Annotated in this window: 48 protein-coding genes (1 of these 48 running past the window's edge); 15 read left to right on the top strand and 33 right to left on the bottom strand. The window is 70.4% G+C overall.

Annotated features, from left to right (window positions below; translation table 11 throughout):
• Window positions 1-141: 141 nt before the first annotated feature.
• The 8 genes from ABZT04_RS39810 to ABZT04_RS39845 form a co-directional block, all read right to left on the bottom strand.
• Entirely contained in the window at window positions 142-999 is an 858-nt protein-coding gene (locus ABZT04_RS39810; protein WP_356063885.1) for a serine protease, read from the bottom strand.
• Between the two features lie 132 nt (window positions 1,000-1,131).
• A complete protein-coding gene (locus tag ABZT04_RS39815) occupies window positions 1,132-2,673 on the bottom strand; it encodes an RNA polymerase sigma factor (protein WP_356063888.1) in 1,542 nt (513 codons plus the stop codon).
• Between the two features lie 436 nt (window positions 2,674-3,109).
• Window positions 3,110-3,997: a FadR/GntR family transcriptional regulator gene (locus tag ABZT04_RS39820; RefSeq protein ID WP_356063890.1), complete on the bottom strand. Its 888-nt coding sequence runs from the start codon at window positions 3,995-3,997 to the stop codon at window positions 3,110-3,112.
• 162 nt (window positions 3,998-4,159) lie between these two features.
• Entirely contained in the window at window positions 4,160-6,169 is a 2,010-nt protein-coding gene (locus ABZT04_RS39825; RefSeq protein ID WP_356063893.1) for an ATP-binding cassette domain-containing protein, read from the bottom strand.
• A gap of 90 nt (window positions 6,170-6,259) precedes the next feature.
• A complete protein-coding gene (locus tag ABZT04_RS39830) occupies window positions 6,260-7,018 on the bottom strand; it encodes an NUDIX hydrolase (protein ID WP_355902241.1) in 759 nt (252 codons plus the stop codon).
• A gap of 131 nt (window positions 7,019-7,149) precedes the next feature.
• Window positions 7,150-9,066: a glycogen debranching N-terminal domain-containing protein gene (locus ABZT04_RS39835; protein ID WP_356063978.1), complete on the bottom strand. Its 1,917-nt coding sequence runs from the start codon at window positions 9,064-9,066 to the stop codon at window positions 7,150-7,152.
• A 671-nt stretch (window positions 9,067-9,737) separates the two neighbouring features.
• Window positions 9,738-11,234 carry a DUF4192 domain-containing protein gene (locus ABZT04_RS39840; protein ID WP_356063895.1) on the bottom strand — a complete coding sequence of 499 codons (1,497 nt, stop codon included), beginning with the start codon at window positions 11,232-11,234 and terminating at the stop codon, window positions 9,738-9,740.
• Between the two features lie 105 nt (window positions 11,235-11,339).
• Complete coding sequence (locus ABZT04_RS39845) at window positions 11,340-13,499, bottom strand: RecQ family ATP-dependent DNA helicase (protein ID WP_356063897.1); 2,160 nt, start codon at window positions 13,497-13,499, stop codon at window positions 11,340-11,342.
• 367 nt (window positions 13,500-13,866) lie between these two features.
• Here ABZT04_RS39845 and ABZT04_RS39850 point away from each other — a divergent pair, with 367 nt between their 5' ends.
• Window positions 13,867-14,502, top strand: coding sequence for a hypothetical protein (locus ABZT04_RS39850; protein ID WP_356063899.1), 636 nt, complete (start codon window positions 13,867-13,869; stop codon window positions 14,500-14,502).
• A 276-nt stretch (window positions 14,503-14,778) separates the two neighbouring features.
• Here ABZT04_RS39850 and ABZT04_RS39855 read toward each other — a convergent pair whose 3' ends face one another.
• From ABZT04_RS39855 to ABZT04_RS39865, 3 genes are all read right to left on the bottom strand, one after another.
• Window positions 14,779-15,420, bottom strand: coding sequence for a hypothetical protein (locus ABZT04_RS39855; RefSeq protein WP_356063901.1), 642 nt, complete (start codon window positions 15,418-15,420; stop codon window positions 14,779-14,781).
• A 68-nt stretch (window positions 15,421-15,488) separates the two neighbouring features.
• Complete coding sequence (locus tag ABZT04_RS39860) at window positions 15,489-16,190, bottom strand: ribonuclease HII (protein ID WP_356063903.1); 702 nt, start codon at window positions 16,188-16,190, stop codon at window positions 15,489-15,491.
• A gap of 81 nt (window positions 16,191-16,271) precedes the next feature.
• Window positions 16,272-16,895, bottom strand: coding sequence for a TetR/AcrR family transcriptional regulator (locus ABZT04_RS39865; protein ID WP_356063905.1), 624 nt, complete (start codon window positions 16,893-16,895; stop codon window positions 16,272-16,274).
• Window positions 16,896-17,082: 187 nt separating this feature from the next.
• Between ABZT04_RS39865 and ABZT04_RS39870 the strand changes: the two genes are divergently transcribed.
• Entirely contained in the window at window positions 17,083-18,630 is a 1,548-nt protein-coding gene (locus tag ABZT04_RS39870) for an MFS transporter (RefSeq protein WP_356063907.1), read from the top strand.
• Between the two features lie 206 nt (window positions 18,631-18,836).
• Here the strand turns inward: ABZT04_RS39870 and ABZT04_RS39875 are convergent, their stop codons facing one another.
• The 3 genes from ABZT04_RS39875 to ABZT04_RS39885 form a co-directional block, all read right to left on the bottom strand.
• Complete coding sequence (locus ABZT04_RS39875; RefSeq protein WP_356063909.1) at window positions 18,837-19,760, bottom strand: ADP-ribosylglycohydrolase family protein; 924 nt, start codon at window positions 19,758-19,760, stop codon at window positions 18,837-18,839.
• Window positions 19,761-19,772: 12 nt separating this feature from the next.
• Window positions 19,773-20,432 carry a histidine phosphatase family protein gene (locus tag ABZT04_RS39880; protein WP_355902255.1) on the bottom strand — a complete coding sequence of 220 codons (660 nt, stop codon included), beginning with the start codon at window positions 20,430-20,432 and terminating at the stop codon, window positions 19,773-19,775.
• 140 nt (window positions 20,433-20,572) lie between these two features.
• Window positions 20,573-21,178 carry a YdbC family protein gene (locus ABZT04_RS39885; protein ID WP_356063911.1) on the bottom strand — a complete coding sequence of 202 codons (606 nt, stop codon included), beginning with the start codon at window positions 21,176-21,178 and terminating at the stop codon, window positions 20,573-20,575.
• Between the two features lie 152 nt (window positions 21,179-21,330).
• Between ABZT04_RS39885 and ABZT04_RS39890 the strand changes: the two genes are divergently transcribed.
• A complete protein-coding gene (locus ABZT04_RS39890; RefSeq protein WP_356063913.1) occupies window positions 21,331-21,867 on the top strand; it encodes a TerD family protein in 537 nt (178 codons plus the stop codon).
• Between the two features lie 20 nt (window positions 21,868-21,887).
• On the opposite strand, the gene ABZT04_RS39895 is transcribed toward ABZT04_RS39890, so the two are convergent.
• The 3 genes from ABZT04_RS39895 to nrdR all read right to left on the bottom strand — a co-directional run bounded on the left by ABZT04_RS39895 (window position 21,888) and on the right by nrdR (window position 26,367).
• A complete protein-coding gene (locus ABZT04_RS39895) occupies window positions 21,888-22,583 on the bottom strand; it encodes a DUF6215 domain-containing protein (RefSeq protein WP_356063915.1) in 696 nt (231 codons plus the stop codon).
• A 172-nt stretch (window positions 22,584-22,755) separates the two neighbouring features.
• The gene (locus ABZT04_RS39900) at window positions 22,756-25,650 is read right to left on the bottom strand and encodes a vitamin B12-dependent ribonucleotide reductase (protein WP_356063917.1); all 2,895 of its coding nucleotides are present in this window, start codon (window positions 25,648-25,650) and stop codon (window positions 22,756-22,758) included.
• 165 nt (window positions 25,651-25,815) lie between these two features.
• Complete coding sequence (gene nrdR, locus ABZT04_RS39905) at window positions 25,816-26,367, bottom strand: transcriptional regulator NrdR (RefSeq protein ID WP_356063919.1); 552 nt, start codon at window positions 26,365-26,367, stop codon at window positions 25,816-25,818.
• Between the two features lie 565 nt (window positions 26,368-26,932).
• On the opposite strand from nrdR, the gene lexA reads away from it, so the two are divergent.
• Window positions 26,933-27,712, top strand: coding sequence for a transcriptional repressor LexA (gene lexA / locus ABZT04_RS39910; protein ID WP_318019237.1), 780 nt, complete (start codon window positions 26,933-26,935; stop codon window positions 27,710-27,712).
• A 119-nt stretch (window positions 27,713-27,831) separates the two neighbouring features.
• On the opposite strand, the gene ABZT04_RS39915 is transcribed toward lexA, so the two are convergent.
• The 4 genes from ABZT04_RS39915 to ABZT04_RS39930 all read right to left on the bottom strand — a co-directional run bounded on the left by ABZT04_RS39915 (window position 27,832) and on the right by ABZT04_RS39930 (window position 33,990).
• A complete protein-coding gene (locus ABZT04_RS39915; RefSeq protein WP_356063921.1) occupies window positions 27,832-29,814 on the bottom strand; it encodes an ATP-dependent DNA helicase in 1,983 nt (660 codons plus the stop codon).
• Between the two features lie 113 nt (window positions 29,815-29,927).
• Complete coding sequence (locus ABZT04_RS39920; RefSeq protein WP_356063924.1) at window positions 29,928-30,635, bottom strand: GNAT family N-acetyltransferase; 708 nt, start codon at window positions 30,633-30,635, stop codon at window positions 29,928-29,930.
• A 39-nt stretch (window positions 30,636-30,674) separates the two neighbouring features.
• Window positions 30,675-32,594 carry an IucA/IucC family protein gene (locus ABZT04_RS39925; protein ID WP_356063925.1) on the bottom strand — a complete coding sequence of 640 codons (1,920 nt, stop codon included), beginning with the start codon at window positions 32,592-32,594 and terminating at the stop codon, window positions 30,675-30,677.
• A gap of 43 nt (window positions 32,595-32,637) precedes the next feature.
• Window positions 32,638-33,990: an aminotransferase class III-fold pyridoxal phosphate-dependent enzyme gene (locus ABZT04_RS39930; RefSeq protein ID WP_356063980.1), complete on the bottom strand. Its 1,353-nt coding sequence runs from the start codon at window positions 33,988-33,990 to the stop codon at window positions 32,638-32,640.
• Between the two features lie 364 nt (window positions 33,991-34,354).
• Between ABZT04_RS39930 and ABZT04_RS39935 the strand changes: the two genes are divergently transcribed.
• Window positions 34,355-35,584, top strand: a complete 1,230-nt coding sequence (locus tag ABZT04_RS39935; RefSeq protein ID WP_356063927.1) for a hypothetical protein — start codon at window positions 34,355-34,357, stop codon at window positions 35,582-35,584.
• Between the two features lie 80 nt (window positions 35,585-35,664).
• Here the strand turns inward: ABZT04_RS39935 and hflX are convergent, their stop codons facing one another.
• The 6 genes from hflX to miaA all read right to left on the bottom strand — a co-directional run bounded on the left by hflX (window position 35,665) and on the right by miaA (window position 43,872).
• Window positions 35,665-37,158, bottom strand: a complete 1,494-nt coding sequence (hflX, locus tag ABZT04_RS39940; protein ID WP_356063929.1) for a GTPase HflX — start codon at window positions 37,156-37,158, stop codon at window positions 35,665-35,667.
• Between the two features lie 133 nt (window positions 37,159-37,291).
• A complete protein-coding gene (locus ABZT04_RS39945; protein WP_356063931.1) occupies window positions 37,292-38,797 on the bottom strand; it encodes a M1 family metallopeptidase in 1,506 nt (501 codons plus the stop codon).
• 157 nt (window positions 38,798-38,954) lie between these two features.
• Complete coding sequence (locus ABZT04_RS39950; protein WP_356063933.1) at window positions 38,955-41,099, bottom strand: HD domain-containing protein; 2,145 nt, start codon at window positions 41,097-41,099, stop codon at window positions 38,955-38,957.
• Window positions 41,100-41,384: 285 nt separating this feature from the next.
• On the bottom strand, window positions 41,385-42,278 hold the full coding sequence (gene dapF / locus ABZT04_RS39955; protein WP_356063936.1) for a diaminopimelate epimerase: 894 nt from the start codon (window positions 42,276-42,278) through the stop codon (window positions 41,385-41,387).
• Window positions 42,279-42,324: 46 nt separating this feature from the next.
• On the bottom strand, window positions 42,325-42,825 hold the full coding sequence (locus tag ABZT04_RS39960; RefSeq protein WP_356063982.1) for a hypothetical protein: 501 nt from the start codon (window positions 42,823-42,825) through the stop codon (window positions 42,325-42,327).
• 108 nt (window positions 42,826-42,933) lie between these two features.
• A complete protein-coding gene (miaA, locus tag ABZT04_RS39965; RefSeq protein ID WP_356063938.1) occupies window positions 42,934-43,872 on the bottom strand; it encodes a tRNA (adenosine(37)-N6)-dimethylallyltransferase MiaA in 939 nt (312 codons plus the stop codon).
• Window positions 43,873-44,055: 183 nt separating this feature from the next.
• Between miaA and ABZT04_RS39970 the strand changes: the two genes are divergently transcribed.
• Window positions 44,056-44,325: a hypothetical protein gene (locus ABZT04_RS39970; protein WP_356063940.1), complete on the top strand. Its 270-nt coding sequence runs from the start codon at window positions 44,056-44,058 to the stop codon at window positions 44,323-44,325.
• A 23-nt stretch (window positions 44,326-44,348) separates the two neighbouring features.
• Window positions 44,349-44,633, top strand: a complete 285-nt coding sequence (locus ABZT04_RS39975; protein WP_356063942.1) for an antitoxin — start codon at window positions 44,349-44,351, stop codon at window positions 44,631-44,633.
• A 123-nt stretch (window positions 44,634-44,756) separates the two neighbouring features.
• Here ABZT04_RS39975 and ABZT04_RS39980 read toward each other — a convergent pair whose 3' ends face one another.
• The 3 genes from ABZT04_RS39980 to ABZT04_RS39990 all read right to left on the bottom strand — a co-directional run bounded on the left by ABZT04_RS39980 (window position 44,757) and on the right by ABZT04_RS39990 (window position 47,578).
• Window positions 44,757-45,479, bottom strand: a complete 723-nt coding sequence (locus tag ABZT04_RS39980; RefSeq protein ID WP_356063945.1) for a class III extradiol dioxygenase subunit B-like domain-containing protein — start codon at window positions 45,477-45,479, stop codon at window positions 44,757-44,759.
• An 82-nt stretch (window positions 45,480-45,561) separates the two neighbouring features.
• On the bottom strand, window positions 45,562-47,079 hold the full coding sequence (miaB, locus tag ABZT04_RS39985) for a tRNA (N6-isopentenyl adenosine(37)-C2)-methylthiotransferase MiaB (RefSeq protein WP_356063948.1): 1,518 nt from the start codon (window positions 47,077-47,079) through the stop codon (window positions 45,562-45,564).
• A 58-nt stretch (window positions 47,080-47,137) separates the two neighbouring features.
• On the bottom strand, window positions 47,138-47,578 hold the full coding sequence (locus tag ABZT04_RS39990; RefSeq protein ID WP_356063951.1) for a MazG nucleotide pyrophosphohydrolase domain-containing protein: 441 nt from the start codon (window positions 47,576-47,578) through the stop codon (window positions 47,138-47,140).
• 88 nt (window positions 47,579-47,666) lie between these two features.
• Here ABZT04_RS39990 and ABZT04_RS39995 point away from each other — a divergent pair, with 88 nt between their 5' ends.
• Window positions 47,667-48,665 carry a TAXI family TRAP transporter solute-binding subunit gene (locus tag ABZT04_RS39995; RefSeq protein WP_356063953.1) on the top strand — a complete coding sequence of 333 codons (999 nt, stop codon included), beginning with the start codon at window positions 47,667-47,669 and terminating at the stop codon, window positions 48,663-48,665.
• A gap of 25 nt (window positions 48,666-48,690) precedes the next feature.
• On the opposite strand, the gene ABZT04_RS40000 is transcribed toward ABZT04_RS39995, so the two are convergent.
• Both ABZT04_RS40000 and ABZT04_RS40005 read right to left on the bottom strand, forming a co-directional pair.
• Window positions 48,691-50,103: a HAMP domain-containing sensor histidine kinase gene (locus ABZT04_RS40000; RefSeq protein ID WP_356063956.1), complete on the bottom strand. Its 1,413-nt coding sequence runs from the start codon at window positions 50,101-50,103 to the stop codon at window positions 48,691-48,693.
• A gap of 9 nt (window positions 50,104-50,112) precedes the next feature.
• Window positions 50,113-50,799: a response regulator transcription factor gene (locus tag ABZT04_RS40005; RefSeq protein WP_355902298.1), complete on the bottom strand. Its 687-nt coding sequence runs from the start codon at window positions 50,797-50,799 to the stop codon at window positions 50,113-50,115.
• A 289-nt stretch (window positions 50,800-51,088) separates the two neighbouring features.
• Here ABZT04_RS40005 and ABZT04_RS40010 point away from each other — a divergent pair, with 289 nt between their 5' ends.
• From ABZT04_RS40010 to ABZT04_RS40040, 7 genes are all read left to right on the top strand, one after another.
• Window positions 51,089-51,865, top strand: a complete 777-nt coding sequence (locus ABZT04_RS40010) for an amino acid ABC transporter ATP-binding protein (protein ID WP_356063959.1) — start codon at window positions 51,089-51,091, stop codon at window positions 51,863-51,865.
• A gap of 152 nt (window positions 51,866-52,017) precedes the next feature.
• On the top strand, window positions 52,018-52,860 hold the full coding sequence (locus ABZT04_RS40015) for a glutamate ABC transporter substrate-binding protein (protein WP_356063962.1): 843 nt from the start codon (window positions 52,018-52,020) through the stop codon (window positions 52,858-52,860).
• Between the two features lie 51 nt (window positions 52,861-52,911).
• Window positions 52,912-53,580 (top strand): amino acid ABC transporter permease, encoded by a 669-nt coding sequence (locus ABZT04_RS40020; RefSeq protein WP_356063965.1) that lies wholly within the window; start codon window positions 52,912-52,914, stop codon window positions 53,578-53,580.
• Window positions 53,577-54,482, top strand: coding sequence for an amino acid ABC transporter permease (locus ABZT04_RS40025; RefSeq protein WP_356063968.1), 906 nt, complete (start codon window positions 53,577-53,579; stop codon window positions 54,480-54,482). Before ABZT04_RS40020 ends, ABZT04_RS40025 begins: the two co-directional genes overlap by 4 nt.
• 175 nt (window positions 54,483-54,657) lie before the next feature.
• Window positions 54,658-56,253 carry an FAD-dependent monooxygenase gene (locus ABZT04_RS40030; RefSeq protein ID WP_356063971.1) on the top strand — a complete coding sequence of 532 codons (1,596 nt, stop codon included), beginning with the start codon at window positions 54,658-54,660 and terminating at the stop codon, window positions 56,251-56,253.
• Window positions 56,254-56,492: 239 nt separating this feature from the next.
• Window positions 56,493-57,032 (top strand): cysteine dioxygenase, encoded by a 540-nt coding sequence (locus tag ABZT04_RS40035; protein WP_356063974.1) that lies wholly within the window; start codon window positions 56,493-56,495, stop codon window positions 57,030-57,032.
• Entirely contained in the window at window positions 57,029-57,430 is a 402-nt protein-coding gene (locus ABZT04_RS40040) for a rhodanese-like domain-containing protein (protein ID WP_356063976.1), read from the top strand. Before ABZT04_RS40035 ends, ABZT04_RS40040 begins: the two co-directional genes overlap by 4 nt.
• Before the next feature lie 35 nt (window positions 57,431-57,465).
• Here the strand turns inward: ABZT04_RS40040 and ABZT04_RS40045 are convergent, their stop codons facing one another.
• Window positions 57,466-57,671, bottom strand: partial view of a substrate-binding domain-containing protein gene (locus tag ABZT04_RS40045; RefSeq protein ID WP_356063985.1) — the final stretch only. It continues 757 nt past the right edge of the window; the window shows 206 of its 963 coding nt (coding positions 758-963); the start codon falls outside the window, past its right edge; the stop codon is at window positions 57,466-57,468.

Raw genomic sequence — 57,671 nt, forward strand, 5'->3', positions numbered from 1 at the left:
GCGCCGGGTTCTTGTGGGCCTGCCGTCGCGTGCGCGGGGGGTGTGCCAGCACCGGCTGAGGCCGGCCAGGGGCGGCCCCGCTCCTTAACCACAGGAGCGGGGCCGCCCGTCCTCGTACCCGCCGATGCCTCCCGGACGCCGTCAGGCGCCCCTGCGCGGCCCCGGCGATCCGCGATGGCGGCTCAGCGTCCGCATGACGTCGGACACCCTGGTGTAGACGCCGGGACTCCCGGCCCGCCCGCACCCACTGCCCCACGACACGAGCCCGATCAGCTTCCCCTGGGCGACCAGCGGCCCCCCGCTGTCCCCCTGGCAGGCGTCACGGCCGCCCTCGGCCTCTCCGGCGCACAGCATGGGCTGGGGGAGGTAGGTGCCGTCGCCACCGGCCGGGTACGCCTCCTCGCAGCGTGCGTCGGACAGCACGTGCACGCGTGCGGCGTGCAGTGAGGCCGTGTAGTCGCCGCTGCCGGTGAGGTCGCCCCAGCCGTAGACCGTGGCGGCCGTGCCCGGTTCATAAGCCGCGTCACCCGCGCCCGCCATCCTGACGACCGAGCCCTGGGGCAGCGGATCGGCGAGGGTGAGCACGGCGAAGTCACCGGCGTTGGTGAAGGGGTCGTAGTCCGGATTCACCCACACCCTGCGAACGGCGATCTCCTTGCCCCGGTCCGAGAGCAGGTCCGTGCGGCCCGTGAGGGCCCTGAGATCGGCCGCCCGGTGCGGCGGCGCCCCCAGGACGTCGTCGCCCATGCAGTGGGCCGCGGTGAGCACGGCGGTCCGGCTCACGGCCACCGCGCCGCAGAACTGTCCTGCCCGGGTACCTCCGAACCGGTCACGGCTGGACAGCGCCACCGTCCATGGACTCTGGGAGACATCGACCGGGAACCCGCCGACGACGATGCTGTCGGCGGCCACGGGGGACGCGGAGACCAGCGGTATGACGGACGCGGCAGCCGCCAGGACCAGCGGCCGGGTCAGCGCCCGGGCAAGGGGACGACGCATGCACATTCCTCACTCTGGGATGGTGATGAGAAACCCAGAGTGATCCAGCGCACCGCGCCCCGCACCCGCAGTCAGCACGAAGGCCCGGCCCCCGAGGGGGAAACCGGGCCTTCCGTGTCGTACGACTACGACCTAGTCGAGGTAGTCACGCAGCACCTGCGAACGCGACGGGTGACGCAGCTTCGACATGGTCTTGGACTCGATCTGGCGGATGCGCTCACGGGTGACCCCGTACACCTTGCCGATCTCGTCGAGGGTCTTCGGCTGACCGTCGGTGAGACCGAAGCGCATCGAGACCACACCGGCCTCGCGCTCGGACAGGGTGTCCAGGACGGAGTGCAACTGCTCCTGGAGGAGCGTGAAGCTGACCGCGTCGGCCGGGACGACGGCCTCGGAGTCCTCGATGAGGTCACCGAACTCGCTGTCGCCGTCCTCACCCAGGGGGGTGTGCAGGGAGATGGGCTCGCGGCCGTACTTCTGGACCTCGATGACCTTCTCCGGGGTCATGTCGAGTTCCTTGGCCAGCTCCTCCGGGGTGGGCTCGCGGCCCAGGTCCTGGAGCATCTGGCGCTGCACGCGCGCGAGCTTGTTGATGACCTCGACCATGTGCACCGGGATACGGATGGTGCGGGCCTGGTCGGCCATCGCGCGGGTGATCGCCTGACGGATCCACCAGGTGGCGTACGTGGAGAACTTGTAGCCCTTGGTGTAGTCGAACTTCTCGACCGCGCGGATCAGACCGAGGTTGCCCTCCTGGATGAGGTCCAGGAAGAGCATGCCGCGGCCGGTGTAGCGCTTGGCCAGGGAGACCACCAGACGGAGGTTGGCCTCCAGGAGGTGGTTCTTGGCGCGGCGGCCGTCCTCGGCGATGATCTCCAGCTCGCGCTTGAGCTTGGGGGCGAGCTTGTCGGCGTTGGCCAGCTTGTCCTCGGCGAACAGACCGGCCTCGATGCGCTTGGCGAGCTCGACCTCCTGCTCGGCGTTGAGGAGGGGGACCTTGCCGATCTGCTTGAGGTAGTCCTTGACCGGGTCGGCGGTGGCACCGGCGGCGGCGACCTGCTGGGCCGGCGCGTCGTCCTCGTCCTCGTCGGAGAGTACGAAGCCGGCGCTCTCGGCGCCCTCGGGCTCGTCCCCGGTCTTCCCGGGGGTCTCCTCGGTCGCCTCTTCGTCGACGAGCTCGGCTTCGTCCTTCTTGGCGCTGGTCTTCTTGGCCGCCGGGGCCGTCTTCTTGGCGGCGGCCTTCTTGGCGACCGTCTTCTTGGCGGGCGCCGTCGTCTTCTTGGCAGCGACCTTCTGGGCGTCGTCCTCGGCGGGAGCGTCGACGACGGGCGCGGCCGGAGTGGCGGTGGCGGTGGCCTTCTTGGCGGTCACCGTCTTCGCGGCGACCGTCTTGGTGGCGGTGCGCTTGGCCGGACTCTTCGCTGCGACGCTCTTTCGGGTGCGCTTGGGCTCCGCGGCACTGACCATCAGCGTCACACCCTCTTCCTCGAGGATCTGGTTGAGGCTGCGCAGTACGTTCTTCCACTGAGTGGCCGGAATCTGGTCAGCTTCGAAGGCCCGACGCACGTCATCGCCGGCGATCTGCCCCTCAGCCTTTCCCCGCTCGATGAGCGCCATGACAGAGACGGACTCGGCGATCTCCGGCGGGAGCGTACGGGATGTGCTGGCCGACACGAACAACCTCTCGGAACGATGGAAAACGGCTTCCGGACCCGTCCTGTACGGACAGGAACCGACGACCGCCGACTTGGGGATGGGCCGACGGCGCGGGTGGGGGCCGGGAAGAAGCACAGCGCCTTGAACGGCGTCCGTATTCCCTTCCGCGGCTGTCACCTCTTAGGTCATCGCGCAGTTCCCGCGAGCGTTACGCCCAATCTGCGTGGCCCGAGTCACACCCCGTAAGCGTTCAAAAACGGTCAGACACGGGCAGAGGAGGTCACCCACTGCCGTGACGGGCACCTCCAAGGGAGATCCGGCGCCCCGTCGGACCGCCGGGACCCCGCCGGATTCCCTGAAGGATCCTGCGGGGTCCGGCGGGAAACCGGCGCCCCGGCCGGGCGGCGCCACGGGAACGCGGCACTCCTCGACCGCGCCGACCGCCCCCCGCGCGTCAGTGTTCGCGCGGCGCGGGCACCACGCGCTCCACCTCGGGGTGCACGATGAGGAGCTGCCGCATGGCCGCCTCGGCCGCCGCACCGTCGCCGGACGCCAGGGCGTCGACGATACGGGCGTGGTGCGCCAGGGACGCGTCGTTCGGGCGGTCGCAGCCCGTGACCGGACCGCCGGAGACCTGGAGGGCCGACGACACGATGCCGGAAAGGTGCTCCAGCATGCGGTTGCCCGCGACCTGGATGAGCAGCGAGTGGAACTCGGCGTCCGCGCGGGAGAACGTCAGCGCGTCGCCCTGCCCCATGGCGTGGCTCATGATCTCGACCATGTCGCAGAGGCGCTGCTGGACGTCCTCGCGCCCGTGCCCGGCGGCGAGGCGCGCGGCGAGGGGCTCGATCGTCCAGCGCAGCTCGCTCAGCTCGCGGCGCTGGTTGTCGCGCTGCGGGCCGAAGGCGCGCCATTCGATGATGTCCGGATCGAGGAGGTTCCAGTCGCTGACGGGACGCACGCGCGTGCCGACGTTCGGGCGGGCACTGACCAGGCCCTTGGCCTCCAGGACGCGGAGCGACTCGCGGACGACGGTGCGGGAGACCTCGAAGCGCTGGCCGATCTCCTCGGGCACCAGCGGGCGGTCGGCGCCCAGGTCCCCGGAGACGATCATCTGACCGAGCTGCTGGACGAGTTGGCCGTGCAAGCCGCGTCCGCGGCTGCCCGCGGCACGCCGGCCCACGCGGCCCAGCTCGGGGTCGGAACCGTCCCAGGAAGGGGCTCCGAGGCGCTCGGTGACGGGCGCCTCGGCATAGGGGTAGCGGTCGAGTTCGCCCGGGCCGGCGAGACCGGAGTCTGCGGAGCGGGCGGCGGTCATCATGGTGTGCGCAAGGGTACTCACGGATCCTTTGTCGGCGCTGGCTCCAACTCCCTTGAGGTCTTTGGTGAAAAGCACACGAAAGGGTGATCGCTCACCCCGTCGCAATTGACGCCTTATCGGAAAGAATTGGGCTTTCTGCGGGGAGTTGTGCGCAAAGCGGGGCCCCAAGGGTGCGGACGATCGTCATCGCACCCTGCTACGCAGGGTCGTGAGCAGGTAGGCGCACAGCAGGGCGGCCAGCGACAACGTCAGTGCCCCGCCCACGGGTTGGGCGATCACGCGTGCCGCAGCGGACAGATATCGCTCTCCCCCGAAGGGCCACTGCAGCAGGAACACCTTCCGCAACCGCATCGGAAAGCCTTCCGCGGTGCGTACGACAGGCCCCTCCAAGGCCTTGTGCACGAGGGGTACAACGAGAATCGGTACGGCGACGACCGCGGCGAGTCCGGCCGTGGTGGACCGGAAGACGCCCGCGGCCAGGACACCGGCCCAGGCACAGCCGATGACCAGCCCCATCCAACTCGCGCCCATCGAAAGCCAGTCCGCGGGAACCTGGGAGAGCTCCCGTCCGTAGACGAGGTAGAGCACTTCGGCGTCGCAGCCCACCGTGAGGAAGGCCAGCATCAGCGCGGTGGCGGCGGAGACGAGGAGTTTCGCGACGAGGAGCCCCATCCTGCGGGGCACGGTGCCGCGATCCGCCGCCAGGGCAGGGTGACGGAACTCGTCACCGAACGCGAACGCCCCGAGCAGTCCCGCGCCGAGCGCCGCGGGCGGCAGGGGCAGCTCGCGCGGCCACGCGGCCAGCAGACGCGGCTGCGGGGTGTGGCCGATCCGGGCCAGCAGCAGCGCGGTGACGGCGGACACGACGAGCACGGCGGCGCCGGTCAGAAATCCGGTACCGACGCCGGTGGCACGACGCAGCTCGTAGCGGAGCGGGCGCAGCGGACTGGGGGCCGAGCGGACGGAGATGGGGGGCGGGAGGGGCGACAGGGCGACGGGGGTGAGGGCGTGGGTGGGGCGCGGGACACGCGCAGGAAGGCAGGTACCGGCGGTCTCCTCGGGATCGATGAGGGGAACGAGTCGGGAGACGGCGGGGCTCGTCGTGCGAGGACCGGCGGTGGCCGCGTGGGGTTCGGCCGCGGGTTCCGGGTCCTCCGCGGCGGACGGTTCGGCGGTCGTCAGCGCGGTGGTGAGCGGCTGTGGACTGCGGGCGGGCGGTACGTCCGTGAGCGGCGGCGTCTCGGCTGTCGGCGGCGGGTACGACTCTCGCGGCTCGTCGACGGTCTCCGGCTCACCGTAGGGGTGCGCCCCGGCTCCGGGCCCCATGTCGCCGACCTCGTCCGCGAGTTGGTGTACGAGGATGTCGTGCCGGAACGCCGTATCGCCGACATCGGCGCACGTACTGCCGTACACGGAAAGGCGGTTGCCGTCCTCCCGTACGACTTCGACGGAGCGATGTGCGGTGCGGGCCTCCTTGGTGAGCAGGGCGGCGAGGCGGGCGGCGTGCGGGCTGCGGACGGCTACGCGGGGGCGCAGCCGGGTGCGGGCGAAGTCTCCGGCCTCCTGGTCGGCGACGAGTCTGCCCTGCTCCAGGGTGACGACCCGGTCGGCGCGGCGGGCGGCCTCCTTGGGGTCGGCCGTGGTGAAGAGAACCGTGCCGCCCTGGGCGGCGTGCGCGCGCAGCATGCCGTGCAGCCAACGGCCTTCGCGGGCGGAGAGGGCGTCCGCGGGATCGTCCAGCACGAGCGTGTGCGGGTCGGACAGCAGGGCGCAGGCGAGGCCGAGGCGGCGGTCCATGCCGCGGGCGAGGCTGCCGAGTCTTTCGTCGCGCAGACTGACGAGGCCGACCACTTCGAGGACTTCGTCGGCGCGCCGGGCCGGAACTCCCGCCGCTGCGCACAGCATGCGGAGATGACCGCGGACGGATCGGGCGGGATGTCCCGGCACATCGCCCAGGAGGACGCCGACCTCGCGCGAGGGGTGGGCGATGCGGTGCAGGGGGCGGCCCCTGAAGTAGGTGATGCCACGTCCCTGTTGGAGTTCGAGCATGAGCCTGAGCGCGGTCGTCTTGCCCGCGCCCGGTGCTCCGAGGAGCGCGGTGACACGGCCCGCGCGAGCCTCGAAGGAGACGTCGTCGACGGCGGGCGGATGCTCCTTGCGTGCGTTGCTGGTCAGTCCGAAGGCCTGGATCACCCACAGAAAGATAGCGCGCTATGTCCGTTTTTCCGGGCATCGAACGGCCCGCTCCGCAAGGGTTGATCGCCTCCGTCGGGTGCTACGGCGTCACACCTCGGGGCGCAGCATCGGCGGGTTGAGCAGGGTGGCCCCGCCGGCCCTGAACAACTGTGCCGGGCGGCCGCCCTGACGGGTCGTCGTACCGCCGGTCGGGACCAGGAAGCCGGGCGTGCCGGTCACCTTGCGGTGGAAGTTGCGCGGGTCGAGCGCCACCCCCCACACCGCCTCGTAGACGCGGCGCAGCTCACCGACGGTGAATTCGGTGGGGCAGAACGCCGTGGCCAGGGACGAGTACTCGATCTTCGAACGGGCGCGCTCCACCCCGTCGGACAGGATCTGCGCGTGGTCGAAGGCGAGGGGCGCCACCGGATCGCCGTCGCGGCCGAACGCGCCCTGGTGCAGCAGCTCCTCGACGGGCGCCCAGCGCGCGTTGCTGGCGTCGCCGCCGGCGCGGGGTGCGGGCAGGTCGGGAGCGAGCGCGAGATGGGCGACGCTGACCACACGCATCCGCGGGTCCCGCTTGGGGTCGCCGTAAGTCGCGAGCTGTTCCAGATGCGCTCCGTTGTCCTGGACCGGGACGGCCGGGTCGTGGGCGCGCAGTCCCGTCTCCTCGGCCAGCTCGCGCGCGGCCGCCTGCGCCAGATCCTCGTCGGCCCGCACGAAGCCGCCGGGCAGCGCCCAGCGTCCCTGAAAGGGCGGCTCACCCCTGCGTACCGCAAGCCCGCACAGAGCATGGCGGCGCACGGTCAGCACGACCAGATCCACGGTGACGGCGAAGGGCGGATACGCTGACGGGTCGTAGGACATGCGGCGATCATAGTCGTCTGCCTGACGATAAACACTCCCTTCGTCGGTACCGCCATGACTGATCCACTTTGGTGCGACAGGCGGCCCGTCCTCCGCTTCAGGCCCGTCGGCCGACGGGACCCCGTACGAGGTCACGCTCCCAATTGCAGGCCGTCGGCGGCCTCCTCGACCATGGCGACACCGAGGCGGCCGACCCGTACGGAGAAGGGGGCGCCCGCGACCCGCAGCCCTGTCAGGCCGATCTCGCCCAGAGGTGCGCCGCGCACCGGGCGGAGGGTGACCGTCCGGGCAGGGACGTCGGGACGGATGCCCGCGAGGGTGGTCAGCAACAGCACTCCGGCGGCCGCTGCCGTGGCCGCCGGTCGGCAGGCCGCCGGATGAGGAAGGGGCACGCTCCCGTCCGTGCGCTGCTCCCCCGCGTACATCTCGGGGAGCCGGTGTCCGAACGCCTCCGACGCGGCGAGCACGCCCCGCAACAGCGAGGTCGCCTCCTTCTCGAATCCGGCGACGGCCAGGCCCGCGACGGCGATCGCCGTCTCCGACACCCGCACGGCTCCGCTCCGGTGACCGAACGGGCTGTATCCCGGCTCCTTCGCGCCCAGGCCGCGCAGCCCCCAGCCCGAGTCCATGGCCGGGCCGCCGAGGAGCCGGGCGAGTTGTTCGGCCCGTACCTTGTCGAGCAGGCCGGGGGCGTACTCGCCGCCGCCCGACAGCCCGGTGTCGAGGAGGTGGGCCGCGGCCGCGCCGAGGTGCGGAACGTGACGTCCGTCGGGCGCCCGGGCCGCCGCGGGACGGCCGCCGCCCAGGTCCCCGAGCCAGAAGTCCGTGCGGAACGCAGTGCGCAACTCCTGGGCCCACTGCCGCAGTTCGGTACCGCCGGGCCTGCCGAACGTGTCGAGCAGATCGGCACCGAGCAGTGCGGCCCTGTGGGCGTGGGCCTGCGTTTCACACCGGACGGGTCCGCCGGGGTGCGGGTCACGAAGATAGGTGCCGTCGCCCACGGTGGTCCGCAGCCAGGTCAGACAGCGCTCGGCGGCCGGCAGCAACTCCCGCGTCCGCTGCTCCGGCAACCCCCAGCGGCGGGCCTCCGCGAGCAGCACCGGGAAGAGCAGGGTCGCCTCCGTCCCCGTGCAGACCGGTGGCAGATGCGCCCCCGCGTCGCGGCGCGGTCCGGGAATCATGCCCGACCGCGCTCCGGAGCCCTGGAGTTGAGTACGGGCGAGGATCCGCAGTGTGCCGACGGCGAGCCCCGTGCCGAGAGGCAATGTCATCCGTGCCGCCGCGAGCGACTCCGCCGGGGCCAGACCGCAGCGCCACGGTGCCCCTGCCGCGAGATGCGTGTCGGAGGGGTGCGCGGGGTCGCGCAGAAGCAGGGCCTGGAGATCCTCGATGCTGGTCCGCAGCTGCACCTGGACCCGGGGGTCGTCGCCCGCCGCCCGCGCGGAGGCCAGGGGGCTGGTCGCCCCGTGACCCACGGCTCGGACCGGTCCCGCGCCGTCCGGCCGTACCCGAAGTTCCACGCTCGCCGTGCCGCCCGGTGGTAGTTCGAACTCCCAGCGCAGCAGTCCCGCGGAGGCCAGCGCGTCGGTGGGAGGGGGATCGGCCGCGACCGCCGATGTCCCGGTGGCGCCGGACCAGCGCAGCCCGGAGTCGTGCACGCTGGCGGGCAGTTCGGGGCCCGTGCTGCCCGCGGCGATCGCGCCCAGGTCCGCCAGGTCCGTGCCGAGCGCCACCTCGACCGGCAGGCGCAGCGGGCGCCAGGACACGCTGCGCAGGGTGATGCGTTCCGTGCCGTCGGCGTGCCGGGTCCGCTCGACCACGAGGTCCGGGTCCGGGCCGCAGTCGGGAGACACCCGCACGGTGCCCACGAAACGGGCGCGGTCGGCCGCCGTCATCCTGGCCTGCACAGCCAGCGGTTCCCGTCCGGCCACCCGCACCTGGCAGCGGGAGAGCACACGCCGACCCGCGCGGTAGAAGCCCTCCAGTCCACGGCCGTTCAACTGCCCTTGCTCGGTGGAGACCGCGAGGCCCGGGAGGGCCACACAGATCAAGGCGGTGTGGGTGGGGGGCAGTTCGAGGGAGCGCCGGGGCGTCGGGCGAGGTGTGCGTGGCGAGGGGGTTTGAGGTGGGGAGAGGGAAGAGGCCCGGGGTGGGGGCGGTGGTGGGCGGCGGATCTGGCCGGGGGTCCGGCCTTCTGTCGGCGGGCGAGGTGACTGGTGGGGCTCAGTGGCACCGGGGTCAAGGCGCTCGTCGTCGGCGGAGGGCGGAGGCGGCGGGTGCATGGGCGGCTTCTTCTGCGCTCTGTGCGCCCGACACGTGTTCGGCGCCGGACGGAGGGTTCCGGGAGGACAGGGGCTGTGCGGCGACACGGCCCGTTCAGGCGTTCCGCCACTCAGGTGAACGGACACGGGCTCCTACTGGTCACGCCCTCGACCTGGGAAGCCGACCGAATGGCGGCGCGGCGCCGGGGGACAGCCCACGTCCGTTCCCCGGTCCCTGCCTCGGTCGGCAGCAACCCGGCGGCCGAGCCATCGGCCGCACGCACGTGCTCCGCGCGCCGCGTGCCCTGCTGCCACCACGGCGCCGCCGGACACCCCGGACTGGTTCACCCCTCGCTGAGCCGCCGCCGGTGACCCGACGATCCTGCGGCACCAGTCTCCGAACGCACCGAAGCGCCCACCGGACCGGCCGCACCGCCCTTCACTCCCCCAACCCTTGATCACCCGTCCCCCTCAATGCCGTTGCTCCCCGACTGCGGCACCTCCGAGCAGGTGTCGTAACGACGTGCACCGCCCTTCCCAGGGGTGCGCGGACGTGTACCGCCGGGACGTGCGGAGCCCTGTGCTGGTGTGCGCGGACGGGATCCGTCCGTTCCCGAAGGGCGAGGGCGGCCTTCGGCACCGTCGGCGTCGGTACGCGTGCGTCGCCGACGACGGGAGGTCGTGGCTGAGACCACCGGTGCCGGATCGTCGCCGGGGCCGCTCGCGTCCTGCGGGAGGGAGACATCGGCGGTCTCGGTCTCAGCTTCCGCAGCCTCTGCCCGGCCTTCTCGTTCCGCGCGCAGGCAGCGGCGGATCGACTCCGGGTCGAGGCCCTCGTTGCAGGCCTGGTGCAGCAGGCGGGCGAACAAGTAGTCGGAGTCCGCGCCCAGGGCCATGGCCAGGGCCTCCCGGGCCTCCAGATCGTCGCCGGTCGACCAGGCGACCCAGCCGGCGAGCGTGAGGGGAGCCGCCGCGTGTTCGCCGTACGAACCGACGCAGCGGCGGGCCAGTGCGCGCCAGAGGCGGAGGGCCGGGCCCGCGTCCTCGCCTTCCATCCACTCGGCGGCGCGGTCACGGGTGGTGCGGTCCTGGAGGCCGAGGATCAGCGTGGCTGCCTCGTCGTGGGCGAGCAGCAGATCGTCGCGCAGGTCCGACTGGAGTGCGCCGGTCACGAGCGGTGCGGCGGCGAACCGGCTCAGGATGCGCCGAGCGAGCTCCAGGGTCTCCCGCGCCACGTCGGCTCGGCTGGTGTCGTCGAGGATCCTGGGGACGAGAGCCAGACCGGCGGAGTCCAGTGCGGCTTCCTGCTCCAGCGCGGCGGCCGTCTCCCAGGGTTGCAGCCTGGCGCGCAACTCGCGCAGTGTGCCGCGCACTTGGAGTCCCGCGTAGGTCGCCGCCGCGGCCAGCACGGAGGTGCCGGGCAGGCCCATCGGGGAGCCGTCGACCGGGCAGCATCCCTCGATCGGGCAGCAGTACGACCAGAAGCGGCCGTCCGAGATGCAGATCGCCTCGATCACCGTCACGTCGAGGCGGCCGCACTCCGTGCGCAGGCTCTGCACGAGCGGGCGCAGTCGTTCCATGACCTGACGCCCCGACTCTCCCGGCGCCGGATCCTGGCAGACGTAGGCGATCATCTGCTCGGGCCGGGTTCCTCGGCGCTCGCTGCCGGTCACCAGGCCATGGGCCAACTGCTGTGCCACAGAAGCCCAGTCGTCCGCGCCGGCGGGAATGCCGAGCCTGGCCCGGCCACCGAACCGGCCCTGGCCGCCCCGATCGTGCAGGGCGACGAGGACGATGCTGTCCTCGGGGCGGTACCCGAGCAAGTAGGGCAGCGCGTCGGCGAGTTCGCCCGGGGAACGCAGGGTGACCTGGTGTTCGGTGCCGTGTCGGTCGTACGCGGTGGGGTCGATGTCGCCGTTTTCGGAGGATCCGGTCGTTTCGCTGTGATTCGTCATGCGTCGACGATCTCGCGGATCACGACTTCCCGCTTGAGCCTGTGGATAAGTCCGGTCAGGGACACGCCACATGGGCCCCAACCGAAACCTCCGACAAAAGCAATCTCAGCCCGCCGCGGCCAGGACCAACGGAAGAACCTGTTCGCTGCCGGCCCGGCGGAGCAGACGCGCGGCGACCGCGAGGGTCCAGCCCGAGTCGGTGTAGTCGTCCACGAGCAGGACGGGGCCTGGAGAGTCGGCCAGGGCGCCGGCCAGTTCCTCGGAGACGGTGAAGGCGTCGGACAGGGCCCTGAGGCGTTGGGCGGAGTTGCTGCGGCGTGCCGCGTGTGTGCCGTCCGGTGCGGTGTACGTCAGGGTGCCCAGGAGGGGGAGTCGGCCGATGGTCGCGATGCCCTGGGCGAGGGTGCCGACCAGTTGCGGGCGGGCCAGGGACGGTACGGCCACGACTCCCACCGGACGGGCGGAGGCGTCCGCGACGTTCGGTGCCCAACCGCCCGGAGAGCGCGCCCAGTCGGCGAGGACCGCCACCGCGGCCTTCAGGACGTCGTCGGGGACCGGACCGTCGGGCGCGTTCTCGGCCAGCAGCGGACGCAGTCGGTTGCCCCAGCCGATGTCCGAGAGCCGCCCGAGGGCGCGCCCCGTCGAGCACTGGTCCTTGGCCGGGATACGTCCCTTGAGGTCGACGCCCAGCGCGGCCATCCCGGTCGGCCACATCCGGCGCGGCTCGACCTCCATCCCCGGGCGGTCAAGTTCCTTCGTCGCTCCCGTCAGCGTCTCCGCGGAGACGGAGGAATCGATCCAGGCGCCTGCGCAGTTGTCGCATCGGCCGCACGGCACCGCCCCCTCGTCGTCCAACTGCCGCCGCAGGAACTCCATCCGGCACCGGGACGTGCTCACGTAGTCGCGCATGGCCTGCTGCTCGGCCGCCCGCTGCTTGGCCACCCACGTGTACCGCTCGGCGTCGTAGACCCACTCGGCTCCGGTGGCCGCCCATCCGCCCTTGACACGCTTGACGGCTCCGTCGACGTCCAGGACCTTCAGCATCGTCTCCAGGCGACTGCGCCGAAGCTCCACCGCCGTCTCCAGAGCCGGCACGGACAACGGCCGCCCCGCGTCGGCGAGGGCCGCGAGGGTCTGCCGGACCTGCGTCTCGGGCGGGAAGGCCGTATCGGCGAAGTAGCGCCAGATGGCCTCGTCCTCCTTGCCCGGCAGGAGCAGCACATCGGCGTGGGCCACACCGCGACCCGCGCGACCCACCTGCTGGTAGTAGGCGATCGGCGAGGAGGGTGAACCGAGGTGGACCACGAAGCCCAGGTCCGGCTTGTCGTAGCCCATGCCCAACGCCGACGTGGCGACCAGCGCCTTGACGCGGTTCTCCTGGAGGTCGATCTCGGCCTGCAGCCGGTCGGCGTTCTCCGTCTTCCCGGTGTAGGAGGCCACCTTGAAGCCTCGATGGCGCAGGAACGCGGTGGCCTCCTCGGCGGCGGCCACGGTGAGCGTGTAGATGATCCCCGAGCCCGCCAGCTCGTCCAGATGCTCGGCGAGCCAGGCCAAACGGTGCGCGGCGTCCGGCAGTTGGACCACCCCGAGCCGCAGGCTCTCCCGCTCCAGCGGACCGCGCAGCACCAGGGCCTCGCCCGCGCCGGTGCCCAACTGCTCGGCCACATCAGCGGTCACGCGCGCGTTGGCGGTCGCGGTGGTGGCCAGCACCGGTACGCCGGTGGGCAGTTCGGCCAGCATCGCCCGCAACCGGCGGTAGTCGGGGCGGAAGTCGTGTCCCCAGTCGGAGATGCAGTGCGCCTCGTCGACCACCAGCAGGCCGGTCGTGGCCGCGAGCTTGGGCAGCACCTGGTCGCGGAAGTCGACGGAATTGAGCCGTTCCGGACTGACGAGGAGAACATCGGTCTCGCCGCGCTCGACCTCCCCGTAGATCGCGTCCCACTCCTCCGGGTTCGCCGAGTTGATGGTGTGCGCCCGGATTCCGGCCCGGGCCGCCGACTCGACCTGGTTGCGCATCAGTGCCAGGAGCGGCGAGATGATCACCGTGGGCCCGGAGCCACGTCGGCGCAGCAGGGCGGTGGCGACGAAGTACACCGCCGACTTGCCCCAGCCGGTGCGCTGCACCACCAGCGCGCGCCGACGGTCCTCCACGAGGGCCGCCACCGCCTGCCACTGGTCCTCCCGCAGCCGCGCCGTGCCGCTCGGGTCACCGACCAGCTCGGCGAGGATGGTGTCGGCCTCGGTGCGCAGCTCCTGGTTGCTCATGCCTCCATGCAACCTCACGCCACTGACAACGGCCCAATCCCCCGCCGCGACGAAGAGCGCCGGACCCTGTCCCACAGCCGGTCCGACCAGCTCCCTCTGGACCTACCGCACCTCGATGGCGTACGAAAGTGTCGTGCTCCAACGCCTCAGGCGTCGCCGGGCGAGCATTGGGTAGGGATATAAGCCACAGACCGTCAGATAAGGGTCTGTGGCCCCATTTGCTCGTTGCCGCATCCCAGTTCGACAGCAAGAATTGGAGTCCGCTCCCCGCACGGCTCGTCCGTGATCCGGTAGGGCTCTGCTGCGGTGTGCGCTCCCCCGAATCCGACCCCGCCCGAAGTGTGGGCGCGTAGCCGAAGGGAGGACCGTGACCTTCGGATTCGCTCCGTCCTCCGCGGCATCCACGTCGACGTCTGCCGACCTGTCCGCCGCTTCCGCCAACCCCGTGGCCCGTATGCTCGAACCCTCCGAATGGGCCGCAGCCGGAATCCCGTTGCTGCGCAATCCACGCGAGGTCGTCAGCGGGCTGCACTCCCGGCATCGCCCCCGACCGGCGACGGCGGTCGTGGCCGTCCTCGACCCGGACGAGCGACTGCTCGCGAGCGCCTCGTTCGTCCGACGGCCCGCCCCGGCCGACGGCTGGATGTTCCGCAACGCGCTGCTCGCGCAGCTTCGCCGCGTCATCCCGCACGATCTGCGCCGCCGCACCCCGGTGCGCACGGCCGTGCTGCTCTACTGCCGTGAGGGGGACGCGCGTTGGACGCAGGAGGACGGCGCGTGGATGTGGGGGCTGCGTGACGCCTGCACGCTGCACGGGCTGCGCTGCGGGGCGTACATCACGCTGACCCATGACGGCTGGCAGGTGCTCGGCGAGGGGCGCGGCGGCCGACGGCCCAGCGCGGACTCCGCGCCGGAACCTTTCGCCATGTCCGAGATACCGCCCCTGCTGCCCCGCACCGGCGGCGCCGCCTCAGAGGTTCTGCGCCGCGCGGCCGCCCGCTGAATCCCGGTCCGGGCTCCAGGCCCGGACCGTGCGACGGTACGACGCCCTCACCGCGGAGTCCGTACGGCGCCGGGCCGCCCGAGGCGGAGACCCCTCCTGCACGTCACGGTGACGGTGCACCACGTACGGGAGCGGCGCCTCCACGGAGGGCGCGCTCCACCGGCCGCACCAGCCCTCGGACCGGCAATCCACGCACGCCGAAATACCCGCCGTGCACAGACCGTCGCGACGGCGACGGCACGCCCGCCATCGCTCTCCGAAAGTTCCGGAGACGGCTCAGACGCCCGCGCCCAGCACCGAGTTGATCTGCTGCGGGTCGCCGCAGACGATCAGCAGGGCACCGGCCCGGCCGAGGGCCAGGGGCAGCGCGGTGGCGGCAACGGCGGCGGGGCCTCCGTTGACGGCGACCACGACGACGGGACGGGACGCCGCCCGGCCCGCCACGGCGGCGTCCGCGTAGAAGACATCGTCGCGCGCGTCGTGCTGCGCCCAGTAGGACGCTTCACCGAAGGACAGTTCGTGGGCGGCCCACGGGTGCGGTTCGCCGGTGGTGATCACCAGCACGTCACCAGGGGCACGGCCCGACTCCAGGAGCAGGTCGACGGCTTCCTCGGCAGCGTCCAGCGCACCCTCGGCCGAGGCCGGGACGAGCTGGATCTGCGGAGTCACCACAGCGGTGTCGGAGGCGGTGGAGGCAGCCGGACCCGAGGGTCCGGGCTTGACGACGGCCACGTCGCGCGGTGTGCGTTGCGCCGGCGCCGTGGGCCGCAGGGGGCCGGGGCGACCGGGACGCGGCGGCGCCGCGGGGCGGGGGCCGGGTACAGGGCGGGGGGTCGGCGCGACACGGCCGCTGGCCGGGGTGGCGCGGGGACCCTGGGCACTCTCGTGAATCTGAGGCTCCTCGGGAATGAGAGGCATGAGCTGATTTTTATCAAACATTGGTGCGGCTCGCGTCGGCGGGTGGCACATGAGTGCGAGCGGGACGGTCAGAAGTCGAAGCCGAGTTGGCCCTCGATCGTCGGAACGGTTCCCTCCGCCCAGCTACGGGCCTTCTTGAGGTGCCGCCACTGGGGCAGCGCATCAAGATACGCCCACGACAACCGGTGGTACGGGGTGGGGCCCCGCTCCTCCAGCGCGGCTTTGTGCACGGGCGAGGGATACCCGGCGTTGGCCGCGAAAGCGAAGTCTGCATGGTCGATGCCCAGTTCGGCCATCATTTTGTCGCGCTGAACCTTGGCGATCACCGAAGCGGCCGCGACCGCCACACAGGACTGGTCGCCCTTGATCACCGTACGAACCCGCCAGGGGTCCCCGAGGTAATCGTGCTTCCCGTCGAGAATGACCGCGTCGGGGCGAACCGGCAAGGTCTCCAGCGCGCGCACCGCGGCAAGTCGCAGCGCCGCCGTCATCCCCAGGTCGTCGATCTCCTCCGGGGAGGCGTGCCCCAAGGCGTACGACGTGACCCACTTGCGGAGTTCCTCGGCGAGTTCGGTGCGTCGCTTGACGGCGATGAGCTTGGAGTCGGTGAGGCCTTCGGGAGGCCGGCGAAGTCCGGTGACCGCCGCGCAGACGGTGACGGGACCGGCCCACGCGCCGCGTCCCACCTCGTCGACGCCTGCGATGACCCTGGCTCCGGTCGTGGCGCGGAGTGAGCGCTCGACGGTGTGAGTAGGTGGTTCGTACGGCATGGCGCCCTTAGACTACGCCGCCCGGAACCCCCTGCGACACCCAGGTTTCCCCAAGCCCTCCAAGGTCGTTCCGCGCCGACTTCACGCACCGCCGGGTCGGAGCAGCGGAAGCATCAACTGGTCGATCATCTCCTCGATGTCACGGTCTTCCCATTCACTGCCGCACATCTTCGACCGGTACATCATCATCGCCGGGATGGCATCGAAGACATAGCCGTTGGACGCGTCAGGGCGAACCTCACCCCGCCCTATTCCGCGGTTGATGGCGTCGCGGAGCAGCCGGATCGTGGGTTCCACGACCCCTTCGAAGATCACGCCATGGAAGCGCTCAGCCTGCACGGTGTCGCATTCGTGAATCACCGCGCGGAGGGCGAATCCGGGGCGCGAGAACATCGCGTCGCGCGCCTGCGTGCACAGCGCCAGCAGATCCGCGCGCACGTTCCCGAGGTCGGGCGCCTCGTCCAGCCGCGGCAGTCCGGCCTGCAGCGCGTCCGCGACGAGGTCCTCCTTGGAGGACCAGCGCCGGTACACAGCGGCCTTGCCCGTCTGGGCGCCGGCGGCGACGCCTTCCATCGTGAGGGCGTTCCATCCGACCGTACTGAGTTGCTCCAGTGCGGCGTCCAGGATCGCGCGTTCGAGCACGGCGCCGCGGCGGCGGAGGGAGGCCGTCGGAGCGGGGGCGGCCGTCCAGCCCGAAGTAACCATCTGAGTGTCTCCAGCGAGCAGTGGAATGGGGAGTTCCGGGGATCGGGGATGCGTCACGCGGCAGCGACGGGGGAAGCGTCGCTCGACGCCAAGTTAAGTGAACGCTTGCGTTCACTGTCGGGGACTCACTACCGTTGGCGCGACAGTGAACGCGAGCGTTCACTAACACACTTGTGGGGGACCCATAGTGACTACCTCTCAGTTGATTAAGGACCCAACGCCAGGAGCGGCCCGCCGGGAGGGGCATCCCGGCATCGCGCTCGCGGTCATCGCAGCCTGCCAACTCATGGTGGTACTCGACGCGACGATTGTGAACATCGCGCTCCCGCACATTCAAGCCGCGCTCAGTTTCAGCACCACCGACCTCACCTGGGTCGTCAGCGCCTACACGCTCACCTTCGGTGGCCTGCTCCTTCTCGGCGGCCGGGCCGGCGACATCCTCGGCCGGCGCCGGGTGTTCACGACCGGCATCCTGCTCTTCACCTTCGCCTCGCTGCTCGGCGGACTCGCCCAGGAACCCTGGCAGTTGCTGGCCGCGCGCGTCCTCCAGGGCGTGGGTGGCGCGATCGCGTCGCCCACCTCGCTCGCGCTCATCACCACCACGTTCCCCGAAGGCCCGGAGCGGAACAGGGCGTTCGGAGTCTTCGCCGCCGTCTCGGCGGGCGGCGGCGCGATCGGTCTGCTCGCGGGCGGCATGCTCACCGAGTGGCTCGACTGGCGCTGGGTGCTCTTCGTCAACGTGCCGATCGGCCTGCTCATCGCCGCACTCACTCCGCTGTACATAAGCGAGTCCGAACGGCACACCGGCCGGTTCGACATCGCGGGCGCGCTGACCTCTACGGCGGGTATGGCGTCCCTCGTCTACGGCTTCATCCGCGCGGCGGACCAGGGCTGGCGCGACCCCCTGACCATCGGGTCCTTCGGTGCGGCGGCCGTCCTGCTGCTGGCCTTCGTGATCATAGAGTCCCGGGCCAAGGAGCCGATCACCCCGCTCAGGATGTTCGCCGACCGCAATCGCTCGGGCACATACGTGATCATGCTGAGCCTGGCCGCCGCGATGTTCGGCATGTTCTTCTACATCGTGCTCTTCGTGCAGAACGTGCTGGGGTACAGCCCGATCCAGGCGGGTCTGGCCTTCCTGCCGGTGACGGTCGTGATCGCGGCCGGCGCGGGACTGTCCCAGCGGTTCCTGCCGAGGTTCGGCCCCCGGCCGTTCATGCTCCTCGGCTCGGCCCTCGCGGCGATCGGGCTCACCTGGCAGACCCTCATCAGCTCGGACAGTTCCTACGTCGGCGGAGTGCTGGGCCCCATGCTGGTGTTCGGGTTCGGCATGGGCCTGAACTTCGTGACGCTGACGGTCACCGCCGTCTCCGGTGTCGCCCAACATGAGGCGGGCGCGGCGTCCGCGCTGCTCAACGCCATGCAGCAGGTGGGCGGTTCGCTCGGTCTGTCCATCCTGACCACGGTGTTCGGCTCGGCCGGCAAGGACGAGGCGAAGAAGCAGTTGCCGAAGTTCCTGGCCGATGGATCGGCCGAGCAGAAGGCCGAGTTCGGCAAGACACATCAACTGCCGGCGCCATGGGGGCACGACGTGCTCGCGCACGGCATCTCTACGGCCTTCATCCCGGCCGCCGCGATGGCCGTACTCGCCCTGGTCACCGCCTGGTTGGTGATCCGGGTCCGCAGGAGCGACCTCGACGCCCTCGCGGGCACGGCGGGTCCAGGAATCGGCTGACCGGTCGGGCCCGGCGAGGGCCCGGCCGACCGGCACCGGCGAAGACCTCATGACCACCCCCTACATCGTGTCCTGTCCGCCCGTGTGGACTCATGTGTCGCAGCGCGACTGCCAGGACAACGGCCAGGCGGTCACGGAGAGTTCCCTACAGGCACAGAGAGTTTCAGGTGCGTGGGACGGTGCTGCCCGTTGAGGAGTCCGCAGCGTCAGACGGACGTCGGAACCCAGCTCGGCAGTGCCTCCGTCCGCTCCACCCACTCTGCGGGTGGCGTCCCCGCCTTCCCACCGGCGATCACACCGCCCACGATGGCGCAGGTGGTGTCCACGTCCCCGCCGACCTGAGCGGTGGCCCAGAACGCCCGCTCGTAGTCGCCGAGCCCTCGGGCGGCCGACCAGAGCGCGAAGGGGACCGTGTCGTGCGCCGTCGTACGACGTCCACAGCCCAGCACCGCCGCGACGGTGCCGGCGTCCGCGAAGTCGAGCATGTCCCGGGCGCGCCGCAGTCCCGCGCCGACGGCGCTCTTCGGTACCAGTGCGATGACGCCGTCGAGGAGCGCCTCGGCGCTGGGCGGGCCGTCGGGGGACGCGGCCAGCGCGGCGGCGGCCGCGATGGCCATGGCACCGACCACGGCCTCACGGTGCTGGTGCGTGGGGTACGCCGAGATCTCCGCCTGGTGGGTCGCCTGCTCGGGATCGTCCGCGTACCAGGCGCCCAGGGGTGCGATCCGCATCGCGGCGCCGTTGCCCCAGGATCCCTGACCGCTGAAGAGCGCGGCGGACAGCTCGCGCCAGTCGCCGCCCTCGCGGACGAGGCGCAGCAGCCGGTTGACCGCGGGGCCGTAGCCGCGGTCGAAGTCGTGACGCTCGGCGAAGGAACGGGCCAGGGCGTCCTGGTCGACGCGGTGGTGGGTGGCCAGGACCGCGACCACGGAGCAGGCCATCTCCGTGTCGTCCGTCCATTGCCAGGGGGCCGGGGGCAGCTCGCGGCGCTTGAGCAGCGGGTAGTTCACGGGCACGAAGAACTGCGAGCCCAGCGCGTCCCCCACGGATAGTCCCCGCAGGCTGGCGAGGGCGCGGCTCAGGCGCACGTCAGAAGAATCGGAGGAGTCGAGGGAGGAGTCAGCGATCATCGATCCGCCACCCTATCCACTGATTCCGTACGGTTCCGGATCCCGCCAACTGTCGAACGGCCGGTCCAGCGCGTACCTGCCGTCGTCTCCCAGAACGAGCATCCGCATCTCGGCGTTCCCCGGATTGGACAGCGACTCGAACTCCGCGACCGTCCAGTGGAACCAACGCATGCAGAACAGCCGCATCGCCAGGCCGTGCGTCACCAGGAGCACGTTCGGCGGGTGGTCGGGGGCCTCGAAGCTGCGGTACAGGCTCTCCAGGAAGCCGCCGACCCGGTCGTAGACGTCGGCGCCGGACTCGCCCTGGGCGAACCGGTAGAAGAAGTGCCCGTAGGCGTCCCGGTACGCCTTCTGGAGGCGGACGTCGTCCCGGTCCTGCCAGTTCCCCCAGTCCTGTTCGCGCAACCGGGGTTCCTCGCGTACGCGTACGAGCTCGGGGTCGAGGTGGAAGGCGCGGAAGGTCTCGTGCGTACGGCGGTACGGGGAGACGTACACACTGATGCGCTCCCGGCCGAACACCTCCCGCAGCCGTTTGCCGGTCTCCTCCGCCTGTCGCCAGCCCTGGTCGGTCAGCGCCAGGGAATGGTCGGGTTCACGCTCGTACACGGTGTCATCAACATTGCCCGTTGACTCGCCGTGCCGGACAAGGACGATGCGCCGTGGTCGTGCCATGCCAAAACCCTAGATCGAGTGAGGGCATATCGAGCAGTCGTACGGGCTCCATACGGCGTAGGTCACACGAATTCTGCCCGATGGGACACATAGGGGCGCACGATTCACACACCGGGACGTCGATGACGTCAGTCCGGATTTCAAACTATCCAGCTCGGTTCCAGTTGCACGATGTCCCCCGTGAGGGAGGCGACGTCCGCCTCGATCTGGGCCCTCAGCGCGAGCCGTTCCACCCGTTCGGCGCGGTACTTGCCGTGTTCGGCGGCCGAGTGCCACATCGAGAGCACCATGAACTCGTGTCCCGGAGCCTCGCCGAACAGTCCGCGCAGCATGCCCGGGGAACCGGCCATCGCGGGGTTCCAGACCTTCTCCTGCATCAGCGTGAAGTGCTCGGCGCGCTCCTCGTGGACACGGCACAGGGCCACCCGCACCAGGTCGGCGTCGGTGAAGCGCGGTTCGAACCCCGTCTTCACGTCGAAGCGATGGTCGAACAGCTTGACCTGCGTGTCCTTGAAGGTGCCCACCTGCGCCGACGCCAGCCGGTCGTGGGATCGGGCCATGAAGGAGTCGTAGAAGGCACGGCTTTCCCAGAACGCGAAGATGTGCGCCACTCCGGGCCGCCCCCGGCTCCAGCCTCCCCCCTGTCCCCGAAATCCCGGCTCCCCCAGAAGCCCCGCCCACTTTCGCTGCCCGCGCTCGAAGCCGCGGCGGTCAACCACGGTGCAGCGAATCCACTTGACCAGCACCGCGCCATCGTAAGGCCACGGAGCGTGGCGCCGGTCACGCTCCGGCGGAGATCGTCGGCGCATACGCCCCCGCGCGCGTGGCACGATGGACAACGAACGCTGATGGCCCAGCAGTTGGGGCGCGCGATCGAGGCGAACGGGGAAGGGGAACTGTGGTCAACGGCCTCAACAAGGGGATCCGCAAAGCCGAAGTCGGGCTTCAGTGGGATCCGAGTCCCACGGGGCAGCCGCCTGTCGATCTGGACATCGTGGCCGCGACCTATGTGGCGAACGACCCGTACGGCGCTCCCGCTTACGCGGTGTACTTCGACAGCCGCTCCCCCGACGGAACCATCTATCTCAACCGGGACAGCAAGGACGGCAAGGGCTTCGGCTGGGACGAGGTCATGACGCTGGAACTCGACCGGCTCGCCGAGCGGTACGCGCGCGTGGTGGTCGGCGTCGTCATCCAACAGCGCGTCGCCCACCGGACGTTCGTGAACGTCCTCAACCCCAAGCTGCGCATCCGTGAGGGCTACACCGTCCTCGCCGAGGACGACTTCGGTGACGTCCTCGGTGCGACGGCTGCGACGGTCGGGGAGTTCGTCCGGGACGAGTCCGGAAGCTGGGACTTCCACCCCGGCATCCAGGGCTTCGAGGACGATCCCGCGACCTTCACCAGGACGATGGGCAGGGCACAGCAGTCCTGAGCCCCGCCCCGGAGGAGTCGTCAGCCGGCGGTCCAGCCCGGGACCGTCGGCAGCACCTCTTCCGCGATGCGGAACAGCGCCTCGTCGTCGGGCGGCACGTCGTCCTGACGCCAGATGGATATCTCGAAGGAGTCGCCGCCGTCCTTCTCACTGGTGGAGACCAGCAGACTGCGGGCGATGCCCCCAGGGCCCGTACTGGCCTTGCCGCCCCCGAGGCTGAAGCTGATCGCGACGGTCCGGTCCGAGTAGACGACGGCCGGGTGCCCCAGGACCATTTTCACCTGCGAGGTCGAGTCCAGATATCGGGCCGCCCGCGTGACGGGAATGTCGTCGTAGGACGCCGACAGCCGCACGGAATAGGTCCTCAGGTCGACGTCGGCCTCAGGACTGGCGATCTTGGTGCCACCGGCCAGAGTCATCCAGCCCGCACTGCCCGAGGCGGTCTCCGCATGCTCGTCCGGCGTCCCCAGGAGGACCGGTAGGTCCGCGCGGTTCAGCGCCGTGCAGAGCGCCGTAGGCGACACGTACTTGGCCGGCAGCGTGCTGTCCGTGCTCGCCGTACAGGTCGCCGGTTTGCCGTCCTGTGCCGACGTTTTCGGCAGGACTCCCCCGAGTCCCCACATACCGCCCACGACGCCGCCGACCGCTACCACCGCCGCGACTGCCTGGGCCCCCGCCCGCATACCTCTTTCGGGCTCGACGGAATCGTCGACCATTGCCCCCCACTCTCCCCTGTGCGCGACCTATGCGCGCTGAGGGAGATTAACCGCTGATCGTTCCGGTGGGAAACCGGATTCGTCCCGGGCCGGGAAACGCCGAGGGCGGCGGAGCCGGGATCCCGGTTCCGCCGCCCTGAGCAGCTAGTTCACTTCAAGTGGATGCTCCGACTCAGCTGCATCCGCTGGTCGAGCCACACCCCTCGCAGATGTAGCAGGAACCGGCCCGCTGCATCTTCGTGCCGCAGGAGAAGCACAGCGGGGCGTCCGCCTGGATGCCCAGTTGCATCTCCACCAGTTCGGCGCTGGTGTGCGCCTGCTGCGGGGCGGGCTTGGCCGCCTCGGCCACGGCCTTCGGTGTGGCGACGGCCTTCAACTCCTGGGCGCGCGGCGCCGACTGGGCCAGGCCCTCCACGTCGACCTCGTCCTCGGTCGGCTCGTACGAACCGGTCTCCAGGTGACGCTGGCGCTCCTCGGCGGAGTGGATGCCGAGCGCGGATCGCGTCTCGAAGGGCAGGAAGTCGAGCGCCAGGCGGCGGAAGATGTAGTCGACGATCGACTGCGCCATCCGCACGTCCGGGTCGTCCGTCATGCCGGCCGGCTCGAAGCGCATGTTGGTGAACTTCGAGACGTACGTCTCCAGGGGCACGCCGTACTGCAGGCCTACGGAGACGGCGATCGAGAAGGCGTCCATCATGCCCGCGAGGGTCGAGCCCTGCTTGGACATCTTCAGGAAGACCTCACCGAGACCGTCGTCCGGGTAGGAGTTGGCGGTCATGTAGCCCTCGGCGCCGCCGACCGTGAAGGAGGTCGTGATGCCCGGGCGGCCCTTGGGGAGGCGCTTGCGGACGGGGCGGTACTCGACGACCTTCTCGACCGCGGTCCGGATGGTGTCCTCGGCCTTGGCGGTGACCTCCGCCTTCTCCTTCTCCTTGGTCTTCGCGGAGAGGGGCTGGCCGACCTTGCAGTTGTCGCGGTAGATCGCGAGCGCCTTGACGCCCATCTTCCAGGCCTCGAAGTAGACCTCCTCGACGTCCTCGACGGTCGCCGTCTCCGGCAGGTTGACCGTCTTGGAGAGCGCGCCGGAGATCCAGGGCTGGATGGCGGCCATCATGCGGACGTGGCCCATCGCGGAGATGGAGCGCTCGCCCATGGCGCAGTCGAACACCTCGTAGTGCTCGGTCTTGAGGCCCGGGGCGTCGATCACATTGCCGTTGTCGGCGATGTGGGCGACGATCGCCTCGATCTGCTCCTCCTGGTAGCCCAGGCGGCGCAGGGCCTGCGGGACGGTGCCGTTGACGATCTGCATCGAGCCGCCGCCGACCAGCTTCTTGAACTTGACCAGCGCGAGGTCGGGCTCAAGTCCCGTGGTGTCGCAGGACATCGCGAGACCGATGGTGCCGGTCGGGGCGATGACGGACGCCTGAGAGTTACGGAAACCGTTCTTCTCGCCGAGGCGCACCACGTCCTGCCAGGACTCCGTGGCCGCGGCCCAGATCGGGGTGTCCAGGTCGTCCACGCGGGTGGCCACGGTGTTGGCGTCGGCGTGCTGCTTCATGACACGCAGGTGCGGCTGCTCGTTGCGGGCGTAACCGTCGTACGGGCCGACGACCGCGGCGAGTTCGGCGGAGCGCTTGTACGACGTGCCGGTCATCAGGGAGGTGATGGCACCCGCGAGGGCACGGCCGCCGTCGGAGTCGTACGCGTGGCCGGTCGCCATCAGCAGGGCGCCGAGGTTGGCGTAGCCGATGCCGAGCTGGCGGAACGCGCGCGTGTTCTCGCCGATCTTCTGGGTCGGGAAGTCCGCGAAGCAGATGGAGATGTCCATCGCCGTGATGACGAGCTCGACGACCTTGGCGAAGCGCTCGACCTCGAAGGACTGGTGGCCCTTGCCGTCGTCCTTGAGGAACTTCATCAGGTTCAGCGAGGCGAGGTTGCAGGACGTGTTGTCCAGGTGCATGTACTCGCTGCACGGGTTCGAGCCGTTGATACGGCCGGACTCCGGGCAGGTGTGCCACTGGTTGATGGTGTCGTCGTACTGGATGCCCGGGTCGGCGCAGGCCCAGGCGGCCTCGGCCATCTTGCGGAAGAGCCGCTTGGCGTCGACCTCCTCGATGACCTCGCCGGTCATGCGGGACGTCAGGCCGAACTTGTCGCCGTTCTCGACGGCCTTCATGAACGTGTCGTTCACGCGGACCGAGTTGTTGGCGTTCTGGTACTGCACCGACGTGATGTCGTCGCCGCCCAGGTCCATGTCGAAGCCCGCGTCACGCAGCGCGCGGATCTTCTCCTCTTCCTTGACCTTGGTCTGGATGAAGTCCTCGATGTCGGGGTGGTCGACGTCCAGGATGACCATCTTGGCCGCGCGGCGGGTGGCGCCACCGGACTTGATGGTGCCCGCGGAGGCGTCGGCACCGCGCATGAAGGAGACCGGACCGGAGGCATTGCCGCCGGAGGAGAGCAGCTCCTTGGAGGAGCGGATGCGGGACAGGTTCAGGCCCGCGCCGGAACCGCCCTTGAAGATCATGCCCTCTTCCTTGTACCAGTCGAGGATCGACTCCATGGAGTCGTCGACGGCCAGGATGAAGCAGGCCGAGACCTGCTGGGGCTGCGCGGTCCCGACGTTGAACCAGACGGGGCTGTTGAAGCTGAAGACCTGGTGCAGGAGGGCGTACGCCAGCTCGTGCTCGAAGATCTCGGCGTCGGCGGGCGAGGCGAAGTACTTGTGGTCCTCGCCGGCCTTTCGATACGTCTTCACGATGCGGTCGATGAGCTGCTTGAGGCTCACCTCGCGCTGCGGGGTGCCCACGGCACCGCGGAAGTACTTGCTGGTGACGATGTTGACCGCGTTCACCGCCCATTCGGCGGGGAACTCGACGCCACGCTGCTCGAAATTGACCGAGCCGTCGCGCCAGTTGGTCATGACGACGTCACGGCGCTCCCATTCCACCTCGTCGTACGGATGCACGCCGGGGGTGGTGTGAATACGCTCGATGCGCAGTCCCCTGGTGGCCTTGGTGCCCTTCGCGCGGGAACCTCGTGCCGGACCGCTCGCCGTCTCTGTCATGCCGCCTCCCTGTACAGGCAAAAACGCCCTGAAATGCCACGATGTTCCCGTGGCAGAGTGTTTGTCTGGTGTCGCGGCCGCCCACACACTCCTGGCCCCGCGACAAGTCCTGGTCCGCCGCCCACCGGCCGGAACCGGGGTCTCCGCCCCGTTCCGACTCGCCGGTCAGTCGGCGGAGTGGGCGGGCACGGGGACTTGAACTGTCCCTCCGCGCCCGCCGTCGTCCTCCTGGCTCCCCGATTCCGCGTCTTCGTCGTCCGCGGCGGGGTCTGGCGTCGCTTCCCGCAGTTCCACGATCGCGGCCTCGAAGTCCTCGAGCGAGTCGAACGCCCGGTAGACGGAGGCGAATCGCAGATAGGCGACGAGGTCGAGCTCCTGCAACGGGCCGAGTATGGCCAGCCCGACGTCATGGGTGGTCAGTTCGGCGCTTCCGGTGGCCCGCACCGCCTCTTCGACCCGCTGGCCGAGCTGGGCGAGTGCGTCCTCGGTGACAGGCCGTCCCTGGCATGCCTTGCGCACACCGTTGATGACCTTGGTACGGCTGAAAGGCTCGGTGACTCCGGACCGCTTGACCACCATGAGCGAGCACGTCTCCACGGTCGTGAAACGACGGGAGCAGTCAGGGCACTGGCGGCGCCGGCGGATCGACGTGCCGTCGTCGGTCGTACGGCTGTCGACGACACGGCTGTCGGGGTGCCTGCAGAAGGGGCAGTGCATGATCTCCAACCCTCCCTCACAGCAGACTCAATAGCCTCGGGAGACCCCTTGGGCCTCTCGAAGCAGCCCCAAGCATAGGCGATGGCCGAGACTGTGGAGACCCGGGGGACCACAACTTCTGGGCTGCTGCTGCAATCCAACCACTAGATGTGGTGATTGGCCCACACAAACACGCCGCACACGCGTGTCGCACCCGTATTGGCATGTGCCATACGGCCATACCGTCACCCCGAACACGCGGGCGCACAGCCGTACCGCCAGGGCACTTACGGAGATACCGTGAGCACGGCACGGAGGAGGCGTGGGGCTCCCGCGCAGAACGGAACCGGCTCCCTCCGGCCGGTACACCGGGTGGCAGACTGAGGCGACAACACCGCGAGGTCACCGCCCGGACGGCGAAGAGTGCGAGAACGGCTCTCTTGTCCGACAGGTACCGCGTTGGCCATACACCCAGACACATGATCGCGGCAGGCTATCCGCGATTTTTCACTCGAACGTGTGTTTGGCGCAACCTTTCGAAAGCAACTACCGTTGTCCAGCAGGGAGACCATCGAGAGGGGCCGACGTGACCACCACCGCAGACAGTGCCACCATCACTGCCCAGGATCGCTCCCAGGGCCGACTCGAGCCGGTGCATGCAATGAACGAAACCGCGAATCCCGAGGGCCACAAGCGCTCTCTACCAGGCCGACCTCCCGGCATCCGGGCGGACAGCTCGGGGCTCACGGACCGGCAGCGCCGGGTGATCGAGGTCATCAGGGACTCGGTGCAGCGGCGGGGCTACCCGCCGTCGATGCGAGAGATCGGCCAGGCCGTGGGCCTGTCCAGCACCTCCTCGGTCGCACACCAGCTCATGGCACTGGAGCGCAAGGGCTTCCTGCGCCGCGACCCGCACCGCCCGCGCGCGTACGAGGTCCGCGGCTCCGACCAGTCCTCGTCGGTGCAGCCCACGGACACCGCGGGCAAGCCGGCCGCGTCGTACGTCCCCCTGGTGGGCCGGATCGCCGCCGGTGGCCCGATCCTCGCCGAGGAGTCGGTCGAGGACGTCTTCCCCCTCCCGCGCCAACTGGTCGGTGACGGTGAGCTGTTCGTCCTCAAGGTCGTCGGCGACTCGATGATCGAGGCCGCGATCTGTGACGGCGACTGGGTCACCGTGCGCCGCCAGCCGGTCGCCGAGAACGGCGACATCGTGGCCGCCATGCTGGAGGGCGAGGCCACGGTCAAGCGCTTCAAGCGCGAGGACGGCCACGTCTGGCTCCTCCCGCACAACTCGGCGTACGAGCCGATCCCCGGCGACGACGCCACGATCCTCGGCAAGGTGGTGGCCGTGCTGCGGCGTGTGTGACGGCCGCGGCGGGCGGGCCGCACCGGCCTCGCCCCCTGACCGGACCCCGGGACCCCTGCGCCGGTTCCGGGGTCCTGTGCTGTCCGGGCCCCGGCGCACCGGGCCAACACCGCCCCGGATCAGGCCGGTTCGGCTTCCTCCAGCTTCGCCTTCGCGTCGATCGCGGCCAGTGACCGCCGTACCTGGTTACGGTCCGTGGTGTACCAGAAGTCGGGCAGTGACGCCTTGAGATAGCTGCCGTAGCGCGCGGTGGCCAGCCGCTGGTCGAGCACGGCGACCACACCCCGGTCCCCCGAGGCCCGTACGAGACGGCCGGCCCCCTGGGCCATGAGGAGCGCCGCGTGGGTGGCGGCGACCGCCATGAAGCCGTTGCCTCCGGCCTCCTCGATCGCCTTCTGGCGGGCGCTCATCAACGGGTCGTCCGGACGCGGGAACGGGATCTTGTCCATGACGACCAACTGGCAGCTAGGACCGGGGACATCGACGCCCTGCCAGAGCGACAGCGTGCCGAAGAGACAGGTCTTCGGGTCGGCCGCGAAGTTCTTGATCAGCTCACCGAGGGTCTCCTCCCCCTGGAGGAGGATCGGGAACTCCGGGATACGGGAGCGCAGTTCCTCGGCGGCCAGTTGGGCGCCCCGCATCGAGGAGAAGAGGCCCAGGGTGCGACCGCCCGCCGCCTGGATCAGTTCCGTCAACTCGTCCATCATGTCGGCGCGATCGCCGTCCCGCGCGGGGCGCGACAGGTGCTTGGCGACGTACAGGATGCCCTGCTTCGGGTAGTCGAAGGGCGAGCCCACGTCGACGCCCTTCCACTTGGGGAGGTCGTCGCCCTCGGTGCCCTCGGGGGCGAGGCCCAGGGAGGCTCCTACGCCGTTGAAGTCGCCGCCGAGCTTCAGCGTCGCGGAGGTCAGGGTCACCGAGCGGTCCGCGAAGAGCTTCTCCCTCAGGAGGCCCGACACGGACATGGGGGCCACGCGCAGGGAGGCACCGAAGCGGTCGTGGCGTTCGTACCAGACGACGTCCCACTCGGAGCCGTTGGTGATGCGCTCCGCCACGTCGTGCACGGCCTCCACGGAGGCCAGCGCCTGCTTGCGGACCGCGTCCTCGTCCTGCACGGACTTGTCGCGGGTGGCGCCGATTCCGGAGATCACCGTGCGGCAGGCGTCGCGCAGCGCCATAAGGGCGTAGCCGAGGTCCTCCGGGATCTCCTCCAGGCGGCCCGGCAGGGCGAGCTCCATGAGCCGCTCGAAGCCCTCGGCGGCGGTCTGGAGCTGGTCGGCGGCCTTCTCGTTGACCAGCTTCGCGGCGCGCCGCACCGCGCGGTTGACCTGGCCCGGGGTGAGCTCGCCGGTGGCGACTCCGGTGACTCGTGAGACCAGTTCATGCGCCTCGTCGACGATCAGCACCTCGTGCGACGGCAGGACGGGGGCGCCCTCGATGGCGTCGATCGCGAGCAGCGCGTGGTTGGTGACGACGACATCGGCGAGCTTGGCGCGCTCGCGGGCCGCCTCGGCGAAACACTCCGCCCCGTAGGCGCACTTCTGGGCGCCCAGGCACTCGCGGGAGGACACCGAGACCTGCGCCCAGGCGCGGTCGGAGACCCCCGGCGTGAGGTCGTCGCGATCGCCGTTCTCGGTCTCGTCGGTCCAGTCGCGCAACCGCAGCAGGTCCTGGCCCAGCTTGCTGGTGGGGGCGGCCGCCTCGAACTGGTCGAAGAGGCCTTCCTCCTCGTCCTGCGGCATGCCCTCATGGAGTCGGTGCAGACACAGGTAGTTCGACCTGCCCTTGAGCATCGCGAACTGGGGGCGGCGGCGCAGCAGGGGATGCAGTGCGTCGACCGTGCGCGGCAGATCCCGCTCGGCGAGCTGGCGCTGGAGGGCGAGCGTGGCGGTCGCGACGACGACCCGCTCCCCGTGCGCGAGCGCGGGCACGAGGTAGCCGAGCGACTTTCCGGTCCCGGTGCCGGCCTGGACCAGCAGATGGGAGCCGTCGTCGATCGCCTCCGCGACGGCTTCGGCCATGGTCACCTGGCCGGGGCGCTCCGAACCGCCGACGGCGGTGACGGCAGCATGCAGGAGTTCGGGGAGTGAGGGCTTCGTCATAGCCCGACCACCCTAATCCGTAGGTACGACAGTGCCGGACGAGACCAGTGTTCGTTACGGGCTGTTCGAGTAGCGGGGCCTTGACACAGTTGTGACGGCGCCGCCAGGTGGCGCTACAGCAGATCGCGCAGTGAGCGGTCTCGGATCATGAGGGCGGCCCGCTTGCCCGGCAGGTCGGCCTCGGCGGAGAACCGGAAACCGGCGCTCAGAAAAGCGGCCACGGAAGGAGTGTTGCGCAGGTCCGGTTCCGCGACCACGCGAGCGCAGGTGGAGCGTTTGTCGAGGACGAGGTCGGCGACGGCCCGGAGAAGGGTGCTGCCCAGCCCTCGTCCCCGGTCGGCGACGTTGCCGATGAGGAAGTGGATGCCGGTGTCGTGCGGGCGGGCGGGATAGTGGCGGGCCAGCGGGTCGAGGTCTGCCCGGTAGATCTCCCAGTAGCTCATGGGGGTGTCGTCCAGGACGCCAAGGCAGGGAACGCTGCGTCCGTCGCCGTCGAGTTGGGCGCGCAGGTGGTCTTCGGTCAGCGTCCCGGGGCCGGCCAGCTCCCAGAACTCCGCGACCGCGGGGTCGTTCATCCAGCCGTTGACCAGGGGGAGGTCGCGCTCGCATTGGACAGGAACGAGGTGGAAGGCGCCTGCGGGAGTAACGGTCCGCCCCCAGTCGCCGACACGGTCGAGGAGATCGTCGCCGGAGGGGATGTCGGTGTCGACCTCGGCGCAGAACGCGATGAACTCCTCGGGCAGGCGGAGGTCGAGGGTGTCCTCGCCGTCAGTGTTTGGACTCGCGTCCGCACTCTGGCCCGCACTCGTGCTGGTGGCCACGGTGACGCTCCTCTCAGGAGATGGGGTGGGTCATGTTCCTCAGGAATGAAGGGGGTTGGCGATGGTGACGTAGACGGACTGGGTGTCGACCGGGCCGATGGGTTCGTCGAGGCCGTGCAGCCGGGTCAGCAGGTTGGCCTTGCAGCGGAGGACGGGTGAGTCGAGCAGGCGGGCCGGCAGGGAGGTACGCAGCCTGACGGGACCGGAGGCGACGTCGCGGAGGAAGCGGCGGAAGGCGGAGAGCAACAACCGCTCGTCGGCGAGACGTTGCGAACCGAACGCTCCGATGAGACCGAGCACGTTGTTGATCGCGAGGTAGTACGCGAAGCGCTCGTCGGTGACCTCGTCGGATACGAAGGTGTCGCTGTGTTCGCCGATGCCGGGCAGTCGGGCGTCGAGGTCCCCGCGACGGGACGCACGGAAGTAGTAGCCCTGGTTGTCGCGGTAGCGGCCGCCCGCGGGCCAGCCTTCGGCGTCCAAGAGCAGCAGCGTGTTCTGTTGGTGTGCCTCCAGGGCGATCCCCGCCTCGCCGTCCAGCCACAGCACGGGCCGGACGACCTGTTCCAGGTAGCGCAGGAACCACTCGGCGGCGACGGCTCCCTGCGGCCGACCGGTCCGAGCGGCGAGGCCTGTGACGACCTCGGCCAGACGGGACCACGACAGTGGAGCGCCGGACGCGGAATGGTCGGTGTTCGAGGTGGTCGCCGGTCCGCCCACGGTGACGCCCGGCCCGGCGTACGGCCTGGGTGAGACGAACCCCGCGATGCAGGACACGTCGTCGGACGCGCCGAACGGGTTGTGCCGGATCACCACATCGATGCCGGCCAGGGGCACGCGGCCGTCCCGCCCGCCCGAGCCGCCACCGCACTCGGTCGGCGCGTCGACGGCCAGCCAGGCCGGGTCGCGGACGATGTCGAAGCCCGGGTGGGCGACCTGCCACTCCTTGGACAGACCGCTGCGCAGCAGGCGGTGCACCTCGACGCCACGGTGGAGTTCCTTGCGGAGGTTCTCACGACGGGAGTTGGTGATGCGGAGGCCCAGGGACAACTTGAGCATGGCGGGGGCGCCGGATCGGTGGACGGTCCGGACGGAGGAGGTGGGGTGCCACGGGGTGCCATGCGGGCCGAGGTCCTGGATCAGGCCGGCGTCGAGCAGGGCCGCGATGTCGGCGCGGTGCTGGATCTCGCGCCACTGCCAGGGGTGCAGGGGAAGGGCGGCATGGCCCTCGGGCAGCGGCAGTTCCGTTCCGGCGAGCCTGGCGGTGATCTGGGCGGCGGGGACCGGGCGGCCGCGTTCGGTCCAGGCCGAGTCGGTGGCGAGTACGGAAGGGGCGACAGCCAGCCAGTGCAGCGGGAAGGAACCGCGCAACTCCGGTGAGTACAGGCGGACTTCGGCTTCGGAGAGGCCCTCGCGGCTCTTCGGGGTCGGGTGCAACGGGTGGCCGAGGAGGAGAGCCTGTTCGGCGGAGAGGAAGAGATCGGGACCGTCGGTCGGGCTTGCCCGGCGGTCGGTGATGAAAGTGACGGTACGGCGGACGGAGTCGGCCACACGGGCCACCAGGTCGGTCACGGTTTCCGGCCCGGTAACGGTTGCGGTCGCGGTCTCCGGTGCAGAGCCGCCACCGTGCGCGGCCGCCTCCCGCGCCAGCAGGGCCGCGACCGTGACCGCGTCGGCCGGTGGCGCACCATGGGGAGCGTCCGAGAGGTGGGGGAGGCCGAAACGGTGCCAGCCCGTCGGGGACCAGTAGTGGACCTCGGCGAGCAGGGCGGTACCGGTGGCGGGGAGGGAGATGCGGAGGGTGCCGTCTGCCGGTGCGGAGAGGTTCGTTTCGCGTACCCAGCAGCGCAGGAGGTTTTCGACGGCCGCGGTCTGGGCGGCCGTGTGGGGGTCCGGGTGCTCCAGGAGATCGGTGGTCGTGCCGCGCGGCTGCTCCCCGTCAGGGGTGGGCGTGGGGTTCAAGAGTGTTCCTCGGGAGGTGTTTCGCTGCGACTGGTGCTACAGGTCAGTGGCCGGTTCGCGCGGTGTCGCGGTCGGTCTGGCCGCGCGCCACGGCTTCCACCGCGTCGGACAAGCGGTCGAGTACCGCTGTCGCCTGCCCGTCGGTGATCGTGAGCGGTGGGAGGAGGCGTACGACGCTCGCGTGGCGGCCGCCGAGCTCGACGATGAGGCCGCGGCGAAGGCACTCCTGTTGGGCCGCGGCGGCGAGTTCGGAAGCGGCAGGACCGGGACGGTCCACAGGTCGCAACAGCGAGGCCGGGTCCGCCCCGCACCCGCCCGCGTCCTCACCAACGAACTCGACCCCGATCATCAACCCCCGCCCCCGCACATCCCCCACACACGTGAACTCATCGGTCAGTCCCCGAAGTTGGGCGAGCATCCGCGCCCCGAGTGCGGCCGCGCGTCCAGCGAGGCCGTTCTCGCGGACGTAGGAGAGAGTCGCCGTGCCGGCGGCCATGGCGAGTTGGTTGCCGCGGAACGGACCTGTGTGGGGGCCGGGTCGGCAGAGGTCGAGGTCGTCGCGGTGGACGACGACCGACAGGGGCAGGCTGCCGCCGATGGCGTTGGAGAGGACCATCACGTCGGGGGTGACTCCGCTGTGTTCGACCGCCCAGAAGGCGCCGGTTCGGCCGACGCCCGTCTGGACCTCGTCGGCGATCAACGGGATGGAGCGGTCGGCGGTGAGCCGGCGGATGCGCCGCACCCAGTCGTCGGGGGCGGGGATCACTCCGCCGTCCCATTGGACGGGTTCGAGGATCAGTCCGGCGGGGCCCGGCAGACCGGACTCGGGGTCGTCGAGGGCGGATTCGCTCCAGCGGGCGGCGAGTTCGGCGCCATGCGGGCCGCCGACGCCGAACGGGCAGCGGTGGTCCCGAGGGTGGGGAAGGCGGGGGCCGCAAGCCCCACCGGAGGCTTCGAGCGCGCCGCTGACGGCGAGGATTCCGGTGCGCCCGGTCGCGGCCCGGACCAGTCGGAAGGCGGTCTCGACCGCGTCGGTGGCGGCCGGTCCGCAGAACCGCACGCGCGCGTGCTCGGCGAGTGCGGGCGGCAGCGTGCGGAACAGCTCGGTGACGAAGGCGTCCTTGACGGGAGTGGCGAGGTCGAGGGCGTGCAGCGGGGCGCCCGAGTCGAGGACACCGCGGATCGCCTCCAGGACCACGGGGTGGTTGTGCCCGAGCGCCAGCGTCCCGGCGCCCGAGAGGCAGTCCAGGTAGCGGCGGCCGTCCGCGCCCTCGATGGTCAGGCCGCGGGCCCGCACCGGCACGACGGGAAGGGCGCGTGCGTAGGTCCGGGCCGCCGGCTCGCGCGCGGTCTGGCGCCGGAGAATCCCCTCCTGTGCCCCGCGTGCTTCGCCCACCGCGACCCCGGCGGGTCCACATCCCCCGAACGCAGACTCGGCCACGGCTCTCCGTCCCTCCCGCCTCCGAAAGCGAGCTGTCCACAGGCGAGTTGAGATCTCGCGTCGCCACGAGCGCAGGGGACCGCGCACCGACGACAGACCCCCGTCGCTGCCAACCTCCGTACCGCCCAAGGGGTTACGGGTTGGTTCAAGATCCTTGCCGTGACGGAACCGTTGCCGTTCCGTGGGAAGTCCCCCACAGCGAGCGCATAGTGTGTGATGCCGTTCCTGAAGGCCGTGAGTTCAGCGTGAACCCACCATGAGTTCCGGCTGAGATCACAGCCGTGGCGCACCGTCCGTTCACCAGGGGGAGTAAAAGACCATGCGATCGATACGGCCGTCCTTCACCGCGCATCGAGGGAGCGGCGCGCGTCGCGGAACGTCCTCTGCGCTGACCGCGGTTGCCCTCGCCTCGGCGCTGGCGCTCACCGCGACCGCCTGCGGCTCCGGTGACACCAAGGCGGACGGCCAGGCCACCGCGTCCGCGACCAGCGTTGCCACCGGCGACGGCAAGATCAAGATCCCGGACGACATCAGGAACAAGCTCAAAGAGCACGGGATCGACATCGACAAGTGGAAGAACGGCGCCTGGAAGAACTGGAACAGGGACGACTGGCTGCGCGAGGCCGACGACTACATCAACCCGATCATCAAGGGGCTGTGGAGTTCCGGCCGGATGCGGGGCGCCGACGACCCGGACAAGGGTGTCGACACCAACGACATCTCCGGTGACCAGGGCGTGACCGACCCGACGCCCGCGGTGGTGGACGCGAAGGCCGTGTCGCCTACGTACCACGCCAACGCGGCGACGGCGGGCAAGGTGTTCTTCGACTCCCCCGAGGGCACGATGGTCTGCTCGGCGACGGTCGTGGAGGACCCGGCGCACCCGGGCAAGTCCAACCTCGTGTGGACGGCGGGCCATTGCGTGCACGCGGGCAAGAAGGGCGGCTGGTACCGCAACACCGCGTTCGTGCCGTCGTACAACAACGCGGGTATGACGACAGCGCAGTTGGAGACCGCCGGCCGGGACCAGGTCGCTCCGTACGGTGTGTGGTGGGCCGACTGGGCGCAGACCTCGCAGCAGTGGATCGACCAGGGCGGCGAGACGGGCGGGCAGGGTTCGTCGTACGACTACGCGGTGATCCATGTGACGCCCGAGAAGGGCAACGGGGGCAAGTCCCTTGAGGAGACGGTCGGTTCGGCACTGCCGGTGAACTTCGACGCGCCGGCCGTGCCGAAGGTGTCGAGCATCACGGCGACCGGCTACCCGGCGGCGAAGCCGTACGACGGCTCGACGCTGTACCAGTGCGCGGGCAGGCCGGGGCGGCTGTCGATCAGTGCCTCGGACCCGACGATGTACCGCATCGGCTGCAGCATGACCGGCGGTTCGTCCGGTGGCGGCTGGGTCGAGACGGGCTCGGACGGCAAGCCGTCACTGGTGTCCAACACCTCGATAGGGCCGGTGACTTCGGGCTGGCTGGCGGGTCCGCGGCTGGGTGATGTGGCCAAGGGCGTGTACGACTCGGTCAGCAAAAAGTTCGCCGACCAGTAGGCACGGTCGCCGACCACGGCACGCCGAAGGCCCGCTCCCTGTCGTCTCAGGGTGCGGGCCTTCGGTTGTGCTACGACCGGTCAGGCCAGCTGTGCCGGGACGTACGGCGCGAGATCCGCCGCCAGTTCCTCATGCACCCGCGCCTTGAGCTGGGTGCCCTCCGGGGTGTGCTCCTCGGAGATCACCTCGCCCTCGGAGTGGGCGCGGGCGACCAGTTGGCCGTGGGTGTACGGCACGAGGGCCTCGATCTCGACCGAGGGGCGCGGCAGTTCGTTGTCGATGAGCGCGAGCAGCTCGTCGATGCCCTGGCCGGTGCGGGCCGAGACGGCGATGGAGCGCTTCTCGTTCCGCATCAGCCGCTGGAGGGTCAGCGGGTCGGCCGCGTCCGCCTTGTTGATCACGACGATCTCGGGCACCTTGGTGGCGCCGACATCCCGGATCACCTCGCGTACGGCGGCCAGTTGCTCCTCCGGGACCGGGTGCGAACCGTCGACCACGTGCAGGATCAGGTCGGCGTCGCCGACCTCCTCCATCGTGGAGCGGAAGGCCTCGACCAGGTGGTGCGGCAGGTGCCGGACGAAGCCGACGGTGTCGACCAGCGTGTACAGCCGTCCGCCCGGGGTCTCGGCCCGGCGCACGGTCGGGTCGAGGGTCGCGAACAGCGCGTTCTCGACCAGGACGCCCGCGCCCGTGAGGCGGTTGAGCAGGGACGACTTGCCGGCGTTGGTGTAACCGGCGATCGCGACCGAGGGCACCTTGTGGCGACGGCGCTCCTGGCGCTTGATGTCACGGCCGGTCTTCATGTCCGCGATCTCCCGGCGCATCTTCGCCATCTTCTCGCGGATACGACGCCGGTCCGTCTCGATCTTGGTCTCACCGGGACCACGGGTGGCGAGGCCGCCGCCCGAGCCGCCGCCCATCTGACGGGACAGCGACTGACCCCAGCCGCGGAGCCTCGGCAGCATGTACTGCATCTGCGCGAGCGCGACCTGTGCCTTGCCCTCTCGGGACTTGGCGTGCTGGGCGAAGATGTCGAGGATCAGGGCCGTACGGTCGATGACCTTGACCTTGACGACGTCTTCCAGGTGGATCAACTGGCCCGGGCTCAGCTCACCGTCGCAGATGACCGTGTCGGCGCCGGTCTCCAGGACGATGTCCCGCAGTTCGTTGGCCTTGCCGGAGCCGATGTAGGTGGCCGCGTCCGGCTTGTCGCGGCGCTGGACGACACCGTCGAGCACCAGGGCGCCCGCGGTCTCCGCGAGGGCGGCCAGCTCGGCGAGGGAGTTGTCCGCGTCCTGGACCGTTCCCGTGGTCCAGACGCCGACGAGTACGACGCGCTCCAGGCGGAGCTGTCGGTACTCGACCTCGGTGACGTCCTCGAGCTCGGTGGAGAGGCCCGCCACACGGCGCAGGGCCGCGCGCTCGGAGCGGTCGAACTGGTCGCCGTCCCGGTCTCCGTCGATCTCGTGGCTCCAGGCGACGTCCTCTTCCATCAGGGCATCGGCCCGAAGACCTTCGGGGTAGGCGTGCGCGAGGCGCTCAGTGTCCTGGGAAGGGGAAGAAGAGGAGGTCATTGGATCCTTACGTCGATGAGCTTCGATGAGAGTGCTGCAAAGGTCATAACGTGCGAGGGCCTCCGGAGATTCCCGGTGGACCGCGCCGCCGACCCGACGATGGTCGCACGGCACGGATCGCCACGTCACCGCCTTATTTCGCGGGCTTCCGCGGCGGCGTGGGCTGCTGCGAGGTCCAGTCCGGGTGGCCCGGCATCGGCGGGGTCTTCTCGCCGTAGAGCCAGGCCTTGAAGAAGTCGCTGAGGTCGCGGCCGGAGATCTCGGAGGCGAGGTCCTCGAAGTCCGCCGTGGTGGCCGTGCCGTCGTGGTGGAGGCTGACCCAGGTCCGTTCCAGGCGTTCGAAGGCCGGGCGGCCGATCTCCTGGCGCAGCGCGTAGAGGACGAGGGCGGCGCCGTCGTAGACGTTCGGGCGGAAGATGCCGATCTTCTGGCCGGGCGCGGGTGCCTTGGGGAGCGCGGGCGGTCCGCCGGCGGCGCGCCAGCCGTCGGAGGCGCCGTAGGCGGCCTTCATGCGCGTCTCCATGGGCCTGTGGGCCTTCTCCTGGGCGTACAGCTCCTCGTACCAGGTGGCGTGTCCTTCGTTGAGCCACAGGTCGGACCAGGCGCGGGGGCTGACGCTGTCGCCGAACCACTGGTGGGACAGCTCGTGCACCATGATCGACTCGACGTACCACTTGGGGTAGCCGGGCTCGGTGAAGAGATCTCTCTCGAAGAGAGAGATCGTCTGCGTCTCTAGTTCGAAGCCCGTGGACGCGTCGGCCATGAGCAGCCCGTATGTCTCGAAGGGGTACCGGCCGACCTTGCTCTCCATCCAGGCGATCTGGTCGGGGGTCTTCTTGAGCCACGGTTCGAGCTTCTGGACGTCCTGGGCGGGGACGACGTCGCGCATCGGCAGGTCGTGCGGTCCGGTGCGGTGCAGTACGGCGGAGCGGCCGATGGACACCTGGGCGAGCTCGGTGGCCATGGGGTGCTGGGTGCGGTACGTCCAGGTGGTGTTCCCGCCGTCCTTCTCGACGCCGGTCGGCAGTCCGTTGGCGACGGCGGTGTAGGCGTTGGGCGCGGTGACCCGGATGGTGAACATCGCCTTGTCGGAGGGATGGTCGTTGCAGGGGAACACCAGATGCGCGGCGTCAGCCTGGTTGGCCATGGCGAGCCCGTCCTTGGTGCGCACCCAGCCGCCGTCCTGCCCCTTGGCGGACACGGGGTCGCTGGTGTGCCGCACGGTGATCCGCGTCCAACTGCCCTCGGAAAGCGGCTCCTTCGGGGTGACGACCAGGTCCTCGCCGGCGCTCGTGAAGGTGGCCGGCCGCCCGTCGACCTCGACCGAGTCCACGGTGCCGTGCGCGAAGTCGAGGTTGATCCGGTCCAGCCTCTCGGTCGTCCAGGCGTCGATGGTGGTGACGGCCTGGAGCGGCTTGCTGTTGGTGCCGGGATAGGTGAAGGAGAGGTCGTACGACGCCACGTCGTAGCCCGGGTTGCCCAGGTCGGGGAAGAGTCGGTCACCGATGCCCAGGGGCGCGGGCGGAGCGCTCGCGGCGACGAGGCAGACGGACACGGCGGAGGCGAGCAGGGCCGCCTTCAGCCTTCGGGGGGTCCTGTTACCGGCCCCAGGGGTCGCGGTGCGGAGGGTGAGCAGCATGGACCACCGCTACCAGCGCGCGCGTGCCGCACGGCGACGACTCGCGCCCGGCCCACTCGAACGGGGTCTTCCGGCGGTCTACGGGGCTCCGCGCGCACCGGGGCGCGCGAGCGGGCGCGTGCCCCGGCGGGCCGGTAGGCGCGGCCCGGCGCGGGGCTCAGAAGGCCGTCGTGTGGTGCTGGGCGCGGGTCACGTCGTAGACGCCCGGCACATTGCGCATCGCTCGCATGAGGGTCAGGAGGTGGGCGGCGTCCGGGAGTTGGAGTGTGTAGGTGTGGCGGACGCGCTGCTGGCTCGGGGGTTCGACGGTCGCCGAGACGATTTCCGCGCCCTCCAGGGCGATCGCCTCGGTGAGATCGGCGAGCAGATGCGGGCGGCCGAACGATTCGGCTACCAGCGTGACCCGGCACTCGGTGGTGTCGCCCCAGCGCACACCGACCTCCGCGCGCCCCACGCTCTTCATCTGCGCCACGGCGGCGCACTCCACGCGGTGGACGGTCACGACCCCGCCGCGCACCGAGAACCCGGTGACCTCGTCGGGCGGTACGGGCGTACAGCAGCCGGCGAGCCGTACGGTCGCGCCGGGCTGGTCCACGACGGGCGCGGCGGGGCTCTCGGCGGCCGTGTCCGGGGTGTCCTCGGAGGCGGGGGGCGCCGATCGGACGCTCTGCGCCTCCTCGTCCGCTGCGGCGGCCTCTTCGTCGCCGCGTCCCGGGTGGGCCGCGATCCACCGCTGGATGGCGATGCGGGCTGCGGGTGTGTGCGCGTGCTCCAGCCACTCCCTGGAGGGCTCGGAGGCCGGGTCCTGGCCCATGAGGAGCTGGACGGTGTCGCCGTCCTTCAGGACCGTGCTGAGGGTCGCCAGGCGGCCGTTGACGCGGGCGCCGATGCAGGCGTGGGCGTCCTCGCCGTACTGCGCGTACGCGGCGTCCACACAGGTCGCGCCGTCGGGCAGGCCCAGGGTGCCGCCGTCGGGCCGGAACACGGTGATCTCGCGGTCCTGGGCGAGGTCCTCGCGGAGCGTCGACCAGAAGGTGTCCGGGTCGGGCGCGCCCTCCTGCCAGTCGAGGAGCCGGGAGAGCCAGCCGGGCCGGGTGGGGTCGGCGCGCTCCCCGTCGTGCGCGGTCTGCTGCTCCTCCGAAGGAGGAGCGTAGGGATTGCCGAGCGCGATGACGCCGGCCTCGGCGACCTTGTGCATCTGGTGGGTGCGGATGAGGACTTCGACGACCTGGCCGTCCGTGTGGGCGACGGCGGTGTGCAGCGACTGGTACAGGTTGAACTTGGGTACGGCGATGAAGTCCTTGAACTCCGAGACGACGGGCTTCAGGCAGGTGTGCAGTTCGCCGAGGACGCCGTAACAGTCCGCGTCCTCGTTCACCAGCACCAGGAGGCGGCCGAAGTCGGCGCCGCGCAGCCTGCCGCGCTTGCGGGCGACGCGGTGCACCGAGACGAAGTGCCGTGGCCGGATGAGGACTTCGGCCTGGATGTCGGCGTCGCGCAGGACGGTGCGCACCTCGTCGCTGACCTCGGCGAGCGGGTCGTCCGCGCGGGAGGCGTTGTCGACGATCAACTCGCGCGTGTGGTCGTACTCCTCGGGGTGGAGGATCGCGAAGACCAGGTCCTCCAGTTCGGTCTTGAGGGCCTGGACACCGAGGCGTTCGGCGAGCGGGATGAGGACGTCCCGGGTGACCTTGGCGATGCGGGCCTGTTTCTCGGGGCGCATCACGCCCAGGGTGCGCATGTTGTGCAGCCGGTCGGCGAGTTTGATCGACATCACCCGGACGTCGCTGCCGGTGGCGACGAGCATCTTGCGGAACGTCTCCGGCTCGGCGGCGGCTCCGTAGTCGACCTTCTCCAACTTCGTGACGCCGTCGACCAGATAGCGCACCTCGGCGCCGAACTCCTCGCCGACCTGATCGAGTGTCACCTCCGTGTCCTCGACGGTGTCGTGGAGCAGGGAGGCTGTCAACGTCGTGGTCTCGGCGCCGAGTTCGGCGAGGATCAGGGTCACGGCGAGGGGGTGTGTGATGTACGGCTCACCGCTCTTGCGCATCTGGCCGCGGTGGGAGGACTCGGCCAGGACCCAGGCGCGGCGCAGTGGTTCGAGGTCGGCGTCCGGATAGTGGGCGCGGTGCGCCTCGGCGACATGGCCGATGGCGTCGGGCAGCCGGTCGCGGGCGGCCGGGCCGAGCAGGGCGGCTCGGCCGAGCCGGCGCAGGTCGATCCTGGGGCGGGCCTTCCTGCGGGGCACTGTGTTGATCACAGGGCCTGGGCTCGCAGGGTTCGTGGCCTCCGCACTCATGGGCACCTCCGGCTGCTTGACCGGCGGACGGGTGCCCCATGGCGTACTCGGCTCAGGGGATGGTGACGATCCCCCGTCCGGGCCGGTGCTTGATGCTACCGAGCCCACCACGTGCGACTGACCGCCTCTCGCCGAGCGTGAAACGGATCACCCATTCGAGCGAAGGTCGGGAGGTTTACGGTTTTGCGCCACCCCATACGGGATCAGCCGTGGTTTCCAGCAGCGCCGGACACCGGAGACTGCGGATCGAGGTGTCCGGAGCGGCCAGTACTGCACATCACTCGTTCAGCGGATGGCGTTTTCCAGCCATGCGGTGTCGATCTCGCCCTCGGCGACGATCACCGCGGGACCGGTCATCTCGATCTGTCCGTCGGGCCGCTCGGTGATCACCAGCGTTCCACCGGGCACGTCGACGGTGTACGTCGTGTGCGTGCCGGTGACGGCCGGGTCGGCGCCGTCCCGCCGGGCCGCGGCCACGGCGACCGCGCACGCGCCCGTGCCGCACGAGCGGGTCTCGCCGGCGCCGCGCTCGTGCACGCGCAGCGCGACGTGCCGGGGGCCGCGGTCGACCACGAACTCCACGTTCACCCCGTCCGGGTAGGCGGTGGCCGGGCTGAAGGGCGGCGGGGAGTACAGGTCGCCGGCGTGCGCGAGGTCGTCGACGAAGGCGACCGCGTGCGGGTTGCCCATGTTCACGTTCCGCGCGGGCCAGCTACGTCCGCCGACGCGGACCGTGACCTCCCCTTCGGGGAGACGCGCCTTGCCCATGCCGACGGTGATGTCGCCCGCGGCGGAGCCGCTGATGGATGCGGTCTTGGCGATGTGGACGGTCTTGACTCCCCCGCGCGTGGCGACCGCGAGGTCTCCTGCGGCCACATGTCCGGCGCGCTGGAGATAGCGCGCGAACACACGCACTCCGTTGCCGCACATCTCGGAGACCGAGCCGTCGCCGTTGCGGTAGTCCATGAACCACTCCGCCTCGCCCGCCATGTCCCGCGCCTCGGGGTGTGCGGCGGACCGTACGACGTGCAGCAGTCCGTCACCGCCGATGCCCGCGCGGCGGTCGCACAGGGCGGCCACGGCGGCCGGAGAGAGGCCGATGACGTTCTCGGGGTCCGGGACGATCACGAAGTCGTTCTCGGTGCCGTGTCCCTTGAGGAAGGCGATCCGCGTGCTCATTCCTCGATCGTACGGGGTGGCTATGACAGCCCGGCGATCACGGTGACTAGCGCAACCGCGCCACACGCCACACGGCGAGGACCACGACCACGCCCACCACCAGGGAGTAGGCGACGACGACCCGCCAGTCCAGGCCGCGCCCCGAGCCGCGCTGCGGGAAGCCGGGCCAGGTGTAGCCGACGCGACGGGCGGCCGTCATGCCCCAGCCGGCCGCGCAGGAGCAGATGAGCAGGCCGAGCATGGCGACCACGGCCCCGCTGTCGCCGAAGTCGAAGGCGAGCGGGAAGGCGAACATCAGGGAGCCGACCGCGGCCAGCGCCACGATGGGGGCGAGCTGCCAGATGCGCAGACGGCGCTGCGGGCGCAACTCGACCTCGACCTCGGGTCCGGCGAACATCTCGTCGGGCCCGGGACCGTCGGCGGTCACACCGCCCTGGATCTCGTCCGGGCCGTCCGGGCTCAGTAGGCCGTCGCCCTCTTCCGGTTCGCCACGGTCCGTGGTGACCTGCTCGATGCCTTCTGCGGTGTCGCGAGGGCCGGCCTCCATCGCCACGCGCCCTCCCAACTCGGACTCCACTTGGTCGATCGAAGCTCGATGATGGCACGCCCCCGAAGGCCGGAACCGCGGCCGGAGCGTCCCGATGCCATGACGTGATCAGGCTGTGACCGGTCGTTCGACCAACGCCAGTGCCAGGTGCGGAAGTTCTGTGAGATCCGCCGCAGCCCCACTCAACCAGTGCACCCGGGGATCGCGCCTGAACCACGAATCCTGGCGGCGCGCGAAGCGCTTGGTGGCACGCACGGTCTCCGCGCGCGCCTCCTGTTCCGTGCACTCCCCCGCGAGCGCCGCGAGCACCTGCTGATAGCCCAGCGCACGGGACGCCGTGACCCCCTCGCGCAGGCCGCGCGCCTCCAGCGCCCGCACCTCGTCCACGAGTCCCGCGCTCCACATCCGGTCGACCCGGCGCGCGATGCGCTCGTCGAGTTCGGGACGCGCCACGTCGACGCCGATCTGGACGGTGTCGTAGACCGAGTCGTGACCGGGGAGGTTGGCGGTGAAGGGCTTGCCGGTGATCTCGATGACCTCCAGGGCCCGGACGATACGGCGGCCGTTGCTGGGCAGGATCGCGTGCGCGGCCTCGGGGTCGGCGGCGGCCAGGCGGGCATGCAGGGCTCCTGAGCCGCGCAGTGCCAGCTCCTCCTCCAGGCGGGCCCGGACCTCGGGGTCGGTGCCCGGGAACTCCAGGTTGTCGACCGCCCCGCGCACATACAGCCCGGAGCCGCCGACCAGGATCGGCCAGCGTCCTTCGGCGAGCAGTGCGTCGATGCGCTCGCGGGCGAGCCGCTGGTACTCGGCGACGGACGCCGTGACCGTCACGTCCCAGATGTCCAGGAGGTGGTGCGGGATGCCGCCGCGTTCCTCCGGCGTCAGCTTGGCGGTGCCGATGTCCATCCCTCGGTAGAGCTGCATGGAGTCGGAGTTGACGACCTCGCCCCCCAGACGCTGGGCCAGGAAGACGCCCAGATCGGACTTTCCGGCCGCGGTCGGTCCGACGACGGCGATGACTCGGGGGGTGGGGGGTGCGCTGCTCACGGTCCCAGTCTCGCAAACGTCAGCCCCTCGCCTCGAACGAGTTACGTGACAGCACGCTCATGAGGTCGTTGCCCGTTGCGAGATGTCCCGCCGCCGATTTCTGGAGGCGGTGACCCGGACGACGCAAACGGACGCACCGGGCTACGCGGGATTTCGCCCGCATGAGTAACGTATGGAGTGGATATGGGCGTTTTTGACCGGCTTCTTCGGAGGTCGAAGGCTACGGAGGAGGCGGCCACCGCCGAAACGCAGGCCGACACGCAGCCGGCCGAGCCCATGGCGGGTGAAGCGGCGGACGAGGCGGCGGAGACCGGAGCGAAGGCGGGGGTTGACGACTCGGCGGAGACGACGGCTACGGAGGCCGACGAGGCCGCGGACGGCGTCGGGATCCCCAAGCAGCAGTCCGCCGACAAGGCCGCCGACAGCGAGGCCGGCGAAGGCGCCCGCACGTAACTACCCCGCGTGAAAGGTGAACCATGGGTCTGATGGACGGTTTGAAGGCCAAACTCGCCCCGGCGAAGGACAAGGTCTCGGGCCTCGCTCAGCAGCACGGAGGCAAGATCGAGAGCGGCTTGGAGAAGGCCGCGAAAATGGTCGACGAGAAGACCAAGGGCAAGTACAGCGACAAGATCCAGTCGGGTACGGGCAAGGCCAAGGACGCCATGGACCGAATCGCGCACAAGGGCGACCCGGGGAGCACCGGACCGGCGGACGGCGGCACGCGCACACCGCCGCCCGAGTCACCCCCGCCGGCTTCCTGAACGGCACCGGCACATCGATCGGCGGACGGCCGCGGAGCGTACAGCTCCCCGGCCGTCCGCCGTTTCGGGGTCGGGCGGATGCCGTGCACGCAGGGCACCTCACCCCGTCCTGCGCGCCCGCGCCTACGACCAGCTCGCGACCATGTACCCGACCCCGTACGGCGCGTCCTCGAACAGCAGCGCGCCCCCGAGGTTCGCGCCCTCCGCCGCGCCCGCGAGGACCTGCCAGGCGGCGCGGCCGGAGGCCTTCAGTTCGTACGCCAGCTCGGCGTCCAGCGCTGTGAGGGCCGCCACGTCCGCCGCCCCCAGCGCACGCGCGACCTCCGCGTCGAAGGGTGCCGCCCGCTCGTCGAGATAGCCGGGTGCCTTCAGCGTCCGGCACGCGCTGCCGTCGCCCATCACCAGCAGCGCGACCCGCTCTGCCTGCGCGACGATGCCCCTGCCGACTTCCATACACCGCTCGGCCTCAAGAGGTTCCCCCACACCGAGCCCCTCGATCGGGGCGTCGGACCACGCGGTCCGCTCCAGCAGCCACGCGGCGACGGCGAGCGACGGCGGAAGCTCGCGCTCCGACGCCGTGGCACTGTCCGCGCCGTCCTTGCCCAGCCGTACGTCGAGATCCACTCCGTAGCCGCGGAACGAACCCCGGGTGCCCTCGGGGTGCGGTCCGCGCCCGCTCCGCTCGGCGGGCCCGACGACCACCAGGCGGTCGGGCCGGGCGGCGGCGAGCACCCCCAGGGCATCGCTGCACGCGGCCCGCGCGGCGGCCAGCTCGGGCGCGGCACCGGCGGCGACAGCGGGGACGAGGATCGGGGGGCAGGGGCAGACGGCGGCGGCTACGAGCATGGCCGGAACACTAACAAGGCGCTCAGACGGTCCACAGGGCCGCGCCCGCGGACTCGTCGGCGCCGCTCAGCGGGTCGCGGCCTCAGCCGCAGCCGCAGCCGCTCGCCGTGGCGACCGGCAGCGGCGCGGGCACGCCGATCTTCGGCAGGCCCAGCATCACGCCGGCCGGCTTGGCGGCCTCGGCCGCGTTCCGCTTCTCCCAGGCGTCGCCCGCGCGCGTGCGGCGCACGTTCAGGGTGGGGCCCTCGGCGAGGAGGTGGTGCGGGGCGGCGTAGGTGATCTCGACCGTGACCACGTCACCGGGGCGGACCTCCTGGTCCGGCTTGGTGAAGTGGACCAGGCGGTTGTCGGGCGCGCGTCCGGAGAGTCGGTGGGTGGCACCGTCCTTGCGGCCCTCGCCCTCGGCGACCATCAGCTCCAGGGTGCGGCCGACCTGCTTCTTGTTCTCGTCCCAGGAGATCTCCTCCTGGAGGGCCACCAGACGCTCGTAGCGTGCCTGGACGACCTCCTTGGGGATCTGGTTCTCCATGGTCGCGGCCGGGGTGCCGGGCCGCTTGGAGTACTGGAACGTAAACGCTTGCGCGAAGCGTGCCTCCCGGACCGCGTGCATCGTCTGCTCGAAGTCCTCCTCGGTCTCCCCGGGGAAGCCCACGATGATGTCGGTGGTGATGGCGGCGTGTGGGATGGCCGCGCGGACCTTCTCGATGATCCCCAGGTAGCGCTCCTGGCGGTAGGACCGGCGCATGGCCTTGAGGATCGGGTCGGAGCCGGACTGTATCGGCATGTGCAACTGCGGCATGACGTTCGGCGTCTCGGCCATCGCGGCGATGACGTCGTCGGTGAAGTCGCGCGGGTGCGGGGACGTGAAGCGGACGCGCTCCAGGCCCTCGATCGAGCCGCAGGCGCGCAGCAGCTTGCTGAAGGCCTCGCGGTCGCCGATGTCGGAGCCGTATGCGTTGACGTTCTGGCCGAGCAGTGTGATCTCGGAGACGCCCTCGCCAACGAGGGCCTCGATCTCGGCGAGGATGTCGCCGGTCCGGCGGTCCTTCTCCTTGCCGCGCAGCGCCGGAACGATGCAGAAGGTGCACGTGTTGTTGCAGCCGACGGAGATCGACACCCACGCCGCGTAGGCGCTCTCGCGCCGGGTCGGCAGCGTCGAGGGGAAGGCCTCCAGGGACTCCGCGATCTCGACCTGCGCCTCTTCCTGCACGCGTGCGCGTTCCAGCAGGACCGGCAGTTTGCCGATGTTGTGCGTGCCGAAGACGACGTCCACCCACGGCGCCTTCTTCACGATGGTGTCGCGGTCCTTCTGGGCGAGGCAGCCACCGACGGCGATCTGCATCCCGGGGCGCTTCGTCTTCATCGGGGCGAGGCGCCCGAGGTTGCCGTAGAGCCGGTTGTCGGCGTTCTCGCGCACGGCGCAGGTGTTGAAGACGACGACGTCCGCGTCACCGTCCGAGCCCTCGGGCGCGCGCACATAACCGGCGCCCTCCAGGAGACCGGAGAGCCGCTCGGAATCGTGGACGTTCATCTGGCACCCGTAGGTGCGCACTTCGTACGTTTTGACGTCCACTGCCCCGCTCCGGTCACCGCTGCTCATGTCACAAGGGTAGGCGGTGCCGGGAGTGGCTCTTTCTGCGGCTGGGAACCGCCATGGCTCAGCTCACTTCGGAATGCGGAGTTCCGGTGGGCCGGTCATGGCTGTCGGCGCCCCAGCCCTGCTTGCGCAGTACCCCCGCCACGTCCGGCATCTCGTAGTGCTCGCCCTTGAGGACCTTGCCGTCGGCCCTGCGGGTGATCTCGCCGTCCGGGCCGATCTTGGTCATGTTGGAGCGGTGGATCTCGGCGATCACCGCGTCGAGGTCGATGCCGTGGACGAGAGCCGTGCCGTACGCGACGTAGACGACGTCGGCCAGTTCGTGCGCGAGCCGGTCGAGGGGGCCGGTGACCGAGACCTCGGCGACCTCCGCGGCCTCCTCGGCGAGTAGTTCGCCCCGGTGGGCGGCCAGGTCGGGGGCGATCTCGGTGGGTGTTCCGCGGGCGTCCAGCCCGAAGGCGAGGTGGAATTCGCGGACCAGGTCGGCGGGCGAGGAACTCATGCCACGACCCTAACGGCCGCCACTGACACCCCGGGCCCGCGAGCCCGGCCCTGGTCAGCACCGCGTACGGGCTGGCAGGATCGCGCGCATGCTCAAGCTGTTCTCCCGTATCGGCAGGCGCCGGGCCCTGCAGGGCGCGGCCGCCGGCTTCGTCGTGCTCGGGCTGCTGGTGTGGTGGCTGATGCCCTTGGGCGACGAGCCGCCGACCGGGACGATCACCTTCAGCACCGGGACACCGCTCGGCGTCTACCAGAAGTACGGCTCGCTCCTGCGGGCCGAGTTGGACAAGGACATGCCGGGTCTCAAGGTGAAGCTGGTGAACAGCGACGGGTCGCAGGAGAACGTCGCGCGCGTGGCGACCGGCCACGCCGACTTCACCATCGCCGCGGCCGACGCGGTCGGGACGTACGAGACGGACGGCAAGCCCGGTGCCGCGGGGCTGCGCGGGGTCGCGCGGCTGTACGACGACTACGTCCAACTCATCGTGCCGCGCGGCTCGGACATCGACTCGGTCGCCGACCTGCGGGGCAAGCGGGTGGCCATAGGGCCGGACCGCTCGGGTGTGCGGCTGATCGCCGACCGGGTGCTCGCGGCGGCCGGCATCGACCCGAAGAAGGCCATCGAGCCGGTGGCGGCCGGTATCGACACCGGACCGGACCTGCTCAAGCGGGGCAAGATCGACGCCTTCTTCTGGTCGGGCGGGCTGCCGACGGACGGCCTGAAGGACCTCGCCGAGCACTACGCGTTCCAGTTCGTGCCGATCGGGGCGGACCTCGTGGCCAAGATGCACGAGCAGGGCGACGTCACCCGCTACTACCGTGCCACCAACATGCCGGAGTCGGCCTACCCCGACATCCAACGGGGGGCCACCGTCCCGACCATCGCCGTGTCCAACCTGCTGATGACCCGCAAGGACATGGACGCCAGGCTCACGGAGTGGGTCACCAAGGTCGTGATCAAGAGCCGTGACGGCATCGGCAAGCGCGTCCACTCCGCGCAGTTGGTGGACCTGCGCACGGCGATCTACACCGACCCCCTGGCCCTGCAGGAGGGCGCCCGGCGCTACTACCGCTCCGTCAAGCCGTAGGCCCACCAGGGTCGTTGACGGCCCCTCAGGCCGTGGGCCCGCTCCTGGGCACCGACATGGTCACCTTGAGGCCGTGCGGCTCGTGGTGGTCGTACGTGAGGGAGCCGCCGCCCGCGGCCAGCAGGACCTGGGAGATGGACAGGCCGAGGCCGGAGCCCTTGATGTTCTGGTGGCGGCCGCTGCGCCAGAAGCGGTCGCCGACCCGGGCGAGTTCCTCCTCGGTGAGGCCCGGCCCGTGGTCGGTGACGACGACGGTCGAAGTCTCGCCGTTCGACGCGACCGTCACCTCGACGCACTCGTCCTCGGGCGTGAACTTCACCGCGTTGTCGATCACGGCGTCCAGGGCGCTGGACAGCGTGATCGGATCGGCCCAGGCCGTGGTGGGCGGGCAACTGCCCACCAGGCGCACGCCCTTGGCCTCGGCGGTCGGTGCCCAGGCCGCGACGCGCTCGGCGGTCAGCGCGCCGATGTCGGTGATCCTGAGGTCCGCGTCCGCATGCTCGGCCAGGGCCAGGTCGAGCAGGTCGTCCAGGACCTGGGTCAGGCGTTTGCCCTCCGTGCGGACCGAGGCGATCTCGTCATTGTCCTCCGGCAGTTCGAGCGCGAGCAGTTCGATACGCAGCAGCAGCGCCGAGAGCGGGTTGCGCAGTTGGTGCGAGGCGTCGGCGACGAAGGCGCGCTGCTGCTCCAGCACGTCCTCGACGTTGTCCGCCATTTCGTTGAACGAGCGGGCCAGGCGCTGAAGTTCCGGCGGACCGCCGGCGGCCGCGACCCGGGACTTGAGGCGCCCGGTGGCGATGTCGTGGGTGGTGGCGTCGAGCACCCGTACGGGTCGCAGGACCCAACCGGTCAGCCGTAGGGCCGCGCCGACCGCCAGCAGCATCGCGCCGATCTCGCCGGCGCCGATGGTCAGCCAGCCGCGCAGGATCCGTGAGCGCATCGGCCCGGTGGGCGAGTCGGTGACCACGACCGCGATGACGTCGCCGTCCCGGATGACCGGCGAGGCGACGACCAGGTGGTTGCGCTGCCAGGGCCAGACCTGCTCCGGGTCGTGACTGCGGCGGCTGAGCAGTGCCTCGGCGAACGCCTCGCGCACCTCGCCGGTCTTGGGCAGCAGGAAGTCGTCCGGCGCGTTGGCCATGGAGGTGTCGGTGCGGTAGAAGACACCCGCGCGGATGCCGTAGACCTCGTAATAGCTGGCGAGTTCGCGGTCCAGGGTCTCCTGGCGTTCGTCCGGGGCCGTGTCGGAGGGACGCGATCCGGTGGGGGCGTCGGTGACGAACTGGGCGAGGGCCGCGAACCGCGCGGTGTCGTCGATACGGTCGACGATCACCTTCTGCTGCTGGGCGGCGGCGACGCTGATGGCGAGCGGGACGCCCAGCGCGAGCAGGACGGCCGCCATCAGGACGATGAGCAGCGGAAGGAGACGTGTACGCACGGGTGGAGGCTACGAGGCCGGAGCGACGAGCCGGTAGCCGACGCCTCGTACGGTCTCGATCAGGGCGGGCATCCGCAGCTTGGCGCGCAGGGACGCGACATGCACCTCCAGGGTGCGTCCCGTGCCCTCCCAACTGGTGCGCCACACCTCGCTGATGATCTGCTCCCGCCGGAAGACCACCCCGGGACGCTGGGCGAGCAGCGCGAGCAGATCGAACTCCTTGCGGGTCAGTTGGACGACCGAACCGTCCACGCTGACCTGGCGGGTGGGCAGTTCGATGCGGACCGGGCCCAGGCGCAGCGCGGTGTCGCCGCCCCCGCTCGCGTCCTCGTGGACGCTGCGCCGGCTGACGGCGTGGATACGGGCGAGCAACTCGCCGGTGTCGTAGGGCTTCACCACGTAGTCGTCGGCTCCGAGGTTGAGGCCGTGGATGCGGGAGCGCACGTCGGAGCGGGCGGTGACCATGATCACCGGGGTGCTGGTGCGCTTGCGGATCTTGCCGCAGACCTCGTAGCCGTCCTGGTCGGGCAGGCCCAGGTCGAGGAGGACGACACCGAAGCCGTCGCTTTCGGGAACGAGCGCCTGGAGGGCCTCCTCGCCGCTGCGGGCATGGGTGACCTCGAATCCGTGCCGCGCCAGGACCGCGGACAGAGCGGCGGCGACATGGTTGTCGTCCTCGACGAGGAGCAGTCTCATCCCGGCCCCCTCCGGTTCATCGTTCGTATGGTCTCGGCCTGTACAAAAGCACGTCTCACGCGCGCGTGCACCCAGGCAGTCACGCTGATGGACGAAGACGCCGTCAAGCGGGTTCCGGTTGCGCGGAGCTTCCGTTATCCAGCCGGTACGCGTCACTCCGACAAACTGCTACGACACGTGTCCGATTGCTATCGGATCGTGATGCTCAGATCTCGCTCAGATGTGATGACGCTGGTCGTACGGCCTCACTACTGTCCTCCGCAACCGACGAGGACGGAGCCAGCAAGCGATGACCGAAGTATCGGTGGCCAAGGAAGATGTGGCCGCGACCGGCGAACTCGTCGTCCTGAAGAGCGTCAACAAGCACTTCGGCGCGTTGCACGTACTCCAGGACATCGATCTGACGATCGCCCGCGGCGAGGTCGTCGTGGTGATCGGGCCTTCCGGATCCGGAAAGTCCACCCTGTGCCGCACCATCAACCGCCTGGAGACGATCGATTCGGGCGCGATCGCCATCGACGGAAAGCCGCTGCCCCAGGAGGGCAGGGAGCTGGCCCGGCTGCGCGCCGATGTCGGGATGGTCTTCCAGTCCTTCAACCTCTTCGCGCACAAGACCGTGCTGGAGAACGTGATGCTGGGCCAGATGAAGGTCCGCAAGGTCGAGCGGAAGCAGGCCGAGGACAAGGCCCGGGCGCTGCTCGACCGGGTCGGCGTGGCCACCCAGGCGGACAAGTACCCGGCCCAGTTGTCCGGCGGCCAGCAGCAGCGCGTCGCGATCGCGCGGGCGCTGGCCATGGACCCCAAGGTGATGCTCTTCGACGAGCCGACCTCGGCCCTCGACCCGGAGATGATCAACGAGGTCCTGGAGGTCATGCAGCAGCTCGCCCGCGACGGGATGACGATGATCGTCGTCACCCATGAGATGGGCTTCGCTCGTTCGGCTGCCAACCGAGTGGTGTTCATGGCCGACGGCCGCATCGTCGAAGAAGCTGTGCCGGACCAGTTCTTCAGCAACCCGCGCAGCGATCGGGCCAAGGACTTCCTGTCGAAGATCCTTCACCACTGACGAACAGCGACGAACAGCGATCAGCCAGCCACTGGCGGCCCGCGGACGACGGGGCGGCCGCCGACTGCCGCTGAGGGCCTCGCACGCCCTCAGGGCCCCCGTCACACGCCCTGACGGGCCCTCATCTCCTCACCAGCCAAAGGATGTTCATCATGAAGCTCCGTAAGGTCACCGCCTTCGCGACCACCGCTCTCGTCCTCTCGCTCGCCGCGACGGCCTGCGGGAGCAGCGACGGCAACGACTCCGGTTCGGGCTCCGGTGGCGGCGGCAAGATCAAGATCGGCATCAAATTCGACCAGCCGGGCCTCGGCCTGAAGCAGCCGGACGGGACCTACGCCGGCTTCGACGTGGACGTGGCGACCTATGTGGCCGGGCAGCTCGGCTACAAGCCCAGCCAGATCGAGTGGGTCGAGACCAAGAGCGCCGACCGTGAGAACGCGCTGGCGCGCGGCGACGTCAAGTTCATCGCGGCCACCTACTCGATCAACGACGAGCGCAAGCAGAAGGTCGACTTCGCCGGCCCCTACCTGCTGGCCCACCAGGACCTGCTCGTCAAGAAGAACTCGACCATCGCCAAGGCCACGGACCTCAACGGCAAGAACCTCTGCTCCGTGACCGGCTCCACGTCGGCGCAGAACATCAAGGACAAGATCGCCCCGAAGGCCAACCTGCGGGAGAACTCGGGCTACTCGGAGTGCATCGCCGCCCTGCAGAGCGGTGCCGTCGACGCGGTGACCACCGACGACTCGATCCTCGCGGGCTTCGCGGCGCAGGACAAGTTCAAGGGCCAGTTCAAGCTCGCCGGCCTCAAGCTCAGCAACGAGAACTACGGCATCGGCGTCAAGAAGGGCGACTCCGCGACCGTCAACAAGATCAACACCGCGCTGGAGAAGATGGTCAGCAGCGGTGCCTGGCAGACGGCGGTCACCAAGAACTTCGGCCCGGCGAACTACAAGAACGAGCCCGCCCCGAAGATCGGCAACATCGTCAAGTAACCGAAGAAAACACCGGTAAGGCAGGCCCCATACCCGGAAGCGCGGGAGATCGTGTTCGACTTTCTTCAAGGTTATGACGTCCTAGGGGCGTTCTGGATGACGGTGAAACTGGCCGCCATCTCCGCCCTTGGCTCCCTGGTCTGGGGCACCCTGCTGGCCGCGATGCGGGTCAGCCCGGTCCCTCTGATGCGAGGGTTCGCCACCTTCTACGTGAACACCGTCCGGAACATCCCCCTGACGGTCATCATCGTCTTCACCTCACTCGGCCTCGCCGACATCTTCGGTGTGACGATGGGCGCGTCCGACGACTTCAAGGTGCAGGGTTTCCGGCTGGCACTGCTGGGGCTCATCGCCTACCACGCGGCCTTCGTCTGCGAGGCGGTGCGCTCCGGCATCAACACCGTGCCCGTCGGACAGGCCGAGGCGGCCCGCGCCATCGGACTGAGCTTCAGCCAGGTGCTGCGGATCGTCATCCTTCCGCAGGCGTTCCGCGCGGTCATCGGACCGCTGGCCAACGTACTGATCGCCCTGACCAAGAACACCACCGTGGCGGCCGCGATCGGTGTCGCCGAGGCGGCCAGCCTGATGAAGACGATGATCGAGAACGAGGCCCAGACGGTCGCCATCGGCGTGGTCTTCGCGTTCGGCTTCGTGGTACTGACCCTGCCCACCGGCCTCATCCTGGGCTGGGTCGGCAAGCGACTGGCGGTGAAGCGATGACCTCCGTGCTCTACGACGCGCCGGGCCCCAGCGCCAAGCGGCGCAACCTGCTCCTCTCCGTCGTCTTCTTCGCCGTGCTCGCCCTGTTCCTGTGGTGGATCTGGCGGACGATGGACGACAAGGGCCAGTTGAAGTGGTCCCTGTGGCAGCCGTTCACCACGTCGGACGCCTGGACGACGTATCTGCTGCCGGGCCTCGGCGACACCCTGAAGGCCGCCGGGCTCTCCATGGTGATCGCCCTCCCCCTGGGCGCGTTCTTCGGCATCGCCCGGATGTCCGACCACCGCTGGGTGCGCGTCCCGGCCGGCGTGGTGGTCGAGTTCTTCCGGTCGATCCCGGTCCTGCTGCTGATGCTGTTCGCGAACGAGTTCTACGTCCGCTCGACGAGCATCGGCAGCGAGGAACGGCCGCTGTACGCCGTCGTCACCGGCCTGGTGCTCTACAACGCCTCGGTGCTCGCCGAGATCGTGCGGGCCGGCATCCTGTCCCTTCCCAAGGGGCAGACGGAGGCCGCGTACGCGATCGGCCTGCGCAAGGGCCAGACGATGACGAGCATCCTGCTCCCGCAGTCCGTCACCGCCATGCTGCCGGCCATCGTCAGCCAGCTCGTGGTCATCGTGAAGGACACCGCGCTGGGCGGCGTGATGCTGGGCTTCACCGAGTTGCTCAACGCGCGCAGCACGCTGGCGGCCAACTACGCCAATGTCGTGGCAAGTTTCATCGTCGTAGGGGCCATCTACATCGTGCTGAACCTCGCCCTCACCACCTTCGCGAGCTGGCTGGAGGGCCGGCTGCGGCGCAGCAAGAAGAGCACGGGCGCGGTCCTCGGTGCCGACGACTCCGTGGAGCTCAACCCCTCGGCGGTGGCGACAGGCTTCGGAGCCGGTGGCGGCGGGGGCTGATGATCGGTCAAGTGGCATGAACGGCACGGAGGCAGTGGCATGATCGCCACTGCCTCCGTCACTTGACGCAAGCACCGGCAATAGGTTGCATACGTTCTGTGATCGTGCACCTTGCTCCACCTTCCTGTTCACCCGCGTCCCGGAGGACACCGTCACGGGCAGGGGGCGCCGCACCGTGGACCCGGTGATCATCGTCGGCGCGGGGCCCGTGGGGCTCACGCTCGCCCTGGCACTGGCGCGGCAGGAGGTGCCCTCCGTCCTTCTCGACGAGGGTCCGGGCAAGGACGAACAACGCCTCGCGCGCACCGTCGTCCTGGGCGAGGACACCGCGGCGCTGATGGAGCGGCTGACCGGTGTACCGCTCGCCAAGCTCGGATCGCACTGGGCCGGATGGCGGTCGATGCGGCGCAAGCAGGTGATGCGCGAGATCACCTTCGACGAGACCGGGCCCGCCCCGCTGCACATCGCCCAGCACGTGCTCACCGGTGTTCTGCGCCGGGCCCTCGCGGGCGAGCGCCTGGTGAAGATCGCCGTGGACAACCGTCTCGACTCGGTCGAACAGGAGCCCTCGGGCGTCACCGCCCACACCCGCGGCCCCAACGGCACCTGGTGGCGCGGGAGTTACCTGGTCGGCTGCGACGGCCCGCGCTCGACCGTGCGCAAACTCCTGGACATCCGCTTCCCCGGCCGCACGGCGGTGGAGCGACACGCCGTGGCCGCGCTGCGCACGGAACTTCCGTGGCCCGGCCAGGCGTTGTTGCATCGGATGCCGCCGTGGCGGACGTCCGGACCCTCGGCCGGGGAGGTCACCGGACGCCCGCTCCCGGACGGTGTGTGGCGCCTGGACTGGCTGCTGCCGCCGGGCAAGGACCTGGTCACGCCCGAGCTGCTCCTGACCCGCGTCCGGGAGACTCTCGCGGGCTGGACCGGGGGCCCGACACCGCCGTACGACCTGCTCGACACGGGAGTGCACACCGTGCACCACCGGCTCGCTCGCCGGTGGCGGGCGGGGCGGGTGTTTCTCGCCGGGGACGCGGCGCATCTGCTGGGGGCGCTCGGCACGCAGGGGCTGGACGAGGGGCTGCGGGACGCCGACAACCTCGCCTGGAAGCTGGGGTTCGCCTGGCACCACGGGCCGCACGAGGCGCTGCTCGACAGCTATCAGGCGGAGCGGCGGGCGGTCGTGGCGGCCCGGCTGCGCGCCGCCGACCAGGCGCTGCCGCTGGTGCGCGGCGGCGCCGGGCTGCGCTCGGTCGTGCCCGGCTCGACCCGCGGCCATGACGTACTGCTCACGGACGGTCACCTGGGGCGCGGAGCGCTCGGCGCGCCGGGGGCGTACGCCGCTTCACCGCTCATGCCCCGGCACATCGAGGCGGAGATCGCCGTCGACACCCCGCCCGGTTCGCCGGTGGCCGATGTCCGGGTCACGGCGGAGGACGGCTCCGTCGTACGGCTGCGGGACCGGCTCGGGCACGACTCCCTGCTGGTCGTGCTGATCGCGCCGGGCACGGGCGTGTGGGAGCGCAAACACTGGGTGACCGCCGGGATCATGCCCCGCCTGGCGGCCGCCGTGACGGCGCTGCCGCACCCGGCCGAGCTGTTGGTCGCCGAGAGCTATCCGGGCGCCGCCGCCCACACCGTCCTCCTCGTACGGCCCGACGGGCACCTGGTCACCGCGCTGAGCGGGGTGCGCCCGGCCGACCTGTACGCGGCGGCCGAGACGACCCTCGGCGGCCCGGCGAAGACGGAGGCCACGGCCGGCTCACGCTGAGGCCTCCGTACCGAACTGTCCACATAGTGACGCTGTGTTGACCGGCCCGCACCGCCGTGCTGTACTCCGGATCATGACCGACACATCTGTCCACCTCTGGCGGAAGGTCCATCTGGACCTCGTCCGCTACGTGGGCTGCGTCTGTCACACCTTCTGCTGAATTCGCATCTCTCTCCCTCGCGCGCGCCCTTTCTGTGGGTCCGCGCGCGTTCACGCGAACACTCATCAGGACGGTGCACGTGTCTGTATCCCCCTCTGCCCCCGTGTCCTCCGCCGCGCCCGCCCAGGCGCCGACGCAGGCGGACCTGCTCGACTTCGTACGGCGTACGGCGGCCGACGCCGAGCTCATCGCCTCGCTCCCCCTCGACCCCGAGGGCCGCACCTGGGTGCGGCTCGAAGGGCCCGGGGGCAGCGAGGCCTGGCTGATCGGCTGGCCGCCCGGCAGCGGCACGGGCTGGCACGACCACGCCGACTCGGTCGGCGCCTTCCTCACCGCCGCCGGCGAGCTCAAGGAGAACTCGCTCGCCGCCCGGCTCCCGAGCCACGGCTGGAAGACCCTCGAACTGGAGGAGGGCGTGGACCGCGAGCGGCGCCTGCCGGCCGGCAAGGGCCGCGCCTTCGGCCACCACCACGTCCACGAGGTGCTCAACGAGTCCCTGGAGGAGCACGCTGTCTCCGTCCACGCGTACTACCCGCCGCTGCCGCAGATCCGCCGCTACAGCCGCACCGGCCCGGTGCTGCGCCTGGAGCAGGTCGAGCGCCCGGCGGACTGGCAGTGAGCACCGTACGCGAACAGCCGCCCGGAACAGACGAGTTGCTGGAGCGGGTCCGCGCGGACTACGAACGGATCGAGGCCCGGGCCGCGTACGACGCGGCCCAGGCCGGCGAGGCTCTCCTGGTCGACATCCGCTACGCGGCCCTGCGTGAGCGCGACGGGCTCGTCCCCGGCGCCCTGGTCGTCGAGCGCAACGAACTGGAGTGGCGCCTCGACCCCCGAGGCAGCCACCGCGCCCCCGAAGCCACCGGCCACGACCTCCGTGCCGTGGTGATCTGCGACGAGGGCTACGCGTCCAGCCTGGCAGCCGCGTCCCTGCACCGACTCGGCCTGCATCGCGCGACGGACCTGATCGGCGGCTTCCAGGCATGGAGAGCGGCGGGCCTGCCTGTCACCCCCTAGACACCGTGTCTACGACGGTGCCGGTCCGACCCCGCTCACGACCCGTCGGAGGGGCAGTAGAGCGGGGCCGTGTCCGCGTTGGCTCTGGTGATCAGCCGGGCCGGCGTGGTGGCGATCTTCTTCACCTTCTCCTTGCGGAGCAGGCTGATGGCGTTGGTGACGGCCAGTTCGCCGGTGTCCTTGGCGGAGTTGGAGACGGTGGCGGCGAAACGGCCGTCCTTGAGGGCGGCGAGTGCCGCGT

The organism is Streptomyces sp. NPDC005492 (genome assembly GCF_040605995.1).
Taxonomy (GTDB): Bacteria; Actinomycetota; Actinomycetes; order Streptomycetales; family Streptomycetaceae; genus Streptomyces.

What these genes read in the sequence shown, in the direction of transcription:
- ABZT04_RS39830 (WP_355902241.1), bottom strand. Translation starts at nt 7,018, where the DNA reads ATGTCCTACGACCCGTCAGCGTATCCGCCCTTCGCCGTCACCGTGGAT.
- ABZT04_RS39875 (WP_356063909.1), bottom strand. Translation starts at nt 19,760, where the DNA reads ATGATCGCTGACTCCTCCCTCGACTCCTCCGATTCTTCTGACGTGCGC.
- ABZT04_RS39900 (WP_356063917.1), bottom strand. Translation starts at nt 25,650, where the DNA reads ATGACAGAGACGGCGAGCGGTCCGGCACGAGGTTCCCGCGCGAAGGGC.
- miaB (WP_356063948.1), bottom strand. Translation starts at nt 47,079, where the DNA reads ATGAGCAGCGGTGACCGGAGCGGGGCAGTGGACGTCAAAACGTACGAA.
- ABZT04_RS40005 (WP_355902298.1), bottom strand. Translation starts at nt 50,799, where the DNA reads ATGAGACTGCTCCTCGTCGAGGACGACAACCATGTCGCCGCCGCTCTG.
- ABZT04_RS39810 (WP_356063885.1), bottom strand. Translation starts at nt 999, where the DNA reads ATGCGTCGTCCCCTTGCCCGGGCGCTGACCCGGCCGCTGGTCCTGGCG.
- nrdR (WP_356063919.1), bottom strand. Translation starts at nt 26,367, where the DNA reads ATGCACTGCCCCTTCTGCAGGCACCCCGACAGCCGTGTCGTCGACAGC.
- ABZT04_RS39980 (WP_356063945.1), bottom strand. Translation starts at nt 45,479, where the DNA reads ATGCTCGTAGCCGCCGCCGTCTGCCCCTGCCCCCCGATCCTCGTCCCC.
- ABZT04_RS40015 (WP_356063962.1), top strand. Translation starts at nt 52,018, where the DNA reads ATGAAGCTCCGTAAGGTCACCGCCTTCGCGACCACCGCTCTCGTCCTC.
- ABZT04_RS39950 (WP_356063933.1), bottom strand. Translation starts at nt 41,099, where the DNA reads ATGAGTGCGGAGGCCACGAACCCTGCGAGCCCAGGCCCTGTGATCAAC.
- ABZT04_RS39855 (WP_356063901.1), bottom strand. Translation starts at nt 15,420, where the DNA reads ATGCCTCTCATTCCCGAGGAGCCTCAGATTCACGAGAGTGCCCAGGGT.
- ABZT04_RS39845 (WP_356063897.1), bottom strand. Translation starts at nt 13,499, where the DNA reads ATGAGCAACCAGGAGCTGCGCACCGAGGCCGACACCATCCTCGCCGAG.
- ABZT04_RS39945 (WP_356063931.1), bottom strand. Translation starts at nt 38,797, where the DNA reads ATGCTGCTCACCCTCCGCACCGCGACCCCTGGGGCCGGTAACAGGACC.
- ABZT04_RS39975 (WP_356063942.1), top strand. Translation starts at nt 44,349, where the DNA reads ATGGGTCTGATGGACGGTTTGAAGGCCAAACTCGCCCCGGCGAAGGAC.
- ABZT04_RS39935 (WP_356063927.1), top strand. Translation starts at nt 34,355, where the DNA reads ATGCGATCGATACGGCCGTCCTTCACCGCGCATCGAGGGAGCGGCGCG.
- ABZT04_RS39995 (WP_356063953.1), top strand. Translation starts at nt 47,667, where the DNA reads ATGCTCAAGCTGTTCTCCCGTATCGGCAGGCGCCGGGCCCTGCAGGGC.
- ABZT04_RS39860 (WP_356063903.1), bottom strand. Translation starts at nt 16,190, where the DNA reads ATGCCGTACGAACCACCTACTCACACCGTCGAGCGCTCACTCCGCGCC.
- ABZT04_RS40025 (WP_356063968.1), top strand. Translation starts at nt 53,577, where the DNA reads ATGACCTCCGTGCTCTACGACGCGCCGGGCCCCAGCGCCAAGCGGCGC.
- ABZT04_RS39880 (WP_355902255.1), bottom strand. Translation starts at nt 20,432, where the DNA reads ATGGCACGACCACGGCGCATCGTCCTTGTCCGGCACGGCGAGTCAACG.
- ABZT04_RS39840 (WP_356063895.1), bottom strand. Translation starts at nt 11,234, where the DNA reads ATGACGAATCACAGCGAAACGACCGGATCCTCCGAAAACGGCGACATC.
- ABZT04_RS39915 (WP_356063921.1), bottom strand. Translation starts at nt 29,814, where the DNA reads ATGACGAAGCCCTCACTCCCCGAACTCCTGCATGCTGCCGTCACCGCC.
- ABZT04_RS40010 (WP_356063959.1), top strand. Translation starts at nt 51,089, where the DNA reads ATGACCGAAGTATCGGTGGCCAAGGAAGATGTGGCCGCGACCGGCGAA.
- ABZT04_RS39865 (WP_356063905.1), bottom strand. Translation starts at nt 16,895, where the DNA reads ATGGTTACTTCGGGCTGGACGGCCGCCCCCGCTCCGACGGCCTCCCTC.
- ABZT04_RS39990 (WP_356063951.1), bottom strand. Translation starts at nt 47,578, where the DNA reads ATGAGTTCCTCGCCCGCCGACCTGGTCCGCGAATTCCACCTCGCCTTC.
- ABZT04_RS39960 (WP_356063982.1), bottom strand. Translation starts at nt 42,825, where the DNA reads ATGGAGGCCGGCCCTCGCGACACCGCAGAAGGCATCGAGCAGGTCACC.
- hflX (WP_356063929.1), bottom strand. Translation starts at nt 37,158, where the DNA reads ATGACCTCCTCTTCTTCCCCTTCCCAGGACACTGAGCGCCTCGCGCAC.
- ABZT04_RS39895 (WP_356063915.1), bottom strand. Translation starts at nt 22,583, where the DNA reads ATGGTCGACGATTCCGTCGAGCCCGAAAGAGGTATGCGGGCGGGGGCC.
- dapF (WP_356063936.1), bottom strand. Translation starts at nt 42,278, where the DNA reads ATGAGCACGCGGATCGCCTTCCTCAAGGGACACGGCACCGAGAACGAC.
- ABZT04_RS39970 (WP_356063940.1), top strand. Translation starts at nt 44,056, where the DNA reads ATGGGCGTTTTTGACCGGCTTCTTCGGAGGTCGAAGGCTACGGAGGAG.